The sequence below is a fragment of the Microbacterium sp. HSID17254 genome (assembly GCF_003989315.1).
Lineage (GTDB): Bacteria > Actinomycetota > Actinomycetes > Actinomycetales > Microbacteriaceae > Microbacterium.
This window is the reverse complement of record NZ_RBLT01000011.1, coordinates 1-55,614: the sequence shown is the minus strand read 5'-3', so window position 1 is coordinate 55,614 and position 55,614 is coordinate 1. Positions and strand designations below refer to the sequence as shown.

Genomic DNA, 55,614 nt, shown 5'->3' with positions numbered 1-55,614 from the left:
GTTCCGCTCCGCCTACCGCGAGGCCGGCCACACCGGCACACCGCGCGTCTCGGTCAGCCGCAGCGTGTTCCCGCTCGTGTCGGATATGGACCGCGCCTACTTCGGGCTGCGCAGCGAGGAGAACGCCGACCAGATCGGCATCATCGACGGGTTCCGCTCCACGTTTGGCAAGACCTACGCCGCGGAGCCTGATGTGCTCATCGAGCAGCTCCGACAGGACGAGGCCGTCATGGCCGCGGACACCCTCATGCTGACGATCCCGAACCAGCTCGGGCCGGAGTACAACCTGCATGTGCTCGAGGCGTTCGCGGAGCACGTGGCGCCGGCCCTCGGGTGGAAGCCCAACACGGAGGGTCCGGTCCAGGGCGACCCCGTGGCCTGATCCGGCACGGCTGTCCGCTCTTGACAGGGGCCGCGTTACGCCCGACGCTGGGGACGGCGCGCCGACCGGTGCCCGTCCCCACCGCTTCGGAGGCACCATGACCCGCGTGCGCGTCGACCTCAACATCACCCTCGACGGCTTCGCCACGACGACCGATCAGACCCCGGAGAACCCCTTCGGCGAGGACTGGGGACGACTCACCGCGGCCTACACGGCGACCCGCACCTTCCAGGAGCGCGTCTTCCACGACACGAGCGGCGCGGGCACGACCGGGGTCGACGAGAAGTACGCGGCGCAGTACTTCCAGGGCATCGGCGCCGAGATCATGGGCGCCGGGATGTTCGGGCTCCACGCGAACCCGGACGACCCGGAGTGGCGCGGCTGGTGGGGCGAGGAGCCGCCGTTCGAGGTGCCGGTGTTCGTCCTCACGCATACTCCGCGCCCGTCGATCGAGTTCGCGAACGGCACGAGCTTCCGCTTCCTCTCCGCGACCCCGGAGGAGGCGCTGCGGGAAGCCGTGGCGGTGGCCGGAGGGCGTGATGTGCGCGTCGGCGGCGGGGCGACCATGGTCCGGGAGTTCCTGCGCGCCGGGCTCGTCGACGACCTGCACGTGGGCATCACCCCCATCCTCATCGGCAGCGGCGTCCGACTCTGGGATGACCTGCGCGGCCTCGAGGCCGGCTATCGCGTGACGTCCGAGGTCGCGGAGTCCGGAGTGACCCACATCACGTTCTCCCGCGAGGGCTGAGGCGCCGGCGCGCGGTCGCAGAGTCACACCGGGGTCGCACGGATTCCGTGAATCCGTGCGACCCCGTGCGGAAGTGCGGCGTCAGAGCGGAGGGCCGAACAGCTCCTCGCCATGCTCGTGGAGGAGCCGGAACGCGTCGGCGAAGGTCTCCGGTTCCTTCTCGCCCGGCGCGCCGTAGCGGGCGAGGAGGAGCCCGAGCAGGCCGCGGGCGGGAGGCGTGAGCGGCTTGAGGTGATCGGCCTCGTTCGGCTGCGGGGTGCCGTCTTCGGGGTTCGGCGGGGTGTACGCGGGTGTGGTGACGGGCCAGTCGGCCGGGTGCCGCGGCTTGTCGAGGTTCACGACGTTGAGCAGCGTGTTGGCTGATTGGTCCCGGTCGTTCAGCGGCTCCAGGCCGTGCAGGCGCGACAGCGTGGCCGTGACCGATCCGTGGTGCATCTCGTCGTGGATGATCGTGCCGCGCCGCGTGTACGCCGACACCGCGATCGCCGGGACACGACAGCCGAGCCGGTCGAACGTGAAACCCATCTCCCCGGCGCCGGCGTCCTTCGTGGGTTTCGTGGCCGCGGGCGGCGGCACATGGTCGTAACAGCCGCCGTGCTCGTCGAAGGTGATGAGCAGCAGGGTGTTCACGGCGTTCGAGCCGCCGGGCGTCGCGCTCGTGCGCACGGCCTCGTAGATGTCGTGGATGAGCCGATCGCCCGCCCGCACATCGGAGATGGCGCTGTCGAACACGGGCTCGCCGTCGACCACGCTCTCCCGCGGCTTCCCGAACGGCGGATGGAAGTCGTTGTGGTCGTAGACCATCCGGGGTTCGATGAACGCGTAGGCCGGGAGGGTGCCGTTCTTCGCGTCGGCGTAGAAGTCCTCCATCGTGCCGAAATGATCCGTGCGCCAGTACTTCTCGAGCACCGCCGCATGCAGCATCCCCGTGAAGGAGACCAGCTGGAGCTTGTCGATGTAGATCCGCCAGCTCACCTTGCGGTCTTCCAGGCGGTTGAACACCGTCGGTGCGGCCGGGGCGTCGAGCCACTTCCGGTAGCCGCCGCCCCCCTGATTCGTCACGAAGCCGTGCGAGGTCGAGGCGTGGAAGAAGGAGCGGTTGCAGAAGGTCTGGGACGGCACTCCCGCGTACCAGTGGTCGAACACGGCGAACTCGGCCGCGAGGGTGGAGAGCACCGGGAGCATCTCCGGCGAGAACGAGCCCATGATGTGCCGCGCTTCGTCCAGGCTCGGCTCCTTCCCGTCGCGCAGTCGGCGGAAGTTGATGATGTAGTCCTCGAGGAACCCGGACATCGTCGCCTTCTCCCCGTGGGTGGGGGCGTTGAAGGGCGTGGTCATCTCGTCGACGAACAGGTCGGCGTTGGTCTTCGGATCGACGGTGCGGAAGATCTGCGTGTTGACGTGCGGGTACTCCTCACCCGGGTCCGGATCGGGGAGGCTCATGATGCGATCCGTGTCCCCCCGGTAGACGTGCGCCTCCACCACCGTGCCGTCCGGGGCGGTGTTGCTGTGGGTGCCGAACGCGAGACCTTCGAAGGTCTCGCCCGCCCGCAGCGTCTCGGCCGTGTAGAGGTAGCCGAGGAGGTTGTCGAAGGAGCGGTTCTCGCCCATCACCACGACCACGTGATCGAAGCCGGGCTCCGAGCGGGGCGCGAGTGCGGCGAACGGATCCGGATCGTCGGCGAAGCCGTCCCGGCCTCCGGCCCCGGCAACGGAGGCCCCGATCGCCGCTCCTCCCGCGCCCCCGATCACCGCTCCGGCCAGGGCGGCACCGCCCACGGTGAGGAATCCGCGCCGGGAGGGGTCGCGGGGAGAGGCGCCGGAGGGTTTGTCGTCGTCGACCATGCCGCGATCCTATGACCGCGCGAGCCAGTGCAGCATTCCGGTGTCCCAGGAATGTCGCGGAACGGGTCTGGAAGGATCGGGGAGTGCATTCCGCGGTCGTCCCTCCGACGTTCGTCGCCCGCTGGATCGCTCCGCGGGGTGCGCGGTCGTGGACGTCCTCGCTGCTCGCCGTGGCCTGGGGCGCCGGCGCGGCCGTGCTCCTCGCCACCGGGATCGGCGCGTGGTCTGCCGAGCAGGCGATGTACGTGGACGATCAGGGCATCCTCCGGGAGGCGATCCCCACGATGTGGGTGCTGACGCCCGTCGTGGAGGAGGTGGGGAAGGGCCTCGGGGTGCTGCTCATCCTTCTGCTCGCACGGCGGATCGGGCTGCGCGGCGTGCTCTTCGGCGCGATGGTCGGGGCCCTGGTCGGCGTCGGTTTCGCAGCGGTGGAGGACGCCTCCGCGATCGCGGCGGACATCGCGGCGAACGATCTCGGTTCCGGCATCGCGACGTGGATCGTCCGCACCCTGACCTTCCCCACCCATGCCGCGCTCGCGATCTGGACCGGCGCGGCGCTCGGTCTCGCTCTCGACGCCCGACGCGCCTGGTCGCGCCCGCTCCTCGCGCTCGCCGGACTCCTGGTGGCGATCGGGGCCCACGGAGCGATCAACTACGGGAACGTGGCCGGCGCCACCGATCAGGCCTCGTTCTTCATGGCCCTGGGCACGGCCTTCGGCTGGATCGTGGTGTCGATGATCCTCGCCGTGACCCTCCGTCTCGTGCTGACCCGCCGGGTCTGAGCTGCCCGGTCGGACGGGCACAGCTTCGGAGATCGCGGCCGACACGCCGCCGTGCGGGGTGGCCGCACGGCGTGTCGGGGCTGATCTCCGAAGCTGTGCGCGGGGTGGCTCAGGCGGCGGGGATCCAGAGGACGGCGCCGTCGCGCCAGCCGAGACCGGCCGCGCCCTCGGGGAGCGGGTCCTCGTGCCGGGGACGGACCACGCGGAGGCGGCGCCCCGCGAGTTCGACGATGTAGACGACGTCGGCGCCGCGGTAGACGTGCGCGATGACCTCGACCGGGACGGGGGCACCCGGACCCGCCGCGGGCGACAGATGCAGATCCTCCTGCCGGAGCACGACCTCGCCGGAGCCGTCCGGTCCGGCGCCCGTGAGCGGGACCTGCACGGAGGTGCCGTCGAGGGTCGCGATCGCGCCCGAGCGCGTGGCGGGAAGGAGGTTCGCGGCACCGATGAAGTCGGCGGCGAAGGGGGTGAGCGGGGCGCTGTACAGCTCCGCCGGCGCACCCTCCTGTTCGATGATCCCGCCGTTCATGAGCACGATGCGGTCGGAGAGGCTCATCGCCTCCTCCTGGTCGTGCGTGACGAACACGGTTGTGAGACCGAGCGTGCGGTGCAGTTCCTTGAGCTCGACCTGCATGTCCTCGCGCAGACGCGCATCGAGGTTCGACAGCGGCTCGTCGAGGAGGAGCACGCGCGGCTCGAACGCGATGGCGCGGGCCAGGGCCACGCGCTGCTGCTGTCCGCCGGAGAGCTGCGCGGGCATGCGATCGGCGAGGTGGCCCATCTGCACACGCTCCAGCGCCCGGACGGCGAGCTCCTTCTGCTCCGTCTTCGACTTCTCGCCCGACATCCGCAGCCCGAAGCGCACGTTCTCGGCGACGCTCATGTGCGGGAAGAGCGCATAGCTCTGGAACATCATGCCGAGGTGACGCTTCTCGGGCGGCAGCTTCGTGACGTCCTGCCCCGCGATCTCGATCGTGCCGCTCGTCGGCGACTCGAGCCCGGCGATGCAGCGGAGCAGCGTCGTCTTCCCGCAGCCCGAAGGCCCGAGGAGCGAGACGAACTCGCCGGACCGCATCGAGAGGTCGATGCCCTTGAGCACCTTCGTCCCCTTGAAGTCCTTGGTGAGTGCAGTGATGGTGAGCGTTGTCATCAGACGAACAACCTTCCCAGGCCGATGATGCGTTCGAGGACGATCATGAGGACGACGGTGAGCAGGACCATCAGGGTCGAGACGGCCGCCACGGTGGGCGACGTGCTGAACTCCAGCTGGCCGTAGATGGCGATGGGCAGGGTCTCCAGCTGCGGGGTGCGCAGGAAGAGGGCGATGACCGCATCGTCGAACGAGATGTTGAAGGCGAAGAACGCTCCGGCTGCGATGCCCGGACGCGCGATGGGCAGCACCACGAGCCGGTAGCGGTTCCAGGTGCCGGCGCCGAGGGTGCGCGCGGCCTCCTCGGTGAAGTGGTCGGCCCGGGTCATCACGCCGGTCACGGTGCGCATGACGTAGGGGATCGCGATGACCACGTGGATCGCGATGAGCACGCCCACATTCGGGGAGCCGATCGTGAGCGAGGCGATGGAGAGGGCGCCGATCGCGAGGATGATCGTGGGGATCGTCAGCGGCGACATCAGCAGCGCCTGGATCGCCGCGCCTCCCGGAACGCGGAACCGCGTCAGCGCGAGGGCGGCCGCGGTGCCGATGGCGGCGGCGAGGATCGCGACCGTCACACCCACCACGAGGCTCAGACGGAACGGTTCCAGGTAGGTGTCGGAGGTGAGGGCCTCCACGTACCAGTCGAGCGTGAAGCCCTGGCCGGGGAACGTGAGGAAGCGGTTCTCGCCCACCGAGGCGCCGGCGACGACGAGCAACGGGACGAGCATGTACAGCGTCACGATGACGCCGAGGAGGATCGCGAGGATACGGCCGAGGATCGGGACGGAACGGACCATGGTCACACCTTCTGCTTCCCGAGCCGGGAGGTGGCCGCGAGCACGAGCATCACGCCCGCGAACAGCAGCACGGCCTGCGCCGCCGCGAACGCCCAGTCGAGGTTGGTGGTCGCGTCGACGTAGATCGTCTGTGCGAACACGGGGATCTGCGAGCCGCCGATGAAGCGGGGGGTGATGAAGGAGCTCACCGAGAGCACGAACACCAGGGAGGCACCGGCGACGATGCCGGGCACCGACAGCGGCAGCACGACGTGCCGCAGCGTGCGCCAGAATCCGGCGCCGAGGGTGCGAGAGGCCTCCTCGAGCTGCGGGCGGATGCCGGAGATGACGCCGAGGATGCTGAGCACGGCGAACGGCAGCAGCACCTGCACCATCGCGATCACGACGCCGGTCTCGGTACCGAGGAATCCCTGGGTGCCGCCGACGAGGAATTCCGCGCCGGGGATCTGCATCATCAGGCCGGACGGCCCCATGAGCACCACCCAGCCGAAGGTGCGGACGACGACGCTCGTCATCAGCGGCAGGATCACGACGATGAGGAGGAAGGAGCGCACCTTCGAGCCGGCGCGCGCCATGATGTACGACAGCGGGACGGCGATGATGAGGGTGATCACCGTCTGGATCACCCCCAGGCGGAGCGATCGCAGCGCCGCCTGGAGGTGATACTCGCTCGCGAACAAGCGGGTGAAGTTGTCGAGGGTGAACCCGCCTGCCGGCGATTGCACGCTCATGAGCAGCATGCCGGCCACCGGGGTGACGAAGGCGAGCGCGAGCAGCACGATCGCCGGCAGGAGCAGGAGCCAGGGCTCCTTACGGGTTCGGACGCTCATTTGGTGATCAGCGCATTCCACTCATCGGTCCACGCCTGACGCGACGCGGCGATGTCGCCCGGGGCGTAGACCACGACGTCGTCGAGCTCGTCGCCGGTGAGCACGGCCTCGGCCGCCTCGTCCGACAGCTCGGCCTTCGTGTTGACGGGGGAGTAGCGCATGTTCTCCGCGAAGACGGCCTGCGCTTCGGGGCGCAGCTCGTAGTCGATGAAGAGCGTCGCCAGCTCGGGGTTGTCCCGGCCCTCGACGACGTTCGCCGTGATGAGCGACGCGGTGGCGCCCTCCTCCGGGACGATGAACTCGACGGGGAGACCCGCGTCCTGCAGGGTGCCCGCGTAGTCCATCGCGTACGGGGCCAGCCAGGTGCCGCGCTGGGCGAAGGCGGTCTGCAGGTCCGGCGAGGTGGGGACGACGATCGCGTCGCCCGAGGACGCCAGCGCCCCGAGGTCGGCGATGGCCGCGGACGGGTCCTCGATGCCACCCCCGAGCGCATCGGCCACGCGCAGCATCGACAGCACCCCGTAGGTGTTCGAGAAGTCCGTCAGGGCGACGTGACCGGCGTAGGCGTCGTCGAAGAGGTCTTCCCAGGACGTCGGCGCCGGGGCGTCGGCCTCGGTGTTGTAGACGAGCCCGATGGGCGCGAGCTGGATGACCGGACCCTCGCCGCGCTCGAGGCCGGCGGTCGCGATGTCGATGAGGTCCCCCGACGCGGACAGGTCGTCGGCGGCGATCGGGGCGATGAGGCCCTGCTCCGCGGCGGTGAACTCCTGTCCGCCGGAGAAGTGCACGACATCGATCTGCGGGCTCGCCTTCTGGGCGGTGACCTGGGCGAGGGCATCGGCGCTGTACAGGGTGATCAGCTCGACCTTCGCTCCGGTCTCCTCCTCGAACGGGTCGACGACGGCCTCGATGAAGGCCTTCTCCCAGTCTCCGCCGAACGACGTGACGACCAGGGTCTCGCCGGCGAACTCCTTGTCACCACCGGACGAGGACTCGCCGTCGCCGGATGCGCAGCCGGCGAGGACGAGGGCACCGGTGGCGACGAGCGCGCCGGCGGTGAGGATTCTGCGGGTGTTCATGCACTGCTCCTTCGGGATGGGTCCAGCACGGGGGTGGACGCCTAGACCAGGCGTCCGATGGTGAGCTGCTTCGCTCCGTCGATGCGGATCGCGGCGCTCTCCTGAGCGAACTCCGCGAGTCCTTCGGTGATGCCGGCCCAGATGTTGACGGGTGTCCATCCGAGGGGGCCGAGAATACGGGCACCACGATCGTAGAAGACTCCGATCTCGTACCACTCGAACGGCAGTCCGCCCATTTGCATGGGGCGCTGCCAGTACCACTGCAGGTCACCCGGCGCGGGCACGACCTGCTGGTTCTCCGCGGGCACGGCCTCGGGGTCGAAGTTCTGGGCCTCCTCGGGAAGACCGACCATGACCTCGGGTCCGGCGTACATCGCGTGCATCGCCTGCATGGTGACCGGCTTCTCCAGCGCGCCCCACATCGCCTCGCACGTGCGAGGGGCGAGGTCCTCGAACAGGGTGGCGACGGCGCGGACGCCGTTCTCGTACTCGAGGAAGACCTGCTTGGTCATCGTGTTCCTTTCTGGCCAGCGGACGGTTCCGCTGCGCGTTCACGGGCGGCCGCGACGAACGCCGCGAACAGCGGGCGCTCCTCGGCGGCCTCTTCGGGGGCTGTCATCTTCTCGGGGTGCCACTGCACCGCCCAGAAGGCCCAGTCGTCGTCCGACTCGACGGCTTCGACGATGCCGTCAGGAGCCCAGGCGACGGGGCGCAGCCCGGGGGCGGGGGTGTCGACGGACTGGTGATGGATGGTGTTGACGGTCCTCGTCGTCGTCCCGTAGAGCGCGGCGAGCCTGCTGTCCTCCGCGAACGCGACGGCGTGCCGGGCGGAGAGCTGCTCGTCTGCTCCTCGCACCGGGTGATGGTCGGCCGTGGCGGGGATGTCGACGATGAGGGAGCCGCCGAACGCGACGGTGCAGACCTGGAGCCCGCGGCAGATCGCCAGCACCGGCAGGCCGCGTTCCCGGGCGCCGAGGGCGAGCGCGATCTCGTAGCCGTCGCGGGCCGAGTCGTAGGACTTCCCGTCCTGGGGCTCGGCGCCGTAGTGCGAGGGGTGCAGATCCTCTCCGCCGGAGAGCACCAGTCCGTCGAGCCGATCGAGGACCTCGTCGACACCGGCGGTCGGCGGCAGCAGCACGACGGCGCCGCCGGCGGCCTCGATCGGCGTGGCGTACTCGGTGCCGAGGCTGTGCGCGGGGCGGCCCGTGCCGAGGTCGGTGTCGATGGCGCGGCGCCAGGTGGTGATGCCGATGAGCGGGCGGGTCACGACAGCTCGATCCACGTGGTCTTCAGGTCGGTGAACTTCTCCATCGCGTGCAGACTCTTGTCGCGACCGAAGCCGGAGCCCTTGACCCCGCCGAAGGGGATGGTCATGTCGCCCTCCTCGAAGCAGTTGACCCAGACGACACCCGCCCGCAGCCGCCGGGAGAGGGTGTGCACGGCGTTGAGGTCGGTGCTCCACAGCGCGGCGGCGAGGCCGTACTCGGTGCCGTTGGCGATGGCGAGGGCGTCGTCGACGTCGTCGTACGCGATGACCGACAGCACGGGGCCGAAGACCTCGCGCTGCGCCACCTCGTGCGCGGGGGTCACGCCGAGCACGACGGGGGCGAAGTAGCTGCCGCCGTCGACGGCGGAGAACCGTTCGGTGCTGCCGGCCGCGAGCTCGGCGCCGTCGGCCACCGCACGCTCGACGAACCCCGCGATCCCGGCGAGCTGCTTCTCGCTGACGATCGCCCCCATCGACGTGGACACGTCGAACGGGTCTGCGGGAAGGCTCGTGCGGGCGACCTCGGCGGCGATCTCCAGGGCCCTGTCGTAGTGCGCGCGGGGGACGAGCAGCCGGGACGAGGCCGTGCACATCTGCCCCTGGTTGTAGAAGCAGCCGTCGGCCGTGGCCCGGACCGCCCGCTCCAGATCGGCGTCCGGGAGCACGAGGCTCGCCGTCTTGCCGCCGAGCTCCGGCCACACGCGCTTGCCGTTCGACGCCGCGGCGTATCCGAGGAACCGGCGGCCGACCTCGGGCGAGCCCGTGAACGTGACGACGTCGACATCGGGGTGCTCGCCGAGTGCGCGGCCGGCGACGTGGCCGGCGCCGGGGGTGACGTTCAGCACGCCGGCCGGGAGGCCGGCCTCGTGGGCGAGCTCGGCCAGGCGCAGGGCGGAGAAGGTGGTGTGCTCGGCGGGCTTGAGGACGACGCTGTTGCCGACGGCGAGAGCGGGGGCGAGCTTCCAGGCCGTCATCGTGAGCGGGAAGTTCCACGGCACGACCGCGGCGACGACGCCGGCCGGTTCGCGGGTGACGAGCGCAAGGCTGTTCGGGGCGGTGACGGGGAGCTCGTCGAGCACCTTGTCTGCGGCCTCGCCGTACCAGCGGAAGCAGTTCACGACCGCGCGCAACTCCGTCTGGAGCGCCTCTCGCACCGGCTTGCCCATCTCGAGCGAGATCGTGAGGGCCAGCTCCTCGGCGTTGTCGTGGATGCGCTGCGCGAAGGCGATCAGGCGCTGGCCGCGCTCGCGCGGGGCGATGCGCGACCAGACGCCCGCGTCGAATGCGGCACGGGCGGAGCGGACCGCGCGGTCGATGTCGGCGGCGGAGGCGGCCGCGATCGGAGGCAGTGCCCGGCCGTCGCGGGGGCTGATCGGTGCGAGGGGCTCGGCGGCCCCGTCCTCCCAGGAGCCGTCGATGAACATGCGGGTGTGCAGCGACAGCGCCGCCGCGCGGTCCGCCCAGTCGTCTCCAGTTGCCGTGAACACGGTCGTCCTCTCCAGGGGTGAAGGCCCTGGAAGGGATACTCGCTCTATTTCGCCATTGCGTCAAGACAATGCGAACGATCCCGCCATTTCTTTACACGTCCGTAACAGAATCGGCCTACAAACGGATGGCTCCCGTCGGCATGTCCTGCGCCAGCGCCGCCGGCGCCTCGTCCACGATCAGCGACCCGCGGAGCACCGGCGTGATGACGACGAGCGACTCCACGACCTCCAGCCCGTCGTGGCCCGCCACCGCGGGACCGGTGAGGAAGTCGTAGAACTCGTCCGCGTCGCGCACGAGCACGTTCATGAGGAGCTGCGACGTGCCGGTCGTCGCGACGATGAACTTCACCTCGGGGGCGGCGGCGAGGGCGGATCCCACCTTCTCCAGCCGATCCATCGGCACCCGCAGCCACACGAGTGCCTCCAGCCCGAGGCCGAAGAGGCTCGGGACGATCTCCGTGCGGGGGTGCATGAGACCGCGGCGGTTGAGGGACTCCATCCGTCGACGCGTCGTGGTGACGTTCAGTCCGAGCGCGCGGGCGAGCTGCGCCACGGGCATCCGTCCGTCCTTCAGCAGGAGCCGGATCAGCGCTTCCTCGTCCTCGCTCAAAGCGTCCGCCGGGTCGACCTCGGATCCCGAGGACTCGTCCAGCATGTGCACCTGCTCGTCGGACAGCACGCCCACCCGCCAGTCGTGTCCGGAGCGGAAGAACTTCAGCACCGTGGTGACGTTGATCGACGCGATGCCCTCCACCTCGGGGAAGTCGGTGAAGAGCAGCTCGCGGATCGATGCGTCGTCGTGGGGGAGGAGCATGCCGGCGATGTCGCTGCTGCCCTCGAGGACCGACACGGACGACGCGTCGGCACGACGCGCCAGGGTGCGGGCGACGTGCCAGAGCGCATGGGGTTCGGTCGTGATCCGGAAAAGGACGGCGCGGGCATGGAGCACGCGGGCGGGGTCGACGTAGGTCGAGACGCGCACGAGGCCGCGGTCCAGGAGACGCTGTCCGCGGCGGGCGACCGTCCGCTCCGGGAGGTCGACCACGCGGGCGATCTCGCCCCAGGACGCGCGGCCGTTCACCTGCAGGGCCGCCGCGACGATCCGATCGGTCTCATCGGCCAGGGCATCGTTCGCGGGCACGGGTTCTCCTTCGCGGGTCGGGCACGTGAAGGTTATCCCAGACCCGGAGGGGACCGGTGCATGGTCCGAGGCGAGAGCCGGGTGAGACGGCACGGGCGCCGCCGGAGGACCGGCGGCGCCCGCGGAGGGACAGGCGACCGGGTTACCCGGCGTCCGTCGTCTCGACGACCGCGGTCGCACGACGGCGACGCAGCGCGAACAGACCGAGGCCGGCGGCGAGCAGCACGATGGCGCCGATGACGAACGGCGTGCTGTCCGCACCGGTCGTCGCGAGGTCGCCGTCGGTCGCGCCGCCCGAGTCGCTCTCACCGGGGACGATCGCGCCGCCGTCGCCGTCAGCCGCTGCGGTCACGGTGAGGGAGGCCGTCACCTCGGTGCCGTCGGGGAGGATCACGGCGAGGGTGTGCGTCCCCGCTGGGGTGGCCGCGGGGATGGTGACGGTGCGCGAGAACGTGCCGTCGGCCGCGACCGTGACCGTACCGAGCGCGACCGGGTCGGACCGCAGCTCGAGGGCGAGCTCCGCGCCGGCCGCGAAGCCGCTTCCGGACACCGCGAGCGTGCCGCCGGCCGCGACCGAGGACGCGCCCAGCTCGACCGCCGCGGGCTTCTCCGGCTCCGGCTCCTCCGTGACCGGCGGGGTGACACCGGCCTCGGTGACCCACTTCTCACCAGCATCCGACTTGGTCACCGTGAACGTGTCGTAGACGGCGCCGACGGGGAGGTCGGTCGTGGCGTCCGGCTGCTTCTCGGCGAGGTACGACCGATAGACGAGCTGGTTCTTCGAGACGTCGATCACCTGGTACGTCGTCACGCCCTGACCGCGCAGCACCTGCGTGGCGCCGTTGTTGGTCCAGACGTTCTTCTCCGGGGTCTCCAGGTCGTAGTGCTTCGCGCCGGAGTTCGACACGACGTAGACCGGGCCGGTGGTGAGGCCCGGAGTCTCGGTCGCATCCGTGTTCACGTAGCCGCGGGCGTACGTGTGGTCGTGGCCCATGAGCACGAGATCGATGTCGTTGCGCTGGAAGACGGGCAGCCACTCGGCGCGGAGCACCGGCTCGTCACGACCGGCCGAGGCCGAGAAGACCGGCTGGTGGAACGTGACGACGTTCCACTTCGACGGGCTGTTCTGCAGCAGCAGGTCGAGCCAGGCGGCCTGGAAGCGCGTCCACAGGGTGCCGATCTGGGACGACGGGCACTCCGCCCCCGTGCAGGACGGGAGCCCGGCCGGGGTGAGGAAGGTCGTGTCGCGGGTCGCGTTCAGGGTGATGAAACGGACGCCCTGGTAGTCGGTGTAGTACGCGGTCTCGGCGGCGAACGAGCTCCAGTGGTCGAAGAACGCGCGGTACTGCTGCGCGACCTCGGAGTCGCCCTTCGCGAGGTTCGCGAGTTCGCCGATCGAGCTCGTCGACGGGTTGTTGTGCGGGTACTCGAACGCGGCCTTCCACGCCGTGAGCAGCTTGTCGCCGGAGTACTCGTGGTTGCCGGGGGCGGCCATGACGTTGGTGCGGACCGCCGAGTCCTTCATGCCCCGGAACCAGTTCAGCCACTCGTTCTCGTTGCTGGAGGTGTTGATGAGATCGCCGGCGTGCACGGAGCCGATGGATCGCGGCGCGTTCGCCTCGGCCTGCTTCACGACGCTCGGCCATGTGGTGTCGAGACCGATCTGGGCGTCGCCGTAGTAGATGAACTGGAAGTCGCTCGCCTTCGGGTCGGCGGTGCGGAACTCGTACCAGTCGCTCCAGCTCCCGGGGAGACCCACCCGGTAGCGGTACGCCGTGGCGGGGGTGAGGTCGGTGACCGTGGCCGAGAAGTGCTTGTTCGGGTTGCCGTTCACGACACCGGCGTCGTACGCGTCGACCGTGCGGGTGGCACCACCGGTCGCGAGGCCGATCTCGACCTGGCCGACCGTGTGCGAGGCGTCGCCGGCGAGCCAGGAGAACGACTGCGACACCTCCGGCTTCTCGGTCGGGGTGAGGATGACGCGGGTCGGCGGGGCGACCACGGGCGTGCCGGGGTCGGAGGCCTTCACGAGGGTGAGCGACGACATGTCGAAGTAGATGTCGGAGCTGGACGCGCGGTCCTGGAACAGCGACACGGCGATCGTGTTCGTGCCGTCACGGAGCAGGTCGCCCTCGGCGCTGAACGTGCTGGTGAGCGGGTCACCGTTGGAGTCGCCGGCATACTCGACGTTGGTGGTGTCGGTGATGCGGCCGTCGACGTAGCGGGCGACTTCCTCGCCGTTGATCCAGACGATGATGGCGTCGTCGTAGGTGATGGTGCTCTGCAGAGCGGCGACCTGCTCGGCGACGCCGGCTTCGAGTTCGAACGTCGTCCGGAAGAAGTAGGTGGGCACGGTCGGGGCCGCGGTGCCGTCGAGGTAGTGGTTGAGGAGCGTCTTCGGCGTCTGCGGGCCGACGGGGGCGAGCTTCCCGCCCTTGGCGCCGAACGAGCCCGGTGCGGTCTTCCACGCGCTGTCGTCGTAGGCCGGCAGGGTCCAATCGCGCAGCGCGGCCGGGGCAGGGGACGGGTCGGAGCCGTCGTCGAGGTAGTGCCAGGGGGTGTCGCCGGTGACGAGCGATCCGGTGGGCACCTCGGGGTCGGGCGCGGCGAGGGCCGCGGGGGCGACGACGGCGCCGCCGAGCACGGCGAGCAGCGCGACGGACGTCAGTCCGCGACGCCGCCACCGCACCGCAAGGGTGGGGGAGGTCATGTCTGTCCTTCGTGGGTGGGTGTCCGTGCTCAGCCGCACGGGGCGCCCCCAGCCCAGCGGAGCCGGATGACCGCGGTCTGACATCGAGGCGACGGGGAGGTGAACGCGCTCGCGGGCGGGCACCGCTTCGGAGATCGCCCGAGACACGCCGGGGTACCGGCTCGGAGCCGGCGCGTCGGCCGGAGGCTCCGAAGTCGTGCCCGGTCCGGAAGGGGTGGAAAGCGGGCCGGTACGCTGGAACCCATGCTCAACATGGCCGACGGCCTCGCCCGTCTCGGCGCGCTCGCCGAGAATCCCGTCGTCCGTACCCTCGCGGAGGCCTTCGACGAAGCCGGTTTCGAGCTCGCCGTCGTCGGCGGTCCGGTCCGCGATGCGCTGCTCGGCCGCGAGACGCACGACCTCGACTTCACGACGAGCGCCTCGCCGGACGAGATCCTCGCGATCGTGAAGCCGGTCGCCTCCGCGCACTGGGACATCGGCCGGGCCTTCGGGACCATCGGCGCCCGGGTGCGGGGCGAGCAGGTCGAGATCACCACCTATCGCGCCGACAGCTACGACGGCGTGACGCGCAAGCCCACCGTGGAGTTCGGCGACTCGATCGACGGCGACCTCGTCCGCCGCGACTTCACGGTCAACGCGATGGCCCTCCAGGTGCCCGCGGTGAAGCTCGTCGACCCGACCGGCGGGGTCGAGGACCTCGTGGCGGGCGTGCTGCGGACACCCGCGGATCCCCGGGTGTCGTTCGGCGACGACCCGCTCCGGATGCTGCGCGCCGCCCGGTTCAGCGCGCAGCTCGGCTTCACGGTGGAGGAGGACACGGAGCGGGCGATCACCGAGCTCCGCGAGACCCTGACGATCGTGAGCCCGGAGCGCGTGCAGTCCGAGCTCGTGCGCCTCATGCAGACCGACGACCCCGTCCGCGGCATCCGGGTGCTGGTGGAGACCGGACTCATCGAGGAGTTCCTCCCCGAGGTCAGCGCCCTCAAGCTCGAGGTCGACGAGCACCACCACCACAAGGACGTCTACGAGCACTCGCTCACGGTGCTCCGTCAGGCCATCGCGCTCGAGCACGCCAGGAACCCCGGGGCCGCTCCGGATGTGCCGCTGCGGATCGCGGCTCTGCTCCACGACATCGGCAAGCCCCGCACGCGCAAGCTCGAGCCGGGTGGCGCGGTCACCTTCCACCACCACGACGTCGTCGGCGCCCGGATGGCCCGCAAGCGGCTGCAGGCCCTGCGCTTCGACTCGGCGACCACGGACGCCGTCGCGACCCTGATCGAGCTGCATCTGCGGTTCTTCGGCTATGCGGAGGGGGCGTGGACGGATGCCGCCGTGCGCCGCTACGTCCGCGATGCCGGGGACCTGCTGGAGCGGCTGCACATCCTCACGCGCGCCGACGTCACCACGCGGAACAAGCGCAAGGCCGCTCGGCTCGCCGCCGCCTACGACGACATCGAGTCCCGGATCGCGGCTCTTCGCGAGCAGGAGGAGCTCGACGCGATCCGTCCGGAGCTCGACGGCAACCGCATCCAGGAGGTCCTCGGCATCTCGCCGGGCCGGGAGGTCGGCGAGGCGTACAGGTTCCTCCTCGATCTGCGCCTCGACGAGGGCGTGCTGGGTGAGGACGTCGCGGAGCAGCGTCTCCGCGAGTGGTGGGCTTCGCGCGGCTGACTTCTGCCGACCCACCCCCTTGCGTGCCTCCCGGCCCCCTGCGCCCGCACGTAAAGGGCCGGGCCGACCGCAGAGGGGTGGGTCGACCTCAGTTGACGATGGCGGCGGCGTCCGGGGGGAGAGTCAGGAGCGTGGGGGTGCTCGACGCGGGGGCGGTTGTGAGGAGGAGCTGGGACGTGGGGGGTACCGCGAACGAGGCGGGGGTGGGGGAGAGGTTCACGAGCACCGACACTCCTCCGCGATCGATGCGGTAGACGCGGTGCTCGGGGCGGCCGTCCGTCTCCCGGACCTCGACCGTCGTGTGCGCGGAGTCCGGGTCGGTGAGCTCCGGTCGCGCTCGCCGCAGTCGCGCGAGGTCGCGGTACAGCGCCAGGAGCCGGGCGTTCACCGGCGCCTCGGCCTCCGCCCAGTCGAGGTGCGAGCGACGGAAGGTGTCGGGATCCTGCGGGTCGGGCACCGCATCCGGATCCCAGCCCATGCGGGCGAACTCCGCCGTGCGACCCTCGGCGACCGCGCGGCCGAGTTCGGGCTCGGGGTGGGCGGTGAAGAACTGCCACGGTGTCGTCGCGCCCCACTCCTCGCCCATGAAGAGCATCGGGGTGCCCGGGGCCGTCAGCGTGAGGACGGCGGCCACCGCGAGCCGATCGGGGGACAGGGTGGCGGAGAGCCGGTCCCCGGCCGCGCGGTTCCCGATCTGGTCGTGATCTTGCGCGAAGGTCACCAGCCGCCAGCTCGGCACCTCGGCCGGGATCGGCGACCCGTGCGGACGGTCGCGGAAGGACGACAAGGTGCCGTCGTGGAAGAACCCGCCCTCTGTCACCTTGGCCACCGCCTCGGCCGCGGCGAAGTCGGCGTAGTACCCGGCGGTCTCCCCGGTGAGCGCGACGTGCACGGCATGATGCCAGTCGTCCGACCACTGCGCCGTGAGTCCGTAGCCCCCGGCTTCCCGCGGGAGGATGAGCGTCGGGTCGTTGAGGTCGGACTCGGCGATGAGGGTCAGCGGCCGATTCTGCTGCGCGGAGAGGGCGTCCACCCGTTCGGAGAGCTCCCGCAGCAGGTGCACGGGCCGCCGGTCGTGCAGTGCGTGCACGGCGTCGAGGCGGAGCCCGTCGACGTGGAAGTCGCGCAGCCACATCAGGGCGTTGTCGAGGATGTACTCCCGCACCGCGTCCTCGTCGAGGTTCACCGAGTCGCCCCAGGTGTTGCTCTCGCCCTCGCGCAGGTACGGACCGAAGAGGGGGAGGTAGTTCCCGCTCGGACCGAGGTGGTTGTAGACCACGTCCTGCACGACGGCGAGCCCGTGTGCGTGGGCGGCGTCGACGAACCGCTGGTACGCCGCGGGACCGCCGTACTCCTCCTGCACCGCGTACCAGAGCACGCCGTCGTATCCCCAGTTCCAGGCGCCGTTGAAGGCGTTGACGGGCAGCAGCTCGACATGGGTGACGCCGAGGTCCACGAGATGCGCCAGGCGGCCGATCGCCGCGTCGAGCGTGCCCTCCGGCGTGAAGGTGCCGAGGTGCAGCTCGTAGATCAGCCCGCCCGCGAGCTGCCGTCCGGTCCAGGAGGCGTCGGTCCAGGCGAAGGCCGCGGGGTCGAACGCCGCCGAGGCGCCGTGCACGCCGTCCGGTTGCCGCCGCGAGCGCGGGTCCGGGCGCAGGTCGTCGCCGTCGTCGAGCAGGAACCCGTAGCGCTCGCCGTCCGCGAGGACGAGGTCGGCGGTCCAGTGCCCCTCAGTGGTCGCCGTGAGTTCCCGCTCCTCCACGGTCGCGCCCGCGGCGTCGAGGCGTCGCACCCGCACACGCCTCGCCCGCGGCGCCCACACCGAGATCATCGGGCCAGCTCGATCAGCGCGACCGGATACGTGTCGAGCAGTTCCGCCAGCCGCACCGGTCCGGGCGGGATCCGCCGACCGGTGAGGAGATCCGTCCCCGGCAGCTCCGGGCGCATCAGGACGGTGTCGCCCCAGCCGCCGCGGCGCGCCAGCGTCACCGGCAGCCGCGTGGCCACGGCGGTCGCGCCGCCGCGGTGCACGGCGACGGCGTGGTCGGCGGCCGCGCCCTCGACGACGGCCGGCCGGTAGAAGCGGAACAGCTCCGGGTTGTCCCGCCGCAGTCGCAGGGCCCGCGAGGTCACCAGCAGCTTCGCGGCACCGGAGTCGTCGATGGGCGGGAGCACACCGCGGGCGTGGTCCGCGTCGAGCTCCCGCAGCATCCGGGCGCGCAGAGCGAAGTCCACGGGTCGACGGTTGTCGGGGTCGACGAGCGAGAGGTCCCACAGTTCGGTGCCCTGGTAGACGTCGGGCACGCCGGGGCCGGTGAGCTGCAGCAGCTTGGCGGAGAGGGAGTTCGAACGGCCCGCATCGACGATCTCCGCCACGAACCGGTCGAGGATCGGCGCGGCGTCGCCCTCCACGGATCGCGCGATCGCGGCCAGACCCTCCTCGAAGGCCGCGTCCGGATGCTGCCAGGTGGTCCGCTCGGCGGCCTCGCGCGCGGCCTTGGTGGCATAGGCGAGGAGCCGGTCGGAGGGCAGCGGCCAGGCTCCGACGGCGGCCTGCCAGATCAGCGCGTCGAGGGGACCGTGTCCGGTGGTCGCGACGGCGCGCAGCTCCGCCAGCACCTCGCCCCACCGCTCCGGGATCTCCGAGAGCACGGACAGGCGTGCCCGCACGTCCTCCGAGCGCTTCGTGTCGTGCGTGGAGAGCGTCGTCATCGAGTGCGGCCAGGCGGCCAGTCGTGCCCGCTGCGCGTCGTGGAACTCCTCGATCGACAGGGCGGGGATCGACGGATCGGCGCCGACCTCGGTCAGCGTCCCGAGGCGGGTGAACCGGTAGAACGCGGTGTCCTCCACGCCCTTCGCCATCACGGCGCCGCTCACCTGCGGGAACCGCTGCGCGACCTCGAGCGAGGGGTCGACCAGGAGCGGTTCGAGCGCCGCGAAGGCGGCGGAGAGGTCGGGGCGTCGACGCCGGGCCTCCGCGAAGGCGGCGCACAGGTGCTCGCGACCTTCGGGGAGATAGGAGCGGTACACGGGGAAGCAGGCGAGGAGCTCGGCGAGGGCGTCGTCGGCGTGCACGATCCCGTGGGGGAGCGTGCGGACCAGGCGGCGCACCTCCGCGGCCAGGAGCGTGTCGGCGATCATCCGCTTCGTGTCGTGGATGAGGTCGTGCCAGGGGAGCGCGTCCGGGAGGCCGGTCTCCGCGCGGAGCCGGGCGTCCAGCCGGTCCAGCGCCGCGACACCCTCCGCGTCGACGAACAGGCGGTCGAGCTCGGCCAGCGCGTCGTAGCCGGTCGTGCCGTCGGTGCGCCACCAGGCCGGGAGGGCCTCGCCGGGCTCCAGGATCTTCTCCACGAGCGTGTACGCGCGCCCGGTCGCGTCGGCGAGCTGCTCCAGATACGCACCGGGGTCGACGAGGCCGTCCGGATGATCCACCCGCAGCCCGTCCGCGAGTCCGGTCCGGAGCCAGCGGAGGATCTCCCGATGCGACTCCGCGAAGACGTCGGGACGCTCCACCCGGATGCCGGCGAGTTCGGAGACCGCGAAGAATCGGCGATACGTGAGATCGGTGTTCTGGTCCTCCCAGAATCGCAGCTCGTAGTTCTGGGCCGCCAGGAGTGCCGGGAGGTCGTCGGCCAGCGCCGCGGTGCCCGGGGCGAGCGGGAGCTCGTGCTCGAAGTAGCGCAGCACCCCGTCCGGCGCATCGGCGGCCGGGGTGGTGTCGACGTCGAGCTCGCCGTTCGCGACGACCTCCTCCGGGCTCGCGCCCAGCAGCGGGAGCAGGAGCCGTCCGCCGCCGGCGTCCCAGTCGATGTCGAAGGCGGCGGCATGACGGGTCTTCCGGCCGAGTCGCAGCACCTCCCACCACCACGGGTTCTGCCGCGGCACCGCGACGCCCACGTGGTTGGGCACGATGTCGGCGAGGATGCCGAGGCCGGCCGTGCGCGCCGCCGAGGCGAACCGGACGAGACCGTCCTCGCCCCCTCGGTCCGGATCGATGCGCGCGTGGTCGACCACGTCGTAGCCGTGGTTCGAACCCGGCGTCGCCGCCAGCAGCGGCGACAGATACGCCCAGGACGCGCCGAGCTCGGCGAGGTAGCCGACCACATCGGCCGCCGCTTCGAGGGGGAAGCTGCCGCTGATCTGGAGGCGATAGGTCGACAGCGGCCTGTCGGTCATGAGGCGGCCTGCTCGCTCTGCGCGCGGAGCGAGGCGTCGACGGAGTCGTCGGTGTCGACCGGCTCGCCGTCGATCTCCTGCAGCACGAGCATGGCCTTGCCCTCGAGCGGCACGGTGTCGCGGGCGCGGAGGTTCCGGTCGCCCAGCTCGCCGGCGGTGTCCACGGCGACGAGCCATTCCGCACCGTGGCGATCGTCCGGCAGGGCGAGGTCGACGGGCTCGTCGCCGCTGTTGAAGTAGACGAGGAAGTTCACGTCCTCCACGGGTCGCCCTCGCCGGTCGTTCTCGCGGATCCCGCGGCCGTTGAGGAACATGCCGACAGAGCGGCCGAAGCCGGAGTCCCAGTCCTCCGGGGTCATGCGGGCGCCGTCCGGTCGCAGCCACACGACGTCGGGGATGCGCTCGCCGTCCTCGTCCGCGACCGGGCGTCCGTCGAAGAAGCGGCTGCGGCGGAAGGTCGGATGGTCGTGCCGGAGCCGTGCGACCGCCGCCGTGAACTCCACGAGCGGCAGGTCGGCCGCCTCCCAGTCGATCCAGGTGAGCTCGTTGTCCTGCGCATAGCCGTTGTTGTTGCCGTGCTGCGTGCGGCCGAGCTCGTCGCCGTGGGAGATCATCGGCACGCCCTGCGAGAGCAGCAGAGTCGCGAGGAAGTTCCGCTGCTGACGCGCGCGGCGGCGATTGATGTCGATGTCGTCGGTCGGTCCCTCTGCGCCCATGTTGTCGGAGCGGTTGTGGGATTCGCCGTCGTTGTTGTCCTCGCCGTTGTCCTCGTTGTGCTTCTCGTTGTAGGAGACGAGGTCGCGCAGCGTGAAGCCGTCGTGCGCGGTCACGAAGTTGATGGAGGCGACGGGTCGTCGGCCGGAGTGCTCGTACAGGTCGGCGGAGCCGGTGAGGCGGGAGGCGAACTCGCCGAGCGCCTGCGGCTCCCCGCGCCAGAAGTCGCGCACGGTGTCGCGGTACTTGCCGTTCCACTCCGTCCACTGCGGCGGGAAGTTGCCCACCTGATAGCCGCCGGGTCCGATGTCCCACGGCTCGGCGATGAGCTTCACCTGGGAGACGATCGGATCCTGCTGCACGAGCTCGAAGAAGGCCGCGAGGCGGTCGACGTCGTAGAACTCGCGGGCGAGGGTTGCCGCGAGGTCGAAGCGGAAGCCGTCGACGTGCATCTCGGTCACCCAGTACCGCAGCGAGTCCATGAGCAGCTGCAGGGCGTGCGGGTTGCCCGCGTTCAGGCTGTTGCCCGTGCCCGTGTAGTCCGTGTAGTACCGCTTGTCCTCTTCGAGCCGGTAGTACGCCTCGTTGTCGATCCCGCGCATCGAAAGCGTCGGACCGAGGTGGTTGCCCTCCGCCGTGTGGTTGTAGACGACGTCGAGGATGACCTCGATGCCGGCCTCGTGGAGCGCGCGCACCATGGCACGGAACTCCTGCACCTGCTGACCGTCCTGGCCGCCGGCGGCATAGGCGTTGTGCGGGGCGAAGAAGCCGAGGGTGTTGTAGCCCCAGTAGTTCGACAGGCCCTTGTCCTGCAGCACCGAGTCGTTGACGAACTGGTGCACGGGCATCAGCTCCAGGGCGGTGACGCCGAGGCGCTGGAGGTGCTCGACGACCGCCGGGTGCGCGATGCCGGCGTAGGTCCCCCGCAGCTCCTCCGGCACCTCGGGGTGCCGCTGGGTGAGCCCCTTCACATGGGCCTCGTAGATGACGGTCTCGGCGTACGGCGTCTTCAGCGGGCGGTCGCCGCCCCACTCGAAGAACGGGCTGACGACCACGCCCTTCGCCATCGCGGCCGCGGAGTCGTCGTCGTTGCGGGAATCAGGGTCGCCGAAGTCGTAGCCGAACAGGGACTGACCCCAGTCGATCTCGCCGGCGACGGCCTTCGCGTACGGGTCGAGGAGCAGCTTGTTCGGATTGAACCGCTGCCCCTGCGCGGGGTCGTACGGGCCATGCACCCGATAGCCGTAGTGCTGCCCGGGCTGGACCGTGGGCAGGTAGCCGTGCCAGACGAAGGCGTCCACCTCCGTGAGGGGCGCGCGCGTCTCCGTGCCGTCCGCGTCGAAGAGGCAGAGCTCCACGCGCTCCGCGCCCTCGCTGAAGAGGGCGAAGTTGGTGCCCTGCCCGTCGAAGGTGGCCCCCAGCGGGTAGGCGGACCCGGGCCAGACCTCGCGGCTCATCCGGCGAGGGCGTGGTCGCGCGAACCCGCGGCCATGGCACTGACGATGCTGACGGCATGGTCGTAGTCGTACACCTGAGCGATCTCCACAGCCCGAGGATACGGGTGTCCGAGGTAGCAGACATGGAGCGGCGGCACGACCTCGATGTACCCGACGGGGGCGTCGTGCGCGACGACGTACCGGTCGAAGTCGATCCGCTCGCAGGCCGGCTCGATCGCGGCGGGGTGGGCCGCGTCGGCGCGCTGCGAGGAGCCAGTGCTGGTGGGGGTGTGGACGTTCATGGCGCCTCCTGACTCGTGATGCGACCACGATAGGAACCGGGAACGGATTCGAGAACGGTATTGCCAACCGGGCGTCGACCGGCTATGCACGCGATGACGACGGGATCACTCGCCGCGCCGTCGCACGTACTCCGTCACCACGACGCCCGATTCATACGGGGTCGTCTCCACGGCCTCGAACCGCTCGGGACGGTAGGGGCGGTCGCCGAAGAGCGGGATGCCGGATCCGAAGAGCAGCGGCTGCCGTTTCAGGATGAGCCGGTCGATCTCGTCGGCCAGCGTCGCCGCGAGAGCCCCGCCGCCGCACAGCCAGATCGCGCCGCCTTCCTCGCGCTTGAGGCGCCGCACGACGTCCGCCGGGTCCTCCGCCGTCACCTCGAGATTCTCGGCCGCGGCGGTGCGGGTGCGGCTGAAGACGATCTGCCGCAGGTGCCGGTACGGGCTCGCGAGCCCGCCCACCTCGTAGGTGTTCCTGCCCATCAACACGGTGTCGAACACGTCGTTGCGCTGCGGGATGCCGAGGGCTTCGGCGGCCACGGTCGGCAGGGTGTCGGCGAAGCGGGCATTGATGCCGTCCATGTGGTCGCCCTCGACGAGGAAGGCGTCGAACTCCCCGTCCGGACCGGCGATGAACCCGTCCAGGGTCACCGCGGCGTAGTACACGAGCTCTCGCATCGTTCTCCAATCACTACATCTGTTGCGGTTGAGAGTACAACAGTCGTAGTGATTGCGCTAGGGTGGCGGCATGGCGAGGAACGAGCCGCGACGACGGCAGATCGCGGATGCGGGGCTGGCGGTGCTCGCCCGCGAGGGATCCCGGGGGCTCACACACCGCGCGGTCGACGCCGAGGCGCACGTCCCCGCGGGCACGACGTCGAACTACTTCCGCAGCAGGGAGGCGCTGATCGAGGGCCTCGTCGACCGCATCGGGGAACGCCTGGCTCCGACGCCCGAGGACCTGGAGCGGAGGGCCGAGATCACGCCCAGCCGGGAGCTCTTCGCCGACTACATCAGGGACATCGTGCGCCGCCTCACCGCTGATCGCGACGTGACCCTCGCCCTCTTCGAACTGCGGCTCGAGAGCGCTCGCCGTCCCGAGCTCGCCGCCGTGCTCGGCGCCTGGCAACGGGCCGGCTTCGACGCGGACGTCGCCTTCAACACCGGGGCGGGTCTCCCCGGGGGGCGGCGGGAGATCGCCCTGTTCCACTACGCGATCGACGGTCTGCTGCTCGACCGGCTCACCACACCGATCGACCCGGAGACCTCCACCGACGACGTGATCGACGATCTCGTGGCCGGGCTGCTGCCCTGACCGTCGCCGCGGCTGCTGTTCCGCCCGGTCGATCCTGCTCGTACACTGAGGGCACGCTCCCGGCTCCAGGAACGGAGAACGCGTGTCTGCGACGTGGCACGATCCGCGGGAGGCGTCGCCGACGGCGTCTCGCCTCCTCGTCGAGCGCGCGCACGATGAGCTCATCGCCGGGAACCTCGACGATCACCGCCTCCGCGAGGTGCGTCCGCTCGTGCGCGAGTCGTGGGAGCGGTCGTGGCGCCGCCGCGTCGGTCCGGAGGGGCTGCCGCCGCTCGATCTGCATGAGGACGAGCTCGACGCCTATCGCCTGGCTCATCCGCTCGCCTCGGCGATGGAGATGATCCGCGCGCTGCTGCTTCCCGGCGACTCCGAGGACTCGGGGGTCGTGATCGCCGTGGGGGACCAGGCCGGGCGCCTGCTGTGGATCGAGGGCGACGCGCAGCTGCGGTCCCTCACCGAGGGCATGGGGTTCGTCGCCGGCGCGAACTGGGCGGAGGATGCCGTCGGCACGAGCGCTCCCGGCACCGCGCTCGCCCTGGAACGGTCGGTGCAGATCCGCGGGGCCGAGCACTACAACCGGCTGGTGCACCCGTGGTCGTGCACCGCGGCGCCCGTGCGCGACCCGGAGACGCAGCGGGTCCTGGGCGTGATCGACATCACCGGGGGACCGGAGGTGGTGACCCCGCAGGCCCGGCTGCTCGTCGACGCGACGGCGCGAGCGGTCGAGTCCGAGCTCCTCGTGGCCCGGCTGCAGCGACGGGCGGAGCCTCCGGCTCGACGACTGCCCGGCAGGACGCCGCCGGAACCCCTCGCCCGCGCGCGACTGCACGTGCTCGGACGCGACCGCGCCCGGCTGGAGACCGTGTCGGCGCATGAGGAGGCGGTCACCGAGCTCAGCGCCCGGCACGCCGCCATCCTCCTGATGCTGGCCGTGCACCGTCAGGGGCTCTCCGCCGATCGGCTCGCCGAGCTCGTCTACGGCCCCGGCGTCTCGCCGGACACCTTGCGGCCGGAGATGGTGCGTCTGCGGAAGGTCCTGGAGCGGGCGGCTTCCGACCTCGTGCCGGAGTCCCGCCCGTATCGTCTTCCGGTGCCGCTGGAGACCGACGCCCACGACGTGCTGTCCCTCCTGGATCGCGGGGCGCACCGGGTCGCTCTGACGGCGTATCGGGGTCCGGTGCTGCCGGACTCGGCCTCGCCCGGCGTGGAGGAGTTCCGTGACTCGGTCCGTGCGGCGCTGCGGGAGGTCATGCTGTCGGGGGCGAGTCTGGACGTGCTGCTCGCCTACGCGGACACCCCCGAGGGCAGTGAGGACGCGGAGGTGCTGCGGCTCGCGTTGGAGATGCTGCCGGCGCGCTCGCCGCGTCGTGCCGGTCTCGTGACCCGGATCGAGCGCCTCACCTGATTCGAATCGCCCGATTGGCCCCATTCCGGCCGCGGATGCAGCACAGTGCGCGATTCGAACGGGGTGCAACCGGCTGCAACGTTGCGCACCGGGAGTGCAACGGGCGACGGCCTAGCGTCGAGGGAACACCGCGGCATCGACGCCGCGGCGCCCCCGTCGAAGGAGACCCCCATGACCATCGTCGAAGAAGACGTGTCCCTCGCCTACGCGGCCCCCGGGCAGCCCGGAGCAGTCGCGAGCTATCGGCCCCGCTACGGCCACTACATCGGCGGCGAGTTCGTCGAACCCGCCAAGGGCCAGTACTTCGAGAACATCAGTCCCGTCAACGGCAAGCCCTTCACCGAGGTCGGCCGTGGCACCGTGGAGGACATCGACCGCGCCGTCGACGTCGCCTGGAAGGCCTTCACCGCCTGGGGCAACACCAGCCCCGCGGAGCGCTCCGTGATCCTGAACCGCATCGCCGACCGGATGGAGCAGCACCTGGAGGAGATCGCGGTCGCCGAGACCTGGGAGAACGGCAAGCCCGTGCGGGAGACCCTCGCCGCCGACATCCCGCTCGCCATCGACCACTTCCGCTACTTCGCCGGCGTGCTCCGCGCGCAGGAGGGCGGCATCAGCCAGCTCGACGAGAACACCGTCGCGTACCACTTCCACGAACCGCTCGGCGTCGTCGGCCAGATCATCCCCTGGAACTTCCCGATCCTCATGGCCGTGTGGAAGCTGGCGCCGGCGCTCGCCGCGGGCAACTGCATCGTCATCAAGCCCGCGGAGCAGACGCCCGCATCGATCCTGTTCCTGTTCGACATCATCGGCGACCTGCTGCCGGCCGGAGTCGTCAACATCGTGAACGGTTTCGGCATCGAGGCCGGCGCCCCGCTCGCCCAGCACAAGCGCATCCGCAAGGTCGCCTTCACCGGGGAGACCACGACCGGGCGCCTCATCATGCAGTACGCCTCGCAGAACCTGATCCCCGTCACCCTGGAACTCGGGGGCAAGAGCCCGAACGTGTTCTTCGAGGACGTGGCCCGATCCACGAGCGACCCGTTCTACGACAAGGCGCTCGAGGGCTTCACGATGTTCGCGCTCAACCAGGGCGAGGTCTGCACCTGCCCGTCACGCGCCCTCATCCAGCGCTCCATCTACGACGGGTTCCTCGCCGACGGCCTCGAGCGTGTGAAGAAGGTCGTGCAGGGCAATCCGCTCGACCCCGCGACCATGATCGGCGCGCAGGCCTCGAACGATCAGCTGGAGAAGATCCTCAGCTACATCGACATCGGGAAGCAGGGCGGGGCCCGGCTGCTCACGGGAGGCGAGCGCGCCGACCTCGGCGGCGATCTCAGCGAGGGCTACTACGTGCAGCCGACCGTGTTCGAGGGGACGAACGACATGCGGATCTTCCAGGAGGAGATCTTCGGTCCGGTGCTCTCGGTCACGAGCTTCGACGACTTCGACGACGCGATCTCGATCGCGAACGACACCCTGTACGGCCTGGGCGCCGGGGTGTGGAGTCGCAGCGGGGACACGGCGTACCGCGCAGGCCGGGCGATCGAGGCGGGCCGTGTGTGGACGAACACCTACCACCAGTACCCGGCCCATGCCGCGTTCGGCGGGTACAAGCAGTCGGGCGTCGGCCGCGAGAACCACAAGATGATGCTCGACCACTACCAGCAGACGAAGAACCTCCTCGTCTCGTACGCGGACGGTCCGATGGGCTTCTTCTGATCCCCCCCGCCCGGGTGTCGGACGGCGCTCGCCGCCCGGTCCGACACCCGGCATCCCGGAAGGAGTCCCCATGGCCGACGCCGCCCTGCCCGCCCGCGTCGCGGTGACCGCCCCCGCCGCCGCGCTCGTCCGCGAGCTCACCGCGCAGCACGGGCCGCTCATGTTCCACCAGTCCGGCGGCTGCTGCGACGGCTCCGCGCCCATGTGCTACCCGGTGGGGATGTTCCTCACCGGCCCCGGCGACGTGCTCCTCGGCGCCCTCGACGTCGGGCTCGACGATCCGGTCGAGGTCTTCATGTCGGCCTCGCAGTTCGAGTACTGGAAGTTCACGCACCTGACGATCGATGTCGTGCCGGGACGCGGCGCCGGGTTCAGCGTCGAAGGTCCGACGGGGATGCGGTTCCTCATCCGGTCGCGGATGCTCGACCCCGCGGAGCTGGCGAGCCTCGGCCTGGTCTGAGGACTTTCGAATCGCCTGATTGGTCCCCTTTCGGCCGGAGATGCAGCCAATCAGGCGATTCGAACGGGATACGCTTGCCCGGTGAACGCACCGTACCGACCCTCCGTCCTCTTCGTCTGCGTCCACAACGCGGGGCGCTCGCAGATGGCCGCCGGCTTCCTCCGGCACCTCGCCGGCGACCGCATCGAGGTGCGCTCCGCCGGGTCGATGCCCGCTGCCGAGATCAACCCCGTCGCGGTGGCGGCGATGGCGGAGGTCGGCATCGACATCAAGGCCGAGCAGCCGAAGGTGCTCACGACCGAGGCCGTGCAGGCGTCGGACGTCGTGATCACGATGGGCTGCGGTGACGCCTGCCCGTTCTTCCCCGGCACGCGCTACGAGGACTGGGTGCTCGACGACCCCGCCGGCCAGGGGATCGACGCCGTCCGGCCGATCCGCGACGACATCCGCGGTCGCATCGAAACCCTCGTGTCCGAGTTGCTCTGACCGGCGCTCAGCCGGCCCCGTCGAGCATCGCCTTGGCAGCACGCGTGCGGGCGCGCAGGGCTTCGGCGAGCGCCGCGACCGCGGGGAGCCGCAGCGACTCGGGCCGCGCGACCATGTAGTACGGGAGCTTCTCGGCGAAGACCTCGGGCAGCAGGCGCACGAGATCCGGGTGCCGGTCGGCCGCGAAGCAGGGGAGCAGGCCGATCCCGGCTCCCGCGCGAGTGGCCTCGACGTGCACGAAGACGTTGGTCGAGGTGAGTCCGTCCTGCATGCCGGGAACGAGGCGGCGCGGAAGGTCGAGCGCGTCCACCTGGAGCATCGAGTCGACGAAGTACACGAGTCGATGCTGCTCCACCTCGGCACGCGATGCCGGGGTGCCGGTGCGGCCGAGGTAGTCCCGGGAGGCGTACATGCCGAGGGTGTACGTGCCGAGCTTCACGGCCTGCGCGCGGCGGGTCTGCGGCGCGCCCACGACCACCTCCAGGTCGAGCCCGGCGCGGTGCTCGGCGGCCCTCCGCGTGGCGGCGACGATCTCGACCGTCAGCCGTGGGTGTGCTCGGCGCAGCTCTGCGATCGCGGGGGCAGCGATGTAGGCGCTGAAGCCGTCCGTGGCGGACATGCGCACGACGCCGGCGATCGGATCAGGAGTCTCGCCGGGGGCGGAGTCGAGCTGGGACAGCGCGGCCTCGATGCGTCCACCGGTCTCGGCGGCGGTGCGCCCGAGATCGGTGAGTTCCCACCCGGACGCGGATTGCGCGACGACCCGTCCGCCGAGCGCGTCCTCGAGGGCAGCGATGCGGCGCGCCACCGTCGTGTGATCGAGACCGAGGTGGGCGGCGGCGCTCGTGTACCGGCCGGTGCGGGCGACCGCGAGCAGCACGAGCAGATCGTCGGCACGAGGCCTCTTCGCCGCATCCATGCTGCAATTATGCACAGCCGCTGCGCGCCACTGGGCATTGCTGCAAATCCGGCCGGTGCCGACACTGGAACGGATGTGTCACCGTCGACACCGAAGGAGAGAAATGACCGCCCCCACCCGCGCCTCCGGTCACCCCGCCGCCGCCCCGTCCTCCTCGAAGCTCAAGCGCGTCGTCGCCGCCTCCATGGCCGGCACCGTCGTCGAGTGGTACGAGTTCTTCCTCTATGCGACCGCCGCCAGCCTCGTCTTCGGCACCTACTTCTTCCCGGCCACCGGATCGCCGCTCGACGGCATCATCGCCGCTTTCGTGACGTATGCGGTCGGCTTCATCGCGCGGCCGCTCGGCGGCATCGTCTTCGGTCAGATCGGCGACCGTTTCGGCCGCAAGCCCACGCTGCAGGCCACGATCATCATCGTCGGCGCCGCGACCTTCCTCATGGGGTGCCTCCCCGGCTTCCAGAGCATCGGCTACTGGGCGCCCGCGATGCTCGTCGCGCTGCGCTTCATCCAGGGCTTCGCTGTCGGCGGCGAGTGGGGCGGGGCCGTCCTCCTGGTCGCGGAGCAGAGCCCCGACCGGTCGCGCGCGTTCTGGTCGAGCTGGCCCCAGGCCGCGGTTCCCGTCGGCAACCTGCTCGCCACGCTCGTGCTCCTCGTGAGCTCGTGGGCGATGAGCTCGGCGGCGTTCCTCGAGTGGGGCTGGCGCATCGCGTTCTGGCTCTCCGCGGTGATCGTGCTCGTCGGCTACTACATCCGCCGCAACGTCGAGGAGGCTCCGATCTTCCTGGAGGCGAAGGCGCAGGTCGAGGCGGAGAAGGCCACCTCCTACGGCGTCGTCGAGGTGCTGCGCCGGTATCCGATCGGGATCGTGCAGGCGATGGGCCTCCGTTTCGCCGAGAACATCGTCTACTACATCGTCGTCAGCTTCACGATCGTGTACCTCAAGACCGTGCACGAGTACGACACCAGTCAGCTGCTGCTCGCCCTGCTCATCGCGCACGTCGTGCATTTCGCGATCATCCCGCAGGCGGGACGGCTCGCCGACCGCTGGGGCCGCAAGCCGGTGTACCTCACAGGCGCGATCCTCAGCGCCACCTGGGCCTTCTTCGCCTTCCCGATGTTCGACACCCTGAACCCCGTGCTCATCGTCCTCGCGGTCACCATCGGCCTCTGCTTCCACGCGTTCATGTACGCGCCGCAGCCGGCGGTCATGGCCGAACTGTTCCCGACGCGGATGCGGTACTCCGGCGTCTCGCTGGGGTCGCAGGTCACGGCGATCCTCGCCGGGTCGCTGGCGCCGATCCTGGCGATCCAGTGGCTCCGGGACTTCGGCTCCTGGCTGCCGATCGCGCTCTACATCGTGTTCGCCTGCATCGTCACGACGATCGCGGTGCTCTCGCTGCGGGAGACGAAGGGCGTGTCCCTGCAGGCCATCGACGACGCGGATGCCGCCCGCGCGAACGCCCGCACCGCGGCTGCGAGTGCCGCATGACGGATCTGCACGGACGTCGTGCTCTCGTCACCGGGGGAGCGAGCGGGATCGGTGCCGCCTGCGCGAGAGCCTTCGCGCAGGCGGGCGCCCGCGTGACGATCGCCGACATCGACGGTGACGCGGCCGAAGCCCTCGCCGACGAGATCGGCGGGCGGGTGTGGCAGATCGACCTCACCGACCGCGATGCCCTGGCCGCACTCCGCCTCGACACCGACATCCTCGTCAACAACGCCGGCGTGCAGCACGTCAGCCCGATCGAGGATTTCGACCCCGCCCGCTTCTCGCTCCTCGTGCAGCTGATGCTCGAGGCGCCGTTCCTGCTGACCAGGGCTGCACTCCCGGGGATGTACGAGCGGGGCTTCGGGCGGATCATCAACATGTCGAGCGTCCACGGTCTTCGCGCCTCGCCGTTCAAGGCGGCCTACGTGGCGGCCAAGCACGGCCTGGAAGGGCTGTCGAAGGTCACGGCGCTGGAGGGTGCCGCGCACGGCGTCACGAGCAACTGCATCAATCCGGGGTATGTGCGGACCCCGCTGGTGGAGCGCCAGATCGCCGACCAGGCGCGGGTGCACGGTATCCCGGAGAACGAGGTCCTGGAGAAGGTGCTCCTCACCGAAGCCGCGATCAAACGCCTCGTGGAGCCGGAGGAGGTCGCCGGCCTTGCCGTCTGGCTCGCCGCTGACGCCGCCGGGATGGTGACCGGCGCGAGCTACACGATGGACGGCGGCTGGTCCGCGCGGTGAGCCGTCACGCCGACGGAGAGGCCGCGGCGAGCACAGCACTCCGCAGCCAGGAGCGGTAGCGGTGCGGCGACCAGCCGGACTGCACGACGAGCTGCTGGTGGCTCTCCGGCGAGAGCAGGAACGACAGCACGTCGGCGAGGGCGTCGCCGTCGTGGTCCGAGTCGACGATGCCTCGGCGCTGCAGTTCCGCCGCGAACCCCCGGTAGTCCGCAGCCCGGTTCGCGAGGATGCGCTGGAGGGCGGCATCGACGACCGGATCGGAGAGCGCCGCGCCCAGGAGGACCGTCCAGAGGGCATGCCCCCGCTCGTTCGCCGCGCCGATCTGCGTGATGACCGCGTCGAGGAAGACGTCGTCGGGCAGAGTCGTCAACCCGGAGCCGGCCTCGGTGTCGGCGAGGGTCTCGGCGGCCTCCGAGCCGGATAAGGTGACCTCGAAGGCGGCGATGAGCAACTCCGCCTTCGCCGCCGTGGTCTTCACCGTCTCCGCGGAGACCCCGGCCTCCTTGGCGATCGCAGAGATCGTCGTCGCCTGGTATCCCTGCGCGGCGAACAGGCGGGCGGCTGCCGCGACGATGCGCGCACGGGTCTCCTCGGCCTGTCGGGTCCGCAGGGCGGAGCGGTAAGGGCGTGCATTCGACGTCATTGACTTTCCTCAAGGGGTGATGAATACTTCAACGGTACAACCAACCCTATCGAGAGAGTCGCCATGTCCCGTTACCTCCTCACCTGCACCCCCGCCCACGGGCATGTGCTCCCGCTGCTGCAGGTCGCCAGGCACCTGGTCGCCGGTGGGCACGACGTCCTCTTCCTCACGAGCACCCGGTACGAGGAGCAGGTGACCGCGGCGGGCGCGCGGTTCCGTCCGCTGCCGGCGGAGGCCGACGTCGATCTCGACGACGCGAACGGCGCGTTCCCCGAGCGCGAAGGTCTCACCGGGGTGGCTGCGCTCCGCTTCGACATGAGCACTCTGTTCATCCGTCCGGGGCGGGCTCAGCTCGAGGCCGTGCGCGTCGAGCTCGCGCGGAACCGCGTCGACGCCGTCCTCACCGAGCCGCTGTTCGTCGGTGCGGCGCTGCTGCAGCGGCTGCCGAAGGCCGAACGGCCCCCGGTCGTGGTCCTCGGCATCTTCCCGCTCGGCGCCCGCAGCGTCGACACGGCCCCGTTCGGGCTCGGAGTCACGCCGATGCGCGGGCCGTTCGGCCGGATGCGCAACGCCTTCCTCCGCACCGTGGCGGAGCGCGTCATCTTCGGCGGCGTGCAGAAGGAGGCCGACGCCATGGCGCGCGAGGCGGTCGGCCGCGATCTCGGCGGATTCGTGCTCGACTGGGCGGGCCGCGCGGACGCGTACGTGCAGTTCTCGGTGCCGGCGTTCGAGTACCCGCGCTCCGACCTCCCGGCGTCCGTGCACTTCGCCGGCCCCCTGCCCGCGGCGGCGGCGACCGTGCCACTGCCCGAGTGGTGGTCCGACCTGGACGGACGGCGGCCCGTGATCCATGTCAGTCAGGGGACGATCGCCAACGCCGACTTCGGCCAGCTCGTGCTTCCCACGATCGCCGGGCTCGCCGCGACGGACGCCCTCGTGGTGGTCTCCACCGGTGGACGCCCCGTCGAGGCGCTCCCGGCGGAGCTCCCGGCGAACGTCCGCGTCGCCGAGTACCTGCCCTACGACCGGCTGCTGCCGGAGGTCGACGTGTTCGTCACGAACGGCGGTTTCGGCGGGGTGCAGCAGGCCCTTGCCCAGGGCGTCCCGCTGGTGGTCGCGGGGCAGACGGAGGACAAGGTCGAGGTCTCCGCCCGAGTCGGGTGGACCGGGGTGGGCATCAACTTGCGGACGAATGCGCCGAAGCCGGGACAGGTCGCCGAGGCCGTGCGCCGGGTGCTGGCCGAGCCGACGTTCCGGGATCGCGCGCGGCAGGTCGGAGAGGCGATGCGCGCTGCGGACGCCTGGCAGACGCTCGACACGGTCCTGGCCGCGGAGACCGCGACAGGGGCCGCGGCCGACAGTTCGATGCACCGCTGAGCGCCGCGCGGGAAAGTGCATTCCCGCGCATGAACGCAACCGGGTGCAACGTCCGCCGGTATACCATCCCGGTATCGCCACGCAGCGTCAGTCCCCAGCTGACCACGGGCGGGACGGTCGAACCGTCAATGCGGAGGGAACGTCGAATTCCTTTCGATCCCGAGGGGGGATGGGGTGGGCGTCGGTTCCCCAGAACGGCACCCACCCCCACATCGGGTTCGTCGTCAGTTCCAGCGGCTGAGCATCCAGAAGACCGCGAATCCGATCACCACGACGATCGGCACCCAGGTCCCCGTGCGCTTGAGGCGCCGACCCTGCGGCGCGACCCCCGGCGGTGGGGTGATCATCCCGGCCGGCGCAGCGAACGGGAGAGCGTGGCCCCCGGGCGTCGCCGCGGCGGCGAGGCGGTCGTCGCGCCACCGCGCCCACTGGTCGAGCTTGGTCAAGAGCGCCCCCACCGCCCCGAACAGCCACGCCCAGGTCGCCGGATCGAGCGTGGAGGCGCGGCGGGGCGTGTAGAGGAACAGCCAGTCGTCGACGATCTCGACGTCGAGCTGCGCGGCGTTGTCGATGAAGCGCGCCATGATGTCGGGCGTGAAGAGGTAGAGCGCGTCCTGCTCGTAGCCGTCCGGGCAGTACAGGGTGAAGTGCTGGTCGAAGTCGCCCTCGAGCGACAGGCGCTGTGCCCGCTGGAACGAGGCCGGCAGGTTGGAGCCGAAGCCGTTGTTGCCCTTCGCGTCGAGCACGATGTTCGGCAGGGGCACATCCAGCTTCACGGCCACATAGCCCCAGCGATACGTCGTCGAGTTCTTCCCGGACTGCACCGTGTACTGGTAGTTGCCGAACTCCACGAACCGTGGATTCGTGCCGCGGACCAGATCGGTCGCCATGCGCGAGCGGCCGAGATGGAAGATCATCCCGGGGAGCGGCGGATCGTCCACGCGCGGCTCGTACGTCATGCCGTTGGCCTGGGCGAACCGGTGCAGGCGGTACCGCGCGGTGCGCGCGTTGCGGACGCCCATCCAGATGAGCACGCCCACCCCCGCGGCCACCAGCAGGAGGAGCACGAGGGGGATCGCCGCCGCGGCGGGGGAGCCGCTTCCCGCTGCCAGCGCCACCACCACGGAGGCGAGGATCGGAAGCATCACGACCCCGGCGATCGCGACGGCCACGGCGATGATCGACGACACCGCCATGCCGGTCGTCCGCCGGGACCGGAGCTCCGCCGTGAAGGCGCGGACGGCGGCCGGGTCGACCGGATCGGTGAGGGGACGCGCATCGAACGACGCCGATGCCTGCGGAGACGTCATCGGTTGACCTCGTCGGCGTCCCACGTGAGGTCGGCACCCGCGCGCAGAGCCTTCGCCTCCAGACGTTCGTCCGTGCAGATCGCACGGATGAGGTCGGGCGAGCCCGCCACGATCGTGGAGTCGTAGTCGATCTCCGAGACCATCACCCAGGCGCGATCGGCGGGCCACAGGATGTTCGGGCTCTGGGCGGCGGGCGGGAAGCCGCGTTCCTCGCCGACCCGGTCGCGCCACGGCACGCCGAGCACCCAGTCCGGATCCGCGAAGGCCCTGGCACCCCCGGAGAACAGCACGTAGTCGCGCCCGGGGAGCTGCAGCCGGGGCCCTTCGGAGATCTCGCGGGAGAGGATGCCGTCCTGCCAGGTGGGCTTCCGGAAGACGTTGTTGAAGGGGTCGTGCGTGCTGCGGTCGAGCATCGCCTGATGGTGCGGGTCTTCGCTGAACGTGAGGAAGACACGGGACGGCCCGTCTCCGAAGAAGCCGACCAGACCGCCGAATCCCTCCCAGAGCGCGACGACCCCGTCGTCCGGTGTCGCGGTGTGGGCGGCGAGGTGCCCGCCCAGGACCGTCACGAGGTCGCTGTCGAGCGCGCCCTCCATCGGCGCCGTGAACTCGCGGCCGTCCGGAGCGATGCGGGTCCGCCAGTCGGCGTCGACGGGAGTGCGCACGATCCGGTGCCACTGCGCCTCTGCGTGCATCGTCGTGCCGAAGGCGGCGGCGGTGTCCGCCCAGCTGACGCGCACGTCGGAACCCGCCGCCGTGGGACTCTCCCGCACCGTGGCGGGATGGAAGATCCGGGCGTACGCGGGGAAGCCGCGGGGGACGACCGCGTGCATGCTCCCCAGACCGTCGTCGAGGGTCTCCCGCAGCCACGCGCCGACGCCGGGGTCTGCGATCCACTCCATGCGACCACGGTACCGGCCGCGTCCGACGACGCGAGCCGCGGCCGTCGATCCCCCATAATCGAGGGGTGACTGCCACCGCCACCCTCCCCTCCCTCGACGGCCGACGCTTCCGCATGGTCTCGTCCACGACCTCCGCCGTCGACCCCGACGCCCCCAGCGTCTTCGAGTACTTCGAACGCGACGGCGCGATCTGGGGCGGCTACGAGGGCGACACGGTCACCTTCGGGAAGTTCGTCGGCACGCGCACCGGCGACACGATCTGGGTCTCGTTCGTCCATGTGCTCAAGGCCGACGGCACCGTGGTCACCGGCGATGGCGAGAGCGAGCTGGAGCTCACCGACGACGGCCGCATCCGTCTGGTGGAGCACTACGAGATGCACGGCCTCCCGCAGCTCAGTGTCGTCGAGGAGATCCCGGCCGCCTGACTCAGCGGGGCGGGAGCGCATCCCGCCCCGGCGAGGCGGGCGTCCATCGCGTCATCCCGAGCGGAACCTCCGTCTGCCGCTCCGGCAGGTCTCCGGGCAGCAGGTAGGGCCGCCGGATGACCTCGTCGAGCACGACGACGCTGACCACCGTCCGCACCTCGGGAAGCTGCGCGATGACCCCCGTCGAGAACTCGTGCACACCGCTCACGTCGACCGCGCGGATGAGCAGCATCGCGTCGTGCTCCCCGGTCGTGATCGCGCACCACTCCACGTCCGGCATCTCGATGATCCGCTCCCGGAACGAGGCCCAGGCCTGCGGCATCACGGTCACGAAGACGAGGGCTCCGATCGACAGCCCGGCCTTCGCCTGATCCACGCGTGCGCTGAATCCGGTGATGACGCCGTCGTGCACGAGCGACTCGACCCGCGTGTACGCGCTGGCCCGCGAGATGCCCACCTTCTCGGCCAGCGCGGCGATCGAGACGCGACCGTTATCGCGCAGCACATCGAGGATTCTGTACGCCGTCTCATCCAAAGGGGCGGCACTTCGTCCAGATTGCTTCGACGGATCCGCGTCCTTGCTGGACATATTGCTCCTCACATCCGAGGTTCTCGACAATGCGTGCCTGTGTGACGCGCACTTGCTGGACACATCGTCGCATATGATGCGAATCTGATCCCCGGTCGTCCACATCGGTGGCGACCGGACCCGAATGTACTCCTCGCCCTTGGAGGCCCTGATGTCGTCACGCCGTATCACGCCGGTCATCGCGCTCGGAGCCGTCGCGCTCCTGGCGCTCGCAGGTTGCTCGGGAGGGAACTCGGCGAACACCTCCGAGTCGTCCCAGGGCTCCGACTCCCTCGTCATCGACACCGCATTCTCGATCGAGACGGCCGACCCGGGTCACACGTACGACCCGACCGGCAACATGATCGCGAAGGCGCTGTACGAGACCCTCGTCGACTTCGAGGGCTCCGACGTCTCCACTCCGGTCCCGGGCCTCGCGTCGTGGGAGCAGAACGACGAGGCGACCGAGTTCACGTTCACGCTCGAGGGCGACCGCGTGTTCTCCGACGGCTCGCCCGTCGAGGCGAAGGACGTCGTGTTCTCGCTGCAGCGCATCCAGGGGATGGAAGACGCCAAGCCGAACTTCCTGCTCGGCGGCCTCACGATCGAGGAGGTCGACGACAAGACCATCCGGTTCACCTCGGAGACCCCGCTGCTGCAGCTCCCCGCGATCCTCGCGAACCCGGCGCTCGGCATCGTCAACGCCGACGTCGTGATGGAGAACGGCGGAAGCACCGACGGCTCCGACAGCGCCCAGGGCTTCCTCGACGGCGAGTCCGCCGGATCCGGCCCGTTCGTGCTGGACACGCTCGACCTCAGCTCGCAGGTCGTGCTCACGCGCAACGACGAGTACAACGGCGACGAGGAGTCGGCCTACAGCCGCGTCGTCGTGCGCAACGTCTCGGAGAGCGCGACGCAGCTCGCCAACCTCAAGGGCGGCGACTCGATGGTCGCGATGGATCTCAACGGCGACCAGGTCGCCGGTCTCGGCGACGACATCAGCGTCGACTCGGTCCCGTCCGGCCAGACCATCTTCCTGCTGCTCAACCAGGGCGAGGCCGGCGGTGACCTCGCGAACGTGAAGATCGCGGAGGCCATCCGCTACGCGCTCGACTACGACGCGCTGCTCGAGCTCGCCGGCGCCGGTGCCGTCCAGGCGACCGGCGTCATCCCGCCCGGGTTCGAGGGCGCCCTCGACAGCGGCGTGAAGCAGGACCTCGACAAGGCGAAGGCCGCGCTGGAGGAGGCCGGGTACACCGGTCAGACCCTCAAGCTCCAGTTCCCGAACGACTACCCGGTCGGCGGCGTGGAGTTCACCCCGCTCGCGGAGCGCATCCAGGCGCAGCTCGAGGACGCCGGCATCGCCGTCGACCTGGCTCCGGCACCGTTCGCGACCGAGCTCGACGCGTACGTCAACGGCACCGAGGGCTTCGGTCTGTGGTTCTGGGGTCCGGACTACGCCGACTCGGCGAACTTCCTCCCCTTCGCCCCGGGTCTGAAGGTCGGTCTCCGCGCCGGCTGGGCGGCCGAGGCCAACCCGGAGATCGCGGGCATCGCCGCCGGTGCGGCCGCCGCGACCGACGCCGAGCAGCGCACCGAGGCCTTCACCGAGTTCGCCGAGGCCATGCAGGCCGAGGGCCCGTTCGTGCCGCTGATCGTCCCCGGTCGCAACATCTCCTCCGCCTCCAGCGTGTCCGGCGCCGTGTACAACTCCGTGTGGGAGATGGACATCGCCGAGATCCAGCCGGCCGGCTGAGCGGATCGCCATGACGACAGTGGCCGTGCAGAGGCAGGCGCAGCGGCGCCGCTCGCCTCTCGTCGGATACCTGCTGCGGCGGGCCGGGACCTCTCTGCTCCTGTTGGTGGGCGTGACGATCGTCACGTTCGCGCTCACCAACCTGGTGCCGGGAGACCCGGTCTCGGCCGCGCTCGGTGAGGGCGCGTCGCAGAACCCCGCGACGCGCGAGGCGTTCATCAAGGCGAACGGACTCGACCAGCCGCTGTTCGTGCAGTACTTCATCTATATGGGGAACCTGCTCCGCGGGGACCTCGGCACGTCGCTGGTGACCGGACGCCCGGTCACCAGCGACCTCGCCACCGCGGTGCCCGCGACGATCGAGATCGCGATCGGCGCGATCATCGTCAGCCTCGCGGTCAGCATCGTGCTCGGCACCCTGGCCGCCTACCGCCGCGGCCTCGTCACCGACCAGGTCATCCGCGTCGTCACGCTCGTCGGGCTCAGCGTCCCGACCTTCTGGCTCGCTCTGGTCAGCTTCTACGTGTTCTTCCTGGAGCTGCGGATCGCGCCCGGCTCCGGACGCATCTCGCCGTCGATCACCCCGCCGCCGCGCGTGACCGGGCTCTACACGGTCGACTACCTGCTGAACGGCGACGCGGTCGGCTTCTTCGACGCCCTCGCGCACCTCGCGCTTCCGGTCATGGTGCTCTCGCTCGTGACCATCGGGCTGCTCACCCGCTTCATCCGCACGTCGGTGCTCGAGGTCCTCGGCAGCGACTACGTGCGCGCGGCCCGGGCCAAGGGCCTGCCGGCGATGCGCGTCATCGTCGACTACGTGCTCCGGGGCGCCTCGCTGCCGATCCTCACCGTGGTGGGTGTCGCGTTCGGGGCCCTGCTCTCCGGAACCGTGCTCGTCGAGTCGGTGTTCGCCTGGCCGGGGCTGGGCACCTACGCCTACAACTCCGCCGCCAACCTCGACCTGCCCGGCATCATGGGCGTCGGTCTCGTGGTCGGCGTCATCTACCTCCTCATCAACTTCATCGTGGACCTGCTCTACGGCGTGCTCGACCCGAGAGTGAGGATCGCATGAGCCGCATCGCCGCAGCGACCCCCGCCGGACGCTTCCGCTTCCGCTGGCCGCGTGCCTGGCGCACTCCGCTCGGCATCATCGGCACCGTCATCGCCGGTGCGTGGATCATCGTCGCCTTCACCGCGCAGTGGTGGGTGCCCTACCCGCCGAACGCGCAGGTGCTGCCGCGCCTGCAGCCGCCGGGCATCGACACAATCCTCGGTACCGACGGCAACGGCCGCGACATCTTCTCCCGGTTGATGACCGGCGCGACGGTGAGTCTGCCGCTCGCGCTCATGCTCGTGATCGCCGCCCTCATCATCGGCACCCTCATCGGCGCGGTCGCCGGGTACTTCGGGCGCGCCGTCGACGAGACGCTCATGCGCATCACCGACCTCTTCATGGCCTTCCCGACCGTGATCCTCGCCATGGTGGTCGCGGCCTCGCTCGGCCCCTCGCTGTTCAACGCCGTCATCGCCGCGATCGTGGTCTCGTGGCCGCAGTACGCCCGCGTCACCCGCAGCATCGTGCTCGGTCTCCGCGGGCAGAACTATGTGATCGCCGGGCGCCTGCTCGGCCACTCGCCGCTGCGCACGCTCTTCGTCGACATCCTGCCGAACATCGCCGGCCCGGTCCTCGTGCTCGCGACGCTCGACATCGGCGCGGCGATCCTGCTCCTCTCAGGGCTCTCCTTCCTCGGTCTCGGTGCGCAGCCGCCGACGGCGGAGTGGGGGTCGATGATCTCCGGGGCGATGCAGAACTTCGACGCCTGGTGGCTCGGAGTCTTCCCGGGACTCGCGATCCTCACCGTGGTGCTCGCGTTCAACTTCCTGGGCGACGCGATGCGCGACGTGCTCGACCCGACAGCCGAGATCACACACGAGAAGCAGGCGGAGCACACCGCCTCCGCGACGGGGGTGCCCGCATGACCGCGCAGAGCACGGCGACGCTGAGCATCCGCGACCTCACGATCGACATCGGCCGTCCGCTGGTGAAGGGCGTGTCCCTGGAGCTCGAACCCGGGCGCATCCACGGCCTCGCGGGGGAGTCGGGCTCCGGTAAGACGCTCACCTCCCTGGCGGTGCTCGGCCTCCTGCCGCGACAGGCGAAGACCGGCGGCTCGATCCTGCTCGCGGGGGAGGAGCTCGTCGGTCGCAACCGCCGGGGGCTCAACCGCGTCCGCGGGAAGCGCATCGCGATGGTCTTCCAGGACCCGTCGGCCTCGCTGCACCCGCAGCTGCCGGTCGGCCGCCAGCTCACCGACCACATGCGCGTGCACCTCGGACTCAAGGGGGCCGCTGCGCGCGAGCGGGCGGTGGAGCTGCTCCAGACCGTGCAGGTGCCGAACCCGGCCGAGGCCCTGAAGCGGTATCCCCATCAGTTCTCCGGCGGACAGCGGCAGCGCATCGCGATCGCGTGCGCCCTCGCGTGCGACCCGGAGGTGCTGCTCGCGGACGAGCCGACGACCGCCCTCGACGTGACGGTGCAGGCCGGCATCCTGAAGCTCCTGCGCGACCTCGCGATCGAGCGGAATCTCGCCGTTCTGCTCGTGACCCACGACCTGGGCGTGATGAGTGCGATCGCGGACACGGTCGCCGTCATGAAGGACGGCCGCATCGTCGAGCTCGCCGATCGGGAGACGCTCTTCCGCGCCCCGCAGCACGAGTACACCCGCATGCTGCTCGCGGCCCTGCCGGGGTCGCGCATCGACGAGAGCCCCGAGGAGGCTGCGGATGAGTGAGGTCAGCGTCCTCGACGCCCGCGACGTGGTGGTGCGGTACCCGGGCACCCCGCCCGTGATCGCGGTCAACGGCGTCTCGCTGAGTGTCGCGGCGGGAGAGACGGTCGCCCTCGTGGGCGAATCCGGCAGCGGCAAGTCGAGCCTGGCCCGCGCCGTCGTCGGCATCGAGAAGACCGCCGCCGGGACGGTGTCGTTCCGCGGCGCCCCCGTCGCGCCGCTGGGGATCCGCCGTCGTGACACGGCGCTCACCGGCATCCAGATGGTCTTCCAGGACCCGGCGACCTCGCTGAACCCGCGCCGGCGGATCGGCGACCAGATCTCCGACGGCATCGCGACCGCCCGTGCGCGCGGTGCCGCCGGCTCCACCGTGGAGGAGTGGCTGGAGCGGGTGGGACTGCCCGCCGAGGTGCGCACCCGCTTCCCGCATCAGTTCTCCGGCGGCCAGAAGCAGCGCATCGCGATCGCCCGAGCGCTCGCGGCGCGGCCCTCGCTGCTCGTGGCCGACGAGCCCATCTCCGCCCTCGACGCGTCCACCCAGACGAGTGTCGCGGGACTCATGCGCGATCTCGTGGCCGAGTCCGGCGCGGGGATGCTCTTCATCTCCCACGACCTCGCCGTCGTGCGCCGCATCGCCGACCGCACGTTCGTGATGTTCGGCGGGAGGGTGCTCGAATCGGGACCGACCGACGAGCTCTGGGCGGCGCCGCGGCACCCTTACACGCAGGCGCTGCTCGCCGCGATCCCGGAGCCCGACGGCACGGGGCGCATCCCTGAGGCGCCCTCCGCCGACGACCGTGCGGTCTGGGCCGAGGTGCCTCCCGTCGCCTACTGACGCCGGATACGGCGAAGGGCCGGAGCGTGCGCTCCGGCCCTTCCGTGTGTCCCGTCCGATCAGAGCGGCGCGACGATGTCCTGCTTCACGTCCCACTCGGTGATCTCGAGCGCGACGTCGACCGACTGGCCCTGGACGGTCGCGGAGCTGGTCGAGGCGAGGTTGACGTAGTCCTCGGTGACCTCGAACACGACCTCGACCGGCGTGCCCGCCTGCTCGACGGTGCCGCTGACGAGGTAGACCTTCTGGCCGAGGCGCTCGCCCGTACCGGTCACGGTGAAGTCGCCCGTGATGGCCTTCGCCGTCTCGGCGGGGTCCATGGCGGTGACGTCCTTCGCCGTGGTGCTGAGGCCGGCGATGATGGGGTCGCTCGACGACGGGTCGGCGGCCTGCCAGTCGCTCGAGGGCGACTTCACCCAGACGTCGTCGCCGATCGCGACGATCGAGCCCATCGGGGAGAGCGACTCCAGCGCCTTCTCGGCCGGGTTGAAGCGCGTGGTGGACTCCATGCCCATCACGACGGTCTTGGCGGCGTAGCCGGCGGTGTCGGTCATGGCCTCGGCGATGCAGGCGCCGAGCGCGGAGCCGTCGACGGTGGCACCGTCGGCGAGTTCGGGGCAGTCGCTGGACGGCGCTTCGGCCTCCTGCGATGCGGCACCGCTCGGCTTCGACTCGGCCGGCTTGTCCGACGCTCCCGCCGAACATCCGGTGAGCATGACGGCGGCGGCCAGCACGACGCCGACCCCCCACTTGTTGACGCGCATGGCGCCCCCCTCCAGGTCCGTGCCGATGACCGTCACCAGGCACGCCCTCCAGCATGCCAAGGTCGGGCGGGAAGTGCGGGAGGCAGCTCCGAGGAAACTCCGCTAGACTGTCGAGGTTGTCTGCCTTCCGGCGTCCACTCGGTCGCCTGGGGCGGGCACGTGCACACACCCTCCTGCTCCCGGGAAAGTCCCGAGAGCCGTTCTAGTCCGAAGGAGGTGGGTAAGTGACGCACCAGTACGAACTCATGGTCATTCTGACCCCCGAGATCGACGAGCGCCAGGTCGCCCCGACGCTCGACAAGTTCCTGAAGGTCATCACCAACGATGGTGGCTCTATCGAGAACGTCGACATCTGGGGCAAGCGCCGTCTCGCCTACGAGATCCAGAAGAAGACCGAGGGCATCTACGCCGTCGTCAACTTCACCGCGACCAGCGCCGCCACGCAGGAGCTCGACCGTCAGCTCAAGCTGAACGAGCAGATCATGCGCACCAAGGTGCTCCGCGCCGAAGAGGCTCAGGCGATGATCGCTTCCGAGGCCAAGCGCTCCGAAGAGAAGGCTGCCCGCAAGGCCGCCAAGGCTGCGAAGGCCTAAGTCTCATGGCCGGCGAAACCGTCATCACCGTGGTGGGCAACCTCACCGCCGACCCCGAGCTGCGCTACACGCAGAACGGGCTGCCGGTGGCGAACTTCACCATCGCATCGACGCCTCGCAACTTCGACCGTGCCGCGAACGAGTGGAAGGACGGCGAAGCGCTGTTCCTCCGCGCCTCGGTGTGGCGTGAGTTCGCCGAGCACGTGGCGGGCTCGCTCACCAAGGGCATGCGCGTGATCGCGCAGGGTCGTCTGCGCCAGCGTTCCTACCAGGACCGTGAGGGCAACCAGCGCACCGCGATCGAGCTGGAGGTCGACGAGATCGGCCCCTCGCTGCGGTACGCGACCGCGCAGGTCACCCGTGCGGCCTCGGGCGGTGGCGGCGGGGGGCAGTCCCGTCCCGCGCAGCAGCAGCAGGTGTCGGAGGAGCCGTGGTCCACGCCCGGCTCGTCGACCAGCGCCGATGCCTGGAGCACTCCGGGCAGCTTCGGCGACGACACCCCCTTCTGAAAACACTTCTTCACGGGTGGGTCCCTGAGCTTGTCGAAGGGCCGCACCCCGCTCATCACTAAGGAAAAGCAATGGCTGGAAAGTCGAGCGGCGACCGCCGCAAGCCGCGGAAGGGCGCGAAGAACGCCGCTCCCGCGAAGTCCATCCGGGTCGGCGTCATCGATTACAAGGATGTCGCCACCCTCCGCAAGTTCGTCTCGGAGCGCGGCAAGATCCGCGCCCGTCGCATCACCGGTGTGTCGGTGCAGGAGCAGCGTCTGATCGCCACCGCGATCAAGAACGCGCGCGAGATGGCGCTCCTGCCCTACGCTGGCGCCGGCCGGTAAGGGGTACTGAGATGGCAAAGCTGATTCTCACGAACGAGGTCGCCGGGCTGGGTAGCGCCGGTGACGTGGTCGAGGTCAAGAACGGGTACGCCCGCAACTACCTCATCCCCCAGGGCTTCGCTACGGCGTGGACCCGTGGTGGCGAAAAGCAGGTCGCGTCGATCCAGGCCGCGCGTCAGGCACGCGCGATCCACGACCGCGACGAGGCGGTGGCCCTGAAGAACACCCTCGAGGGCACCAAGGTGCGTCTCGCGGTGAAGGCCGGCAAGGAAGGCCGTCTGTTCGGCTCGGTGAAGACCGCCGACGTCGCAGAGGCCGTCACGGCTGCGGGCCTCGGCTCGATCGACAAGCGCAAGGTGCACATCCCCTCGCCCATCAAGGCGACCGGTGAGCACGAGGCGACCGTGCGTCTGCACGAGGACGTCACTGCCGTCATCACGCTGCAGGTCGTCGCCGCCAAGTAAGGCACCCGACGGGCGCACGCCTGTCGAACGGAACGCCCCCTGTCCTCCGGGACAGGGGGCGTTCTGCATCGGGACGAGGTGAGGATCAGGCGACATTTCTCATACGCCGACGCAACATGCTGTGCTGTTGGCTCGATTCCATGGTGACACCACCCCCCTTCCCGACATCCAGAGCGCCCTGGGGCGATGCCGCGAAGGGGCTGCTGATCGTCCTCGTGGTGTTCTGGCACGTCGTGCTGAAGACCTACCTGCAGGTCGACTGGCGGCTCGGCATCCCCCTCCCCGGAGCCTGGGGTCTCGCGAGCGACCTCATCTGGCCGTTCCTCATGCCGTTGTTCCTGTTCCTGTCCGGGTACTTCGCCTCCGCGGCGCTGGCCCGACCGTGGGCCGTCGTGTTCCGTCCCCGCGTCGTCCGCTTCCTCTACCTGTATCTGCTGTGGAGCCTCATCCACGCCGCCGCGATGTGGGCATTCCCGGACTTCCCGACGTTCGTGCCGCGGAGCGTCTCCGCGTTCGTGGAGGGGGTGACGATCAGCCCGCCGAACACCTGGTACCTCTACGCGCTCGCGCTGTACTTCGTCGTCGCGAAGGGCCTGCACCGACTGCCGCGCGGCGTCCTGCTGGTGGGTGCCGGCATGCTCTCGGTGGCGGTGGCCGCCGGACTGGTCGACGTGGTGAGCAACCGCGGATCGCTCCTCTACAACCTCTTCTTCTTCCTCGGAGGTGCATACCTCGCGCCGCGCATCCGTCGCTTCACCGCTCGACCGCGACCCGCACTCGCCGGGGCCCTGATCCTCGGGTACCTCGCCGCCTACGCCGTCATGCGCGTGACGGGCACGGAGACCGTTCCCGGGGTGTGGCCGACCGTGTCCGTCCTCGGGGTGGCGATGGGAATCGCGGTCGCCCCGATCCTCGCGGGCCTCCCTCTGGTCGGGCGGGGTCTGCAGGCGCTCGGCGTCCGCACCCTGCCGATCTACCTCCTGCACATGCCGCTGCTCGCGCTCGCCGACGCCGCGCTCGTGGGAGTGCTGTCCGACGCGGGGCAGGCGGTGCAGCTGATCGCGGCCCTCCTGCTCCCGATCGTGCTCACGGTGGGTCTCGTCGCCGCGTGCATCGGCCTCGATCGGCTCACCGCTCGCGACGGACTCGCCTGGCTGTGGGATCTGCCTCGTCGGCGGGCCGCGGTCGACGGCGCGCCACGCAGAGTCCCCTGGCGGACCCCGGTCGCGGTGCTGGCACTGCTGGGGGTCGGCCTCGCCGTCACCGCGGCAGCGGCGATCCCCGCTCGGCCTTCCGCGATCATCGACCGCGCCGCCACCAGCGAGGGAGAAGTCAGCATCGGCGCCGTGGGCGACATCCTGCTGTACGACGCGTCGCGCGGAATCCCGGCGGATCGCGGGCGATCGACCTTCGACGAGGTACGCCCCTGGTTCACCGAGGACCTCGTCACCGGCAATCTGGAGCAGGTGATCGCGGCGGACACCGGCGTCGACAAGTGCGGCGGGAGCGACCACTGCCTCGCGTTCCGCAGCGAGCCGGATGCCGCTGCGGCGCTGCGCGGCTTCGACGTGCTCAATCAGGCGAACAACCACAGTCACGACTTCGGCCGGAAGGGCGTCGACGAGACGAGGGCCGTTCTGCGCGCGGAGGGCATGGACGCCGTCGGGGACCGGAACGAGGTCGTCGTGACGAGGGTGGGGGAGACCACCGTGGCCCTGGTCGGCTTCGCGCCCTATGGGGGATTCAACCGGGTCACCGACCTGCGTCACGTCGGTCAGGTCGTGCGTGCGGCGGCGGAGCAGGCCGACCTCGTCGTCGTCCACGCGCACATGGGCGCCGAGGGACCGGAGGCCGACGCGGTCACCGGGGGGACCGAGCTCAGCTTCGGGGAGAACCGGGGAGATCCGCAGGCGTTCGCGCACGCGGCCGTCGACGCCGGGGCCGATCTGGTGGTCGGGCACGGCCCGCACGTCGTCCGGGGTGCGGAGTTCTACCGCGGCCGCCTCATCGCGTACAGTCTGGGCAACTTCGCGGGAGGGGGCGTCTTCGGGGCCGAGGAGGAGACGCGCTTCGGCGCCTACCTGTCGGTCCGTCTCCGTGCCGACGGAACGTTTCTCGGCGGACAGGTCCGCTCGATCCGCTTGGCGGCCGACGGCGGCGCCCCGGAGCCCGATCCGACCGGTCGGGCCGGCGCCCTGATGGACGAGCGCGGCCGGCGGGACTTCCCGGGCAGTGCTGTCGTCGTCGACGCCGACGGGTCGATCGTCCTGCCGTGAGGATAGGCTGCTGGCCATGACGGACGACGTTCGCAATGTGCACGAGGCCCTGTCCACCATCCACGAGCACTGGCAGCCGCACCGGCTGACGAGCGTCAACGACTACGACGTCAAGGTCGTGAAGCTGCAGGGCGAATTCGTCTGGCACACGCATCCCGAGACCGACGAGCTGTTCTTCGTGGTGAGCGGACGCCTGACGATCCAGCTCCGCGACCGCGACGTCGTCCTGAACCCGAACGACGTGTTCGTGGTGCCCCGGGGCGTCGAGCACTGCCCGAAAGCCGAGGAAGAGGTGCACGCGATCCTCTTCGAGCCGAAGGGCACGGTCAACACCGGAGACGCAGGCGGCGACATGACGGCGGAGCTCCAGGAGCTCGGCTAAGCCCCCGCATCGCGTCCCGTGCGTCCGCAGAACGGGCACACGGATGCCCCGCGGTGGGGGGACCACGGGGCATCCGCCGTTTGCGCGGCGGTCACGCTCGGCAGAGGAAGCGCAGCGAGGGCTGCACCGCACGTGCGGACGCTGCCGCGCACCGGCGGGGGCGAGTCTCCTCCCCCGAGGACATCGCCGCCGCCGGGGCTCAGCGCCTACGCCGTGCGACGGCGCAGCAGGCCCGCACCTCCCAGCAGCAGGAGAGCGGCGAGGGCCCACAGCCACGCGGCCGAGGCGCCACCGGTCATCGCGAGGCCGGTGGCCTCACCCGTCGCGGCGGCACCCGCAGCCCAGGGCATGCTGGTCATGCCGGCTCCGGTGCTCGGCGTCGTTCCCGGGTTCACTCCGGGGTCGGTGCCGGGGTTGGTGCCGGGGTCCGTGCCGGGGTCGGTGCCGGGGTTGGTGCCGGGATCAGTGCCCGGATCCGTGCCCGGGTCCGTTCCGGGGTTCGTGCCGGGATCGGTCACCGTGCTTTCGCCGACGACGGAGATCGCGTTCCCGCCGATCGTGATGGGAAGCGTCACGGGGAGCTCCAGCTGAGTCCCGCCGAGGATGCTGTCGTCGCCGCCGGTGGTGCTGCCTCCGGTCGCGGGTGCGGTCGGGGACGTGGTGCCGCCGGTGGTGCCGGTGACGGTGGCGTCGTCGGTGACGGAGATGGCGTTGCCGGTGACGCCGATGGGGGCGGTCACGGGTGCGACCACCTGGGTGCCGCCGAGGGTGCTGTCGTCGCCCCCGGTGGTGCTGCCTCCGGCCGCGGGTGCGGTCGGGGCCGCGGTGCCGCTGGAGGTGCCGGAGGCCTCGCTGTCGCCGAGGAGCGAGATGGCGTTGCCGCCGACGCTGACCGGGGCCGTCACCGGGGCGACGACCTGGGTGCCGCTCGCGGTGCCGTCCTCGCCCGAGGTGCTTGACCCGGTCGCGGGTGCGGTCGGGGTCGCAGTGCCGCCGGTGGTGCCGGAGGCCTCGCTGTCGCCGAGGAGCGAGATGGCGTTGCCGCCGACGGTGACAGGCGCCGTCACGGGTGCCACGGCCTGCGTGCCCCCGAGGATGCTGTCCTCACCGCCGGTGGTGCTGCCTCCGGCCGCGGGTGCGGTCGGGGCCGCGGTGCCGCCGGAGGTGCCGGAGGCCTCGCTGTCGCCGAGGAGCGAGATGGCGTTGCCGCCGACGGTGACCGGGGCCGTCACCGGGGCGACGACCTGGGTGCCGCTCGCGGTGCCGTCCTCGCCCGAGGTGCTCGACCCGGTCGCCGGGGCAGGCGCCGGTGCTGCGGCGCCCTCTCCCTCGGCGGCCGACTCGGAGTCACCGAGCAGCGAGATGGCGTTGTCGGACACGGTCACCGGGGCGTTGACCGCCACGAGAGCCTGGGTGCCCGAGAGCACACCATCCAGGCCGTCCGTGTCGAGGGAAAGCACCCCGGCCGCGTCAGGGGCCTGGGGAGCCGCGCTCTGGGGAGGAGCGGCGGCCGGGGTGCTGGTCGTGGAGTCTTCGGTGAGACTGATGGCGTTGTCCGTCACCGTGACGGGAAGGTTCACGGTCACCACGGCTTGGGTGCCGGATGCCGTGCCCTCCTCGCCGCTCGTCTGCGGAGCGGGGGCGGGAGCCGGGGCAGGGGCTGGTGCCGGTGCCGGTGCCGGAGCGGGGGCCGGGGCAGGCGCCGTGGATGCCGCGTCGCCGAGCACGGAGATCGCGTTGTCGACGACCGTGATCGGGGCGGTGATGGGCGCTACGGCCTGGGTGCCGGAGAGCAAGCCGTCGTCTCCGGATGTCTCGGCCGCATTGGCGGCCGTCGCGCCGAGCAGGGTGATCCCGCCGGCGATGAGCGTGCCCCAGAGGACGCGCTTCGCGTAGGTACGCATGATGGTTCTCCTGACGTGACTGGTCTGTCTGATGGGATGCACGCGAGGAAGTGCGCGCGCAGCACGGCATCTGTCATCCGGGTGGGATGACGTGACAGTCCGTCAGTCGGGAGAGACGTCGGTGTCGGCGACGGGGGCGCCCGGCAGGGCGTCGTCCCGTGCGCCGGCGGCCCGCTCCCAGGCACGGAGCGGGGTCGCGCCGATCTCGCTGAGGCGAGCGGGGGCGCTGGTGGAACCTCCGGCCGAGGTGGCGGAGGAAGAGGCGGGGGCGGCCGGAGCGGCCGGAGGAGCACCGAGCGGCACCGGAGCAGCGTCACCGGCGCCGACGTCCGAGGAGTGGGGCGCGGAGACCGGGCCTGCAAAGGAAGCCACGGTACGGAGCGCAGAGTGCTGGCCCGTGCTCGGGGAGGCCGACGGCGCGGGCGCAGGCTCGGGAAGCGCGGCGATCTCGTCGCGCGCCGTGGTCACACCCGCGGGGACGGAGCCCTCCGGGGTCTGCGGTGCGGCCGGCTCGTGTGGCGTGAGCACCTCGACGACCGGCGGAACGGTCTCCTCGACGACGCCGCCGATCAGGCCGGTCGTGCCATCGACGACGCCGACGACGTTCTCGACCAGGTCGATGGCGCCGGAGTCGACGACGATTCCGCCGACCAGCGGAAGGCCGCCGACGAGGTCGAGTACGGGCGCCGTGATCTGTGAGACCGGTGCAGAGCCGAGCGCGTCGGTCACGGGCTCGACGACCGTCTCGGTGGTCTCGGCGACCGCCTCGAGCACCGGGGCCGCGGTGTCTCCGACGACCGGGACCTGCGTCACCGTCTCGGTCACCGTCTCGACGAGGGCGGGAGCGGCCTCCTGCACGGGAGCGACGGTGTGGGTCACGACCGGAGCCACGACCTCGTGCACCACGGGCGCGACGACCTCCTGGACCACCGGAGTCGCCACCTGGTTCACCACCGGAGCCACGACGTCGTTCACGACCGGCTTCGTCACGGCGGTGACGGTCTCGGATACGACAGAGGTGAGGCTGTCGAGCGGACCCTTCGGCTGCTCGTCCGCGTGCGCGGATCCGCCGCCGGTGAGGACGGTCAGGGCTGCCCAGGCGAGCGCGCCGATTCCACCCCAGAGGACGGCGTGGGGTACGCCGCGTCGGGTGGTCCGAGCGTCCACGTCGTCCTCCCCCTCCGAAGGTCCACGGGTGTGTCGATGGGAGGCAGAATACTCGCGGACCCCCTGTCTGTCCAGGGGCGTTTACATCCGATTCTTCTCGTGTCAGATCGTGACGCGCCCGGCGGATTTCCGGCTTGACTTTCCCCAGGTTCTACACATGCCCCCTCCGGAGGGGAAACCTTCAACGCGCAATTTAAGCTCGTTTTCATCCACAGGGTGGGGAAACGATGAAACCCTGGTCAGGGCAATAAAAAAAGTTCGGCGTTCACACCGTCCACCGGGTTATCCACACCTGTTCTGCACAGACACTCCGAGATTGTCCGCACGCTGTCCACATGGTTATCCACAGGCCGTGTTGCACCGTGTGGAGACCGCTCATAGCGTGGTCGAGCGACCGAATGTCGGGGGCACCTGCTTGTCTGGGGATGGCCGCCGCGCGGCCGCGGTCCCCCGCACCGGCGTCTGCGGATGCGCGCGCGGGGCCCGCCTCAGAACCGTCGCATCGAAGGGAACACAGTGTCGATCGCCGACATCTCCGAGGAGCGCCTGGGAGGGCAGCGTCCGCCCGAGCGCACCCCTCCGCACGACCTCCTCGCCGAGCAGAGCGCCCTGGGCGGCATGCTCCTGTCGAAGGACGCGGTCGCCGACGTGATCGAGACGCTCAAGGGCGCCGACTTCTACATCCCCAAGCACGAGCTCATCTTCGAGGCAATCCTCTCGCTCTACTCCCACGGTGAACCGACCGACGTCGTCGCGGTCACCGACGAGCTGATCAAGACCGGTGAGCTGAACAAGGCCGGCGGCGCCGACTACCTGCACACGCTCACGTCGATCGTTCCGACCGCGGCCAACGCCGGCTACTACGCCGGCATCGTCTCCGAGCGCGCGATCCTCCGCCGCCTCGTCGACGCCGGGACGCGCATCGTCCAGCTCGGCTACGACGGCCAGGGCGACGCGACCGACATCGTCAACAACGCGCAGGCCGAGATCTATTCGGTGACCGGCTCGGAGACGGCCGAGGACTACGTGCCGCTCACGGTCGCGGTCGACGCCGCGGTCGAGGAGATCGAGGCGGCCAACGGCCGCGACGGCTCCATGACCGGCATCCCCACCGGCTTCCGCGAGCTCGACGAGCTCACCAACGGCCTGCACGGCGGGCAGATGATCGTCGTCGCCGCGCGACCCGCGATGGGAAAGTCCACGCTCGCCCTCGACTTCGCCCGTGCGGCCTCGATCGGGCACGACTTCCCCTCGATTTTCTTCTCCCTCGAGATGGGCAAGAGCGAGATCGCGATGCGTCTGCTCAGCGCCGAGGGGGCGATCCCGCTGCAGAACATGCGCAAGGGAACTCTAGACCCGCGGGACTGGACGACGGTCGCCGCCACCCGCGGCCGCATCAACGACGCCCCGCTCTACATCGACGACAGCCCGAACATGACGCTCGTCGAGATCCGGGCGAAGTGCCGACGGCTGAAGCAGCGTGCCGGTCTGCGCATGGTCATCATCGACTATCTCCAGCTCATGACGTCGGGTAAGCGCGTCGAGTCCCGCCAGCAGGAGGTCTCGGAGTTCTCCCGAAGCCTCAAGCTCATCGCCAAGGAGCTGCAGGTCCCGGTCATCGCACTGTCGCAGCTGAACCGTGGTCCCGAGCAGCGCCAGGACAAGAAGCCCGCCATCAGCGACCTGCGAGAGTCCGGATCGATCGAGCAGGACGCCGACATGGTCATCCTGCTGCACCGCGACTCGGTCTACGACAAGGACGTCCGTCCCGGCGAGGCCGACCTCATCGTGGCCAAGCACCGTAACGGTCCGACCGCGACCATCACCGTCGCCTTCCAGGGGCACTACTCCCGGTTCGCCGACATGGCGCCGGGCGGCGACTTCAACTGATCCCCGGCGTCAGCTTCCTGCGTCGGACGCCGACTCCTCGCGGAGGCTGAGCCGGACGTGGCAGGAGTGCGCGCTCGTGAACGGGATCACGCGTTCGATCTCCACGGGTCCGCCGGCTCTCGCCAGCACCGACTTCATGAGCTCCTCGTGCACCCGGCAGACCACGGTCTGGTCATCGGTCAGCAGCGTGTGGAAGCGGCAGGGGGAGAGGTCGATGGTCATCGCCTTCTCGTCGATGTCGGGCTGCAGGCCCACGTCGTCGAGGTGATGGAACAGTGCGTCGAGCTGATGCGTCGCGGCCTCGGGCAGGCCCGATCGCGTCGCCGGGAGCACCGCGCGCATGAGGTCGCCGTGGCGGATCGCCTCCTGGACCCGCCGTTCCTCGATCTCATTGGGCTCACTCGGCAGCACGGGGGAGAAGCGGAGGCGCGGTCTTCCGCGCCGACCGGTGTGCTCCACCTCGGACCGGGCGAGCCCCTCGCCCTCGAGCACGCGGAGGTGGTCGCGAAGCGTGTTCACGTGGAGGCCCATGCGGAGGGAGAGCTCGGCGAGCCCGATTCCCGGGGAGTCCATCAAGGCGGCGAGAACCCGCAGCCGACTGCTCTGCATGAGTCCGCGATAGGCGTCGGTAGGACGTGGCATGTTACCCATTATCCCCTGAGTGGGAAGCGAGGGGCCGATTTCCACGGTCACCCACCGCCGGCGGTGCGGACCGCCCGGTTAGCCTGAGGCCATGACGGGTGGACGCACGATGACGGCGCTGCGCCTGCTGCTGCCCGCTTTCCTGCTCGGGGCGACCATCGCGATCTCGTTCCTGGAGGCACCGCTGAAGTTCCTGGCTCCCGGAATCACGATCCCGCTCGGTCTCGGCATCGGTCGCCTCGTGTTCACCGCCCTCAACGTCCTCGCGGGAGCGGTGCTCCTCGTGTTGACGGCGGTCAGCGTCCGTGCCCGTGCCGGGCGCTCCTCGGCTCTGCTGCTCGGCGGGCTGTGGCTGGTGTTCCTCGTCGAGGTCATCGTCATCCGCCCGATCCTCAATCGGCGCAGCGACCTCGTCATCACAGGGCAGGAGGCTCCGGGAACGGATGGCGCGCACTACGCCTACATCGTCGCGGACGTGACGATGGTGGTGCTGCTCGTGGCGTTCCTCGTGGTCACGGTGCGCGCGGTGCTGCCGCCGCGCGCGTCCTCACCGACGACCGGCGTCTAGGACGCGTCGGACGCCGCGGATTCCAGCAGTCGGCGCGCGCTGTCCCGAGCCGTCGCGAACGGCTCCGCGAACGTCCCCATGCCGACGGTGACGATCGCGCCTTCATAGAGGAGCATGAGCGTCTCGGCGAGCCGGTCCGGGTCGTGGAACCCGGCCTCACCGCAGAGCTCAGCGAAGACCGCGAGCAGCCACTCCTTCTCGCGACGAGCCTCGGCGAGCACCAGCGGGGCGTCCCCGGGGCCGTCGATCTCGGCGCGCGCGTTGATGGCGCTGCATCCCTTGGTGCTGTGGTCCGGCACCCAGGAGATGGCGGCATCGAAGATCGCGAGCACGCGGGCGGGCCCCGGCTCCGGGACCCGTGCGAGGTGAGCGGCGACGTGATCCCGCCAGCGGGCGTCCCGGTGCTGCAGGTAGGACACGACGAGCGCTTCCTTCGATCCGAAGCGGTCGTACAGGGTCTTCTTCGTCACCCCGGCCGCAGCGGCGATGGTGTCGACCCCGACGGCGTGGATGCCGCGCTCGTAGAAGAGGTCGGAGGCGGCGTCGAGCACGCGGCGCGCCCCGGGCGTCAGCGGCGGCAGCTCCGGCACGGTTGTCGACATGCAGCGAGTATACCAACCTGTATAGTGACGGGATGAGTAAACAGATCGGTATACTCTCCCGGGTCGTGACCGCGGGTGCGGCGGTGGCCTTCGTCCTCACGTGGAGCTCGGGATTCCTCATCCCCGCGGTCGCCACCGCGGACGTCGACCCGCTGACGCTCCTGGTCTGGCGGTTCACGCCGCTCGCCGTCCTGCTCGTGGTCCTCGCCGCGATGTCCGGAGCGACGAAGGGGATGACCGCGCGGGAACTCGGTGTCCAGGCGGTCATCGGCGCGCTCGCCCAGTTCGGTTACTGCGCTGCGGTGTACGCAGCCGTCGCGACGGGGATCGCCACCGGCACCGTCGCGCTGATCGACGCGGTCCAGCCGCTGCTCGTCGCCGTGCTGGTCGGGCCGGTGCTGGGCCTCCGTGTGCGGGGCGCCCAGGTGGCGGGACTGGTGATCGGGGCGGTGGGGGTGCTGCTCGTGGTGCAGTCCCAGTTCGGCGCGGGCTCCGCGCCGCTCGTCGCCTATCTGCTTCCGGCGGCGGCGATGGTCTGCCTCGTGATCGGCACGCTGGTGCAGCGGCGGACGGCCGTGCGCACGGGGGTGCTGCTGACCCTGACCATCCACGTGAGCGTGACCGCCGTGCTGCTTCTCGTCATCGCCGCGCTCGCCGGGGCACTCGTGCCGCCGGCGCGACCGTCGTTCTGGATCGCCATGGTCCTGACCGCCGTCTTCCCCACGCTCGGCGCCTATGGCCTCTACTGGTGGCTGCTGCGCCGGGTCGGCATCACCGCACTGCAGGCGCTGCTCTTCCTCGTCGCCCCGGCGACCGCGATCGGCGGGGCGCTGCTGCTCGGCGAACCCCTCACGGCGATCACGCTCGGCGGGTTCGTGCTGTGCGGCGCCGGGGTGACCGCGGTGCTCGTGAGCGAGGCGCGGAACCGGGGCGCAGAGGTGGAGGGAGGCTCCGCGACGCAGGGTCAGGGCCGGACGCGGACCGCCCGGCCCTCGAAGGTCACCACATCGCCGTCGCGGAGCTGACGCCCGCGGCGCCGGTCCACCTCGCCGTTCACGGTGACGTAGCCGTCGATGATGACCTCTTTCGCGTCGCCGCCCGAGTCCAGCAGTCCCGCGAACTTGAGGAACTGGCCGAGGCGGATGACCTCGCCGCCGATGGAGACCTCGTCGATCGGATCGGAGTTCGTCATCCTTGCATGCTAGCCGTCAGGGCCGCGGTCACTCGTCGACGTCGGTGCCGACGACCGCGAACGAGGCGTCGAAGGAGATGTCGATCGAGCGGTTGTCCGTGGTGAGGACGGAGGCGTCGTAGGGGCTGACATCGTCGGAGTCCACATCGAGGTCGGTGATCATCCCCTCGGCCTCGGCGAGGGCGGCGTCGACGAGAGTGCGGATGGTCTCCTCGTCCAGCGTGAGAGTCGGTCCCTTGTCGTCGTCGTCTGCGGCGTCGGTCGACACCACGGTCGCGGTGAGGTCGTCGTCCACGCGCACCTCGGTCTCGTCCCCGGCGGACGTGGTCAGCTGCACTTCCCACGTTCCGTCGCGCTTCGCGTCGATCGAGGTGACCTCGCCCTCGGCGGCGTCCTGGGCGGCGGCGGCGATCGCGAGGAGCTCGTCGACGTCGTCGGTGCCGATGCCGGTGACAGGGCCGCGGTCGCCCCGGTCTCCGCTCGGGCGGGCATCCTCATCGCCGCGGTGGTCACCGCGCGGGCCGTGGTCGCCCTCGTGTCGGGGGCCCTCCATGGCGGGGCGGTCGTCGTCGTCGCCGAACTCGTCGCCGATCGCGGCACCCACCGCGACGCCTCCGCCGGCGAGCAGCACCGCGGCCGCGATCCCGCCGCCGATCAGGAGCGCGCGCTTA

54 protein-coding genes (1 of these 54 only partly in view) are annotated in these 55,614 nt (G+C 70.5%); 27 read left to right on the top strand and 27 right to left on the bottom strand.

Annotation, left to right across the window (positions count from 1 at the left end):
- Both D8M34_RS08760 and D8M34_RS08755 read left to right on the top strand, forming a co-directional pair.
- Positions 1-382, top strand: the end of a protein-coding gene (locus D8M34_RS08760; RefSeq protein WP_126893789.1) for an LLM class flavin-dependent oxidoreductase. 677 nt of this gene lie to the left of the window's left edge; only the last 382 of its 1,059 coding nucleotides appear in the window; its start codon lies off the left edge, out of view; its stop codon occupies positions 380-382.
- 97 nt (positions 383-479) lie between these two features.
- On the top strand, positions 480-1,130 hold the full coding sequence (locus D8M34_RS08755) for a dihydrofolate reductase family protein (RefSeq protein ID WP_126893788.1): 651 nt from the start codon (positions 480-482) through the stop codon (positions 1,128-1,130).
- A gap of 81 nt (positions 1,131-1,211) precedes the next feature.
- Here the strand turns inward: D8M34_RS08755 and D8M34_RS08750 are convergent, their stop codons facing one another.
- The gene (locus D8M34_RS08750; protein ID WP_126893787.1) at positions 1,212-2,975 is read right to left on the bottom strand and encodes an alkaline phosphatase family protein; all 1,764 of its coding nucleotides are present in this window, start codon (positions 2,973-2,975) and stop codon (positions 1,212-1,214) included.
- An 83-nt stretch (positions 2,976-3,058) separates the two neighbouring features.
- On the opposite strand from D8M34_RS08750, the gene D8M34_RS08745 reads away from it, so the two are divergent.
- Positions 3,059-3,757 (top strand): PrsW family glutamic-type intramembrane protease, encoded by a 699-nt coding sequence (locus tag D8M34_RS08745; RefSeq protein WP_161973056.1) that lies wholly within the window; start codon positions 3,059-3,061, stop codon positions 3,755-3,757.
- 109 nt (positions 3,758-3,866) lie between these two features.
- Here the strand turns inward: D8M34_RS08745 and D8M34_RS08740 are convergent, their stop codons facing one another.
- The 9 genes from D8M34_RS08740 to D8M34_RS08700 all read right to left on the bottom strand — a co-directional run bounded on the left by D8M34_RS08740 (position 3,867) and on the right by D8M34_RS08700 (position 14,224).
- A complete protein-coding gene (locus D8M34_RS08740) occupies positions 3,867-4,910 on the bottom strand; it encodes an ABC transporter ATP-binding protein (RefSeq protein ID WP_126893785.1) in 1,044 nt (347 codons plus the stop codon).
- The gene (locus D8M34_RS08735) at positions 4,910-5,710 is read right to left on the bottom strand and encodes an ABC transporter permease (RefSeq protein WP_025102849.1); all 801 of its coding nucleotides are present in this window, start codon (positions 5,708-5,710) and stop codon (positions 4,910-4,912) included. The genes D8M34_RS08740 and D8M34_RS08735 overlap by 1 nt, the downstream gene beginning before the upstream one ends.
- A gap of 2 nt (positions 5,711-5,712) precedes the next feature.
- Entirely contained in the window at positions 5,713-6,540 is an 828-nt protein-coding gene (locus D8M34_RS08730) for an ABC transporter permease (RefSeq protein ID WP_126893784.1), read from the bottom strand.
- Entirely contained in the window at positions 6,537-7,619 is a 1,083-nt protein-coding gene (locus D8M34_RS08725) for an ABC transporter substrate-binding protein (protein ID WP_105950701.1), read from the bottom strand. Before D8M34_RS08725 ends, D8M34_RS08730 begins: the two co-directional genes overlap by 4 nt.
- Positions 7,620-7,660: 41 nt before the next feature.
- Positions 7,661-8,131 (bottom strand): DUF3830 family protein, encoded by a 471-nt coding sequence (locus tag D8M34_RS08720; protein WP_025102846.1) that lies wholly within the window; start codon positions 8,129-8,131, stop codon positions 7,661-7,663.
- On the bottom strand, positions 8,128-8,886 hold the full coding sequence (locus D8M34_RS08715) for a gamma-glutamyl-gamma-aminobutyrate hydrolase family protein (RefSeq protein WP_161973055.1): 759 nt from the start codon (positions 8,884-8,886) through the stop codon (positions 8,128-8,130). The genes D8M34_RS08720 and D8M34_RS08715 overlap by 4 nt, the downstream gene beginning before the upstream one ends.
- Positions 8,883-10,373: an aldehyde dehydrogenase family protein gene (locus tag D8M34_RS08710; RefSeq protein WP_126893783.1), complete on the bottom strand. Its 1,491-nt coding sequence runs from the start codon at positions 10,371-10,373 to the stop codon at positions 8,883-8,885. The genes D8M34_RS08715 and D8M34_RS08710 overlap by 4 nt, the downstream gene beginning before the upstream one ends.
- A gap of 115 nt (positions 10,374-10,488) precedes the next feature.
- Complete coding sequence (locus D8M34_RS08705) at positions 10,489-11,514, bottom strand: Lrp/AsnC family transcriptional regulator (RefSeq protein WP_161973054.1); 1,026 nt, start codon at positions 11,512-11,514, stop codon at positions 10,489-10,491.
- Positions 11,515-11,656: 142 nt separating this feature from the next.
- Positions 11,657-14,224, bottom strand: a complete 2,568-nt coding sequence (locus D8M34_RS08700; protein WP_126893781.1) for a purple acid phosphatase family protein — start codon at positions 14,222-14,224, stop codon at positions 11,657-11,659.
- A gap of 243 nt (positions 14,225-14,467) precedes the next feature.
- Here D8M34_RS08700 and D8M34_RS08695 point away from each other — a divergent pair, with 243 nt between their 5' ends.
- On the top strand, positions 14,468-15,895 hold the full coding sequence (locus tag D8M34_RS08695; RefSeq protein ID WP_126893780.1) for a CCA tRNA nucleotidyltransferase: 1,428 nt from the start codon (positions 14,468-14,470) through the stop codon (positions 15,893-15,895).
- 88 nt (positions 15,896-15,983) lie between these two features.
- Here the strand turns inward: D8M34_RS08695 and treZ are convergent, their stop codons facing one another.
- From treZ to D8M34_RS08670, 5 genes are all read right to left on the bottom strand, one after another.
- Positions 15,984-17,726 (bottom strand): malto-oligosyltrehalose trehalohydrolase, encoded by a 1,743-nt coding sequence (gene treZ, locus D8M34_RS08690; protein WP_126893779.1) that lies wholly within the window; start codon positions 17,724-17,726, stop codon positions 15,984-15,986.
- Positions 17,723-20,071, bottom strand: coding sequence for a malto-oligosyltrehalose synthase (treY, locus tag D8M34_RS08685; RefSeq protein WP_126893778.1), 2,349 nt, complete (start codon positions 20,069-20,071; stop codon positions 17,723-17,725). Before treY ends, treZ begins: the two co-directional genes overlap by 4 nt.
- Positions 20,068-22,242: a glycogen debranching protein GlgX gene (gene glgX / locus D8M34_RS08680; protein WP_126893777.1), complete on the bottom strand. Its 2,175-nt coding sequence runs from the start codon at positions 22,240-22,242 to the stop codon at positions 20,068-20,070. Before glgX ends, treY begins: the two co-directional genes overlap by 4 nt.
- Entirely contained in the window at positions 22,239-22,523 is a 285-nt protein-coding gene (locus D8M34_RS08675) for a hypothetical protein (protein WP_126893776.1), read from the bottom strand. The genes glgX and D8M34_RS08675 overlap by 4 nt, the downstream gene beginning before the upstream one ends.
- Positions 22,524-22,628: 105 nt before the next feature.
- On the bottom strand, positions 22,629-23,198 hold the full coding sequence (locus D8M34_RS08670; RefSeq protein ID WP_126893775.1) for a dihydrofolate reductase family protein: 570 nt from the start codon (positions 23,196-23,198) through the stop codon (positions 22,629-22,631).
- Positions 23,199-23,268: 70 nt separating this feature from the next.
- On the opposite strand from D8M34_RS08670, the gene D8M34_RS08665 reads away from it, so the two are divergent.
- From D8M34_RS08665 to D8M34_RS08645, 5 genes are all read left to right on the top strand, one after another.
- On the top strand, positions 23,269-23,835 hold the full coding sequence (locus tag D8M34_RS08665; RefSeq protein WP_126893774.1) for a TetR/AcrR family transcriptional regulator: 567 nt from the start codon (positions 23,269-23,271) through the stop codon (positions 23,833-23,835).
- Between the two features lie 82 nt (positions 23,836-23,917).
- Positions 23,918-25,240, top strand: coding sequence for a GAF domain-containing protein (locus tag D8M34_RS08660; protein ID WP_126893773.1), 1,323 nt, complete (start codon positions 23,918-23,920; stop codon positions 25,238-25,240).
- Positions 25,241-25,411: 171 nt separating this feature from the next.
- Positions 25,412-26,962, top strand: a complete 1,551-nt coding sequence (exaC, locus tag D8M34_RS08655; RefSeq protein WP_126893772.1) for an acetaldehyde dehydrogenase ExaC — start codon at positions 25,412-25,414, stop codon at positions 26,960-26,962.
- A gap of 70 nt (positions 26,963-27,032) precedes the next feature.
- Positions 27,033-27,422 (top strand): DUF779 domain-containing protein, encoded by a 390-nt coding sequence (locus D8M34_RS08650; protein ID WP_085605273.1) that lies wholly within the window; start codon positions 27,033-27,035, stop codon positions 27,420-27,422.
- A gap of 81 nt (positions 27,423-27,503) precedes the next feature.
- Entirely contained in the window at positions 27,504-27,908 is a 405-nt protein-coding gene (locus D8M34_RS08645; RefSeq protein WP_062765849.1) for an arsenate reductase ArsC, read from the top strand.
- A 7-nt stretch (positions 27,909-27,915) separates the two neighbouring features.
- On the opposite strand, the gene D8M34_RS08640 is transcribed toward D8M34_RS08645, so the two are convergent.
- Positions 27,916-28,827, bottom strand: coding sequence for a LysR family transcriptional regulator (locus tag D8M34_RS08640; RefSeq protein ID WP_062765846.1), 912 nt, complete (start codon positions 28,825-28,827; stop codon positions 27,916-27,918).
- A 103-nt stretch (positions 28,828-28,930) separates the two neighbouring features.
- On the opposite strand from D8M34_RS08640, the gene D8M34_RS08635 reads away from it, so the two are divergent.
- Together D8M34_RS08635 and D8M34_RS08630 are read left to right on the top strand one after the other, a co-directional pair.
- Positions 28,931-30,316 (top strand): MFS transporter, encoded by a 1,386-nt coding sequence (locus tag D8M34_RS08635; RefSeq protein WP_126893771.1) that lies wholly within the window; start codon positions 28,931-28,933, stop codon positions 30,314-30,316.
- Positions 30,313-31,059 (top strand): 3-hydroxybutyrate dehydrogenase, encoded by a 747-nt coding sequence (locus D8M34_RS08630; RefSeq protein WP_126893770.1) that lies wholly within the window; start codon positions 30,313-30,315, stop codon positions 31,057-31,059. The genes D8M34_RS08635 and D8M34_RS08630 overlap by 4 nt, the downstream gene beginning before the upstream one ends.
- 4 nt (positions 31,060-31,063) lie before the next feature.
- Here the strand turns inward: D8M34_RS08630 and D8M34_RS08625 are convergent, their stop codons facing one another.
- Positions 31,064-31,702 carry a TetR/AcrR family transcriptional regulator gene (locus D8M34_RS08625; protein WP_126893769.1) on the bottom strand — a complete coding sequence of 213 codons (639 nt, stop codon included), beginning with the start codon at positions 31,700-31,702 and terminating at the stop codon, positions 31,064-31,066.
- 63 nt (positions 31,703-31,765) lie between these two features.
- On the opposite strand from D8M34_RS08625, the gene D8M34_RS08620 reads away from it, so the two are divergent.
- Positions 31,766-33,079: a glycosyltransferase gene (locus D8M34_RS08620; protein WP_126893768.1), complete on the top strand. Its 1,314-nt coding sequence runs from the start codon at positions 31,766-31,768 to the stop codon at positions 33,077-33,079.
- A 224-nt stretch (positions 33,080-33,303) separates the two neighbouring features.
- On the opposite strand, the gene D8M34_RS08615 is transcribed toward D8M34_RS08620, so the two are convergent.
- Positions 33,304-34,389, bottom strand: coding sequence for a hypothetical protein (locus D8M34_RS08615; RefSeq protein ID WP_126893767.1), 1,086 nt, complete (start codon positions 34,387-34,389; stop codon positions 33,304-33,306).
- Positions 34,386-35,291 (bottom strand): hypothetical protein, encoded by a 906-nt coding sequence (locus tag D8M34_RS08610; RefSeq protein WP_025102824.1) that lies wholly within the window; start codon positions 35,289-35,291, stop codon positions 34,386-34,388. The genes D8M34_RS08615 and D8M34_RS08610 overlap by 4 nt, the downstream gene beginning before the upstream one ends.
- 65 nt (positions 35,292-35,356) lie before the next feature.
- On the opposite strand from D8M34_RS08610, the gene D8M34_RS08605 reads away from it, so the two are divergent.
- A complete protein-coding gene (locus tag D8M34_RS08605; RefSeq protein ID WP_231729533.1) occupies positions 35,357-35,716 on the top strand; it encodes a hypothetical protein in 360 nt (119 codons plus the stop codon).
- 1 nt (position 35,717) lies between these two features.
- Here the strand turns inward: D8M34_RS08605 and D8M34_RS08600 are convergent, their stop codons facing one another.
- Positions 35,718-36,305 carry an Lrp/AsnC family transcriptional regulator gene (locus D8M34_RS08600; RefSeq protein WP_234024180.1) on the bottom strand — a complete coding sequence of 196 codons (588 nt, stop codon included), beginning with the start codon at positions 36,303-36,305 and terminating at the stop codon, positions 35,718-35,720.
- 151 nt (positions 36,306-36,456) lie between these two features.
- On the opposite strand from D8M34_RS08600, the gene D8M34_RS08595 reads away from it, so the two are divergent.
- Genes D8M34_RS08595 through D8M34_RS08575 form a run of 5 tightly spaced genes read left to right on the top strand, consistent with a single transcriptional unit; the run spans position 36,457 to position 41,664 of the window.
- Complete coding sequence (locus D8M34_RS08595; protein ID WP_062765825.1) at positions 36,457-38,040, top strand: ABC transporter substrate-binding protein; 1,584 nt, start codon at positions 36,457-36,459, stop codon at positions 38,038-38,040.
- A gap of 10 nt (positions 38,041-38,050) precedes the next feature.
- Positions 38,051-39,112, top strand: a complete 1,062-nt coding sequence (locus D8M34_RS08590) for an ABC transporter permease (protein WP_126893766.1) — start codon at positions 38,051-38,053, stop codon at positions 39,110-39,112.
- Positions 39,109-40,020 (top strand): ABC transporter permease, encoded by a 912-nt coding sequence (locus tag D8M34_RS08585; RefSeq protein WP_062765822.1) that lies wholly within the window; start codon positions 39,109-39,111, stop codon positions 40,018-40,020. The genes D8M34_RS08590 and D8M34_RS08585 overlap by 4 nt, the downstream gene beginning before the upstream one ends.
- Entirely contained in the window at positions 40,017-40,832 is an 816-nt protein-coding gene (locus D8M34_RS08580; RefSeq protein ID WP_062765819.1) for an ABC transporter ATP-binding protein, read from the top strand. The genes D8M34_RS08585 and D8M34_RS08580 overlap by 4 nt, the downstream gene beginning before the upstream one ends.
- A complete protein-coding gene (locus D8M34_RS08575; RefSeq protein ID WP_025102817.1) occupies positions 40,825-41,664 on the top strand; it encodes an ABC transporter ATP-binding protein in 840 nt (279 codons plus the stop codon). The genes D8M34_RS08580 and D8M34_RS08575 overlap by 8 nt, the downstream gene beginning before the upstream one ends.
- 59 nt (positions 41,665-41,723) lie before the next feature.
- Here D8M34_RS08575 and D8M34_RS08570 read toward each other — a convergent pair whose 3' ends face one another.
- Positions 41,724-42,428: a hypothetical protein gene (locus D8M34_RS08570; RefSeq protein WP_126893765.1), complete on the bottom strand. Its 705-nt coding sequence runs from the start codon at positions 42,426-42,428 to the stop codon at positions 41,724-41,726.
- Between the two features lie 224 nt (positions 42,429-42,652).
- Between D8M34_RS08570 and rpsF the strand changes: the two genes are divergently transcribed.
- The 6 genes from rpsF to D8M34_RS08540 all read left to right on the top strand — a co-directional run bounded on the left by rpsF (position 42,653) and on the right by D8M34_RS08540 (position 46,978).
- On the top strand, positions 42,653-43,021 hold the full coding sequence (rpsF, locus tag D8M34_RS08565) for a 30S ribosomal protein S6 (protein ID WP_021201450.1): 369 nt from the start codon (positions 42,653-42,655) through the stop codon (positions 43,019-43,021).
- 5 nt (positions 43,022-43,026) lie between these two features.
- Positions 43,027-43,530 carry a single-stranded DNA-binding protein gene (locus tag D8M34_RS08560; RefSeq protein ID WP_025102815.1) on the top strand — a complete coding sequence of 168 codons (504 nt, stop codon included), beginning with the start codon at positions 43,027-43,029 and terminating at the stop codon, positions 43,528-43,530.
- Between the two features lie 71 nt (positions 43,531-43,601).
- On the top strand, positions 43,602-43,856 hold the full coding sequence (gene rpsR, locus D8M34_RS08555) for a 30S ribosomal protein S18 (RefSeq protein WP_017203799.1): 255 nt from the start codon (positions 43,602-43,604) through the stop codon (positions 43,854-43,856).
- Between the two features lie 11 nt (positions 43,857-43,867).
- Positions 43,868-44,320: a 50S ribosomal protein L9 gene (gene rplI, locus D8M34_RS08550; protein ID WP_025102814.1), complete on the top strand. Its 453-nt coding sequence runs from the start codon at positions 43,868-43,870 to the stop codon at positions 44,318-44,320.
- A gap of 140 nt (positions 44,321-44,460) precedes the next feature.
- Entirely contained in the window at positions 44,461-46,596 is a 2,136-nt protein-coding gene (locus D8M34_RS08545) for a CapA family protein (protein ID WP_161973053.1), read from the top strand.
- A 16-nt stretch (positions 46,597-46,612) separates the two neighbouring features.
- Positions 46,613-46,978 (top strand): cupin domain-containing protein, encoded by a 366-nt coding sequence (locus D8M34_RS08540; protein WP_071329808.1) that lies wholly within the window; start codon positions 46,613-46,615, stop codon positions 46,976-46,978.
- Between the two features lie 206 nt (positions 46,979-47,184).
- Here D8M34_RS08540 and D8M34_RS08535 read toward each other — a convergent pair whose 3' ends face one another.
- Both D8M34_RS08535 and D8M34_RS08530 read right to left on the bottom strand, forming a co-directional pair.
- Positions 47,185-48,882: a hypothetical protein gene (locus D8M34_RS08535; RefSeq protein ID WP_194088845.1), complete on the bottom strand. Its 1,698-nt coding sequence runs from the start codon at positions 48,880-48,882 to the stop codon at positions 47,185-47,187.
- Positions 48,883-48,984: 102 nt separating this feature from the next.
- Complete coding sequence (locus tag D8M34_RS08530; RefSeq protein WP_126893763.1) at positions 48,985-50,049, bottom strand: hypothetical protein; 1,065 nt, start codon at positions 50,047-50,049, stop codon at positions 48,985-48,987.
- Between the two features lie 516 nt (positions 50,050-50,565).
- Here D8M34_RS08530 and dnaB point away from each other — a divergent pair.
- Positions 50,566-51,939, top strand: coding sequence for a replicative DNA helicase (dnaB, locus tag D8M34_RS08525; protein WP_025102810.1), 1,374 nt, complete (start codon positions 50,566-50,568; stop codon positions 51,937-51,939).
- 9 nt (positions 51,940-51,948) lie between these two features.
- On the opposite strand, the gene D8M34_RS08520 is transcribed toward dnaB, so the two are convergent.
- A complete protein-coding gene (locus D8M34_RS08520) occupies positions 51,949-52,581 on the bottom strand; it encodes a transcriptional regulator (RefSeq protein WP_126893762.1) in 633 nt (210 codons plus the stop codon).
- A gap of 91 nt (positions 52,582-52,672) precedes the next feature.
- On the opposite strand from D8M34_RS08520, the gene D8M34_RS08515 reads away from it, so the two are divergent.
- Positions 52,673-53,149, top strand: coding sequence for a hypothetical protein (locus D8M34_RS08515; RefSeq protein WP_238695630.1), 477 nt, complete (start codon positions 52,673-52,675; stop codon positions 53,147-53,149).
- Here the strand turns inward: D8M34_RS08515 and D8M34_RS08510 are convergent.
- Entirely contained in the window at positions 53,146-53,751 is a 606-nt protein-coding gene (locus D8M34_RS08510) for a TetR/AcrR family transcriptional regulator (RefSeq protein WP_126893761.1), read from the bottom strand. The genes D8M34_RS08515 and D8M34_RS08510 overlap by 4 nt on opposite strands.
- Positions 53,752-53,783: 32 nt before the next feature.
- Here D8M34_RS08510 and D8M34_RS08505 point away from each other — a divergent pair, with 32 nt between their 5' ends.
- Positions 53,784-54,776, top strand: a complete 993-nt coding sequence (locus D8M34_RS08505) for a DMT family transporter (RefSeq protein ID WP_238695629.1) — start codon at positions 53,784-53,786, stop codon at positions 54,774-54,776.
- On the opposite strand, the gene D8M34_RS08500 is transcribed toward D8M34_RS08505, so the two are convergent.
- Both D8M34_RS08500 and D8M34_RS18975 read right to left on the bottom strand, forming a co-directional pair.
- Positions 54,716-54,943 (bottom strand): RNA-binding S4 domain-containing protein, encoded by a 228-nt coding sequence (locus tag D8M34_RS08500; RefSeq protein ID WP_025102805.1) that lies wholly within the window; start codon positions 54,941-54,943, stop codon positions 54,716-54,718. The genes D8M34_RS08505 and D8M34_RS08500 overlap by 61 nt on opposite strands.
- 28 nt (positions 54,944-54,971) lie before the next feature.
- On the bottom strand, positions 54,972-55,614 hold a 643-nt coding region (locus tag D8M34_RS18975; protein WP_238695628.1), incomplete at its 5' end, for a hypothetical protein.

Bases quoted from the DNA above. Each gene is read 5' to 3' on its own strand.
- D8M34_RS08640 (WP_062765846.1), bottom strand. From the start codon at position 28,827: ATGGATGCGGCGAAGAGGCCTCGTGCCGACGATCTGCTCGTGCTGCTC.
- D8M34_RS08670 (WP_126893775.1), bottom strand. From the start codon at position 23,198: ATGCGAGAGCTCGTGTACTACGCCGCGGTGACCCTGGACGGGTTCATC.
- D8M34_RS08595 (WP_062765825.1), top strand. From the start codon at position 36,457: ATGTCGTCACGCCGTATCACGCCGGTCATCGCGCTCGGAGCCGTCGCG.
- D8M34_RS08575 (WP_025102817.1), top strand. From the start codon at position 40,825: ATGAGTGAGGTCAGCGTCCTCGACGCCCGCGACGTGGTGGTGCGGTAC.
- D8M34_RS08675 (WP_126893776.1), bottom strand. From the start codon at position 22,523: ATGAACGTCCACACCCCCACCAGCACTGGCTCCTCGCAGCGCGCCGAC.
- D8M34_RS08500 (WP_025102805.1), bottom strand. From the start codon at position 54,943: ATGACGAACTCCGATCCGATCGACGAGGTCTCCATCGGCGGCGAGGTC.
- D8M34_RS08585 (WP_062765822.1), top strand. From the start codon at position 39,109: ATGAGCCGCATCGCCGCAGCGACCCCCGCCGGACGCTTCCGCTTCCGC.
- exaC (WP_126893772.1), top strand. From the start codon at position 25,412: ATGACCATCGTCGAAGAAGACGTGTCCCTCGCCTACGCGGCCCCCGGG.
- D8M34_RS08665 (WP_126893774.1), top strand. From the start codon at position 23,269: ATGGCGAGGAACGAGCCGCGACGACGGCAGATCGCGGATGCGGGGCTG.
- glgX (WP_126893777.1), bottom strand. From the start codon at position 22,242: ATGAGCCGCGAGGTCTGGCCCGGGTCCGCCTACCCGCTGGGGGCCACC.
- D8M34_RS08625 (WP_126893769.1), bottom strand. From the start codon at position 31,702: ATGACGTCGAATGCACGCCCTTACCGCTCCGCCCTGCGGACCCGACAG.
- D8M34_RS08720 (WP_025102846.1), bottom strand. From the start codon at position 8,131: ATGACCAAGCAGGTCTTCCTCGAGTACGAGAACGGCGTCCGCGCCGTC.
- D8M34_RS08615 (WP_126893767.1), bottom strand. From the start codon at position 34,389: ATGACGTCTCCGCAGGCATCGGCGTCGTTCGATGCGCGTCCCCTCACC.
- D8M34_RS08730 (WP_126893784.1), bottom strand. From the start codon at position 6,540: ATGAGCGTCCGAACCCGTAAGGAGCCCTGGCTCCTGCTCCTGCCGGCG.
- D8M34_RS08515 (WP_238695630.1), top strand. From the start codon at position 52,673: ATGACGGGTGGACGCACGATGACGGCGCTGCGCCTGCTGCTGCCCGCT.
- D8M34_RS08505 (WP_238695629.1), top strand. From the start codon at position 53,784: ATGAGTAAACAGATCGGTATACTCTCCCGGGTCGTGACCGCGGGTGCG.
- D8M34_RS08600 (WP_234024180.1), bottom strand. From the start codon at position 36,305: ATGTCCAGCAAGGACGCGGATCCGTCGAAGCAATCTGGACGAAGTGCC.
- D8M34_RS08510 (WP_126893761.1), bottom strand. From the start codon at position 53,751: ATGTCGACAACCGTGCCGGAGCTGCCGCCGCTGACGCCCGGGGCGCGC.
- D8M34_RS08535 (WP_194088845.1), bottom strand. From the start codon at position 48,882: ATGCGTACCTACGCGAAGCGCGTCCTCTGGGGCACGCTCATCGCCGGC.
- D8M34_RS08725 (WP_105950701.1), bottom strand. From the start codon at position 7,619: ATGAACACCCGCAGAATCCTCACCGCCGGCGCGCTCGTCGCCACCGGT.
- D8M34_RS08570 (WP_126893765.1), bottom strand. From the start codon at position 42,428: ATGCGCGTCAACAAGTGGGGGGTCGGCGTCGTGCTGGCCGCCGCCGTC.
- D8M34_RS08635 (WP_126893771.1), top strand. From the start codon at position 28,931: ATGACCGCCCCCACCCGCGCCTCCGGTCACCCCGCCGCCGCCCCGTCC.
- D8M34_RS08560 (WP_025102815.1), top strand. From the start codon at position 43,027: ATGGCCGGCGAAACCGTCATCACCGTGGTGGGCAACCTCACCGCCGAC.
- D8M34_RS08750 (WP_126893787.1), bottom strand. From the start codon at position 2,975: ATGGTCGACGACGACAAACCCTCCGGCGCCTCTCCCCGCGACCCCTCC.
- D8M34_RS08735 (WP_025102849.1), bottom strand. From the start codon at position 5,710: ATGGTCCGTTCCGTCCCGATCCTCGGCCGTATCCTCGCGATCCTCCTC.
- D8M34_RS08545 (WP_161973053.1), top strand. From the start codon at position 44,461: ATGGTGACACCACCCCCCTTCCCGACATCCAGAGCGCCCTGGGGCGAT.
- rpsR (WP_017203799.1), top strand. From the start codon at position 43,602: ATGGCTGGAAAGTCGAGCGGCGACCGCCGCAAGCCGCGGAAGGGCGCG.
- D8M34_RS08590 (WP_126893766.1), top strand. From the start codon at position 38,051: ATGACGACAGTGGCCGTGCAGAGGCAGGCGCAGCGGCGCCGCTCGCCT.
- rplI (WP_025102814.1), top strand. From the start codon at position 43,868: ATGGCAAAGCTGATTCTCACGAACGAGGTCGCCGGGCTGGGTAGCGCC.
- D8M34_RS08650 (WP_085605273.1), top strand. From the start codon at position 27,033: ATGGCCGACGCCGCCCTGCCCGCCCGCGTCGCGGTGACCGCCCCCGCC.
- D8M34_RS08695 (WP_126893780.1), top strand. From the start codon at position 14,468: ATGCTCAACATGGCCGACGGCCTCGCCCGTCTCGGCGCGCTCGCCGAG.
- D8M34_RS08755 (WP_126893788.1), top strand. From the start codon at position 480: ATGACCCGCGTGCGCGTCGACCTCAACATCACCCTCGACGGCTTCGCC.
- D8M34_RS08610 (WP_025102824.1), bottom strand. From the start codon at position 35,291: ATGGAGTGGATCGCAGACCCCGGCGTCGGCGCGTGGCTGCGGGAGACC.
- D8M34_RS08580 (WP_062765819.1), top strand. From the start codon at position 40,017: ATGACCGCGCAGAGCACGGCGACGCTGAGCATCCGCGACCTCACGATC.
- D8M34_RS08520 (WP_126893762.1), bottom strand. From the start codon at position 52,581: ATGCCACGTCCTACCGACGCCTATCGCGGACTCATGCAGAGCAGTCGG.
- D8M34_RS08620 (WP_126893768.1), top strand. From the start codon at position 31,766: ATGTCCCGTTACCTCCTCACCTGCACCCCCGCCCACGGGCATGTGCTC.
- treY (WP_126893778.1), bottom strand. From the start codon at position 20,071: ATGACCGACAGGCCGCTGTCGACCTATCGCCTCCAGATCAGCGGCAGC.
- D8M34_RS08740 (WP_126893785.1), bottom strand. From the start codon at position 4,910: ATGACAACGCTCACCATCACTGCACTCACCAAGGACTTCAAGGGGACG.
- D8M34_RS08630 (WP_126893770.1), top strand. From the start codon at position 30,313: ATGACGGATCTGCACGGACGTCGTGCTCTCGTCACCGGGGGAGCGAGC.
- D8M34_RS08700 (WP_126893781.1), bottom strand. From the start codon at position 14,224: ATGACCTCCCCCACCCTTGCGGTGCGGTGGCGGCGTCGCGGACTGACG.
- D8M34_RS08540 (WP_071329808.1), top strand. From the start codon at position 46,613: ATGACGGACGACGTTCGCAATGTGCACGAGGCCCTGTCCACCATCCAC.
- treZ (WP_126893779.1), bottom strand. From the start codon at position 17,726: ATGATCTCGGTGTGGGCGCCGCGGGCGAGGCGTGTGCGGGTGCGACGC.